General features: G+C 38.2%; 28 protein-coding genes (1 of these 28 running past the window's edge). 3 read left to right on the forward strand and 25 right to left on the reverse strand.

From position 1 onward, the window contains the following. The 16 genes from GJU43_RS18175 to lepB form a co-directional block, all read right to left on the reverse strand. Positions 1-2,221: AMP-binding protein (locus GJU43_RS18175; RefSeq protein ID WP_154342632.1), on the reverse strand; the 2,221-nt coding region annotated here is incomplete at its 3' end. 120 nt (positions 2,222-2,341) lie between these two features. Next, complete coding sequence (locus GJU43_RS18180; protein WP_154342634.1) at positions 2,342-2,980, reverse strand: 4'-phosphopantetheinyl transferase superfamily protein; 639 nt, start codon at positions 2,978-2,980, stop codon at positions 2,342-2,344. Between the two features lie 89 nt (positions 2,981-3,069). Continuing rightward, positions 3,070-3,651: a hypothetical protein gene (locus GJU43_RS18185; RefSeq protein ID WP_154342636.1), complete on the reverse strand. Its 582-nt coding sequence runs from the start codon at positions 3,649-3,651 to the stop codon at positions 3,070-3,072. 23 nt (positions 3,652-3,674) lie between these two features. Beyond that, positions 3,675-4,385, reverse strand: a complete 711-nt coding sequence (locus tag GJU43_RS18190) for a thioesterase II family protein (RefSeq protein WP_154342638.1) — start codon at positions 4,383-4,385, stop codon at positions 3,675-3,677. A 19-nt stretch (positions 4,386-4,404) separates the two neighbouring features. Further along, the gene (locus GJU43_RS18195) at positions 4,405-6,072 is read right to left on the reverse strand and encodes a cyclic peptide export ABC transporter (protein ID WP_154342640.1); all 1,668 of its coding nucleotides are present in this window, start codon (positions 6,070-6,072) and stop codon (positions 4,405-4,407) included. A 34-nt stretch (positions 6,073-6,106) separates the two neighbouring features. Then, positions 6,107-7,981: an asparagine synthase (glutamine-hydrolyzing) gene (gene asnB / locus GJU43_RS18200; protein WP_154342641.1), complete on the reverse strand. Its 1,875-nt coding sequence runs from the start codon at positions 7,979-7,981 to the stop codon at positions 6,107-6,109. Between the two features lie 123 nt (positions 7,982-8,104). Next, positions 8,105-10,174, reverse strand: coding sequence for a hypothetical protein (locus tag GJU43_RS18205; RefSeq protein WP_154342643.1), 2,070 nt, complete (start codon positions 10,172-10,174; stop codon positions 8,105-8,107). A gap of 19 nt (positions 10,175-10,193) precedes the next feature. After that, on the reverse strand, positions 10,194-11,948 hold the full coding sequence (locus tag GJU43_RS18210; protein ID WP_154342645.1) for a carbamoyltransferase: 1,755 nt from the start codon (positions 11,946-11,948) through the stop codon (positions 10,194-10,196). 37 nt (positions 11,949-11,985) lie between these two features. After that, positions 11,986-27,984, reverse strand: coding sequence for a non-ribosomal peptide synthetase (locus GJU43_RS18215; RefSeq protein ID WP_154342647.1), 15,999 nt, complete (start codon positions 27,982-27,984; stop codon positions 11,986-11,988). Positions 27,985-28,082: 98 nt separating this feature from the next. Next, positions 28,083-30,536 (reverse strand): ABC transporter permease, encoded by a 2,454-nt coding sequence (locus GJU43_RS18220; RefSeq protein ID WP_154342649.1) that lies wholly within the window; start codon positions 30,534-30,536, stop codon positions 28,083-28,085. 168 nt (positions 30,537-30,704) lie between these two features. Beyond that, positions 30,705-31,214, reverse strand: coding sequence for a UpxY family transcription antiterminator (locus tag GJU43_RS18225; RefSeq protein ID WP_154342651.1), 510 nt, complete (start codon positions 31,212-31,214; stop codon positions 30,705-30,707). Between the two features lie 412 nt (positions 31,215-31,626). After that, complete coding sequence (locus GJU43_RS18230; protein WP_229655079.1) at positions 31,627-33,657, reverse strand: ATP-binding protein; 2,031 nt, start codon at positions 33,655-33,657, stop codon at positions 31,627-31,629. 102 nt (positions 33,658-33,759) lie between these two features. Further along, positions 33,760-34,005, reverse strand: a complete 246-nt coding sequence (locus GJU43_RS18235; RefSeq protein WP_154342653.1) for a hypothetical protein — start codon at positions 34,003-34,005, stop codon at positions 33,760-33,762. A 304-nt stretch (positions 34,006-34,309) separates the two neighbouring features. Further along, positions 34,310-36,586, reverse strand: a complete 2,277-nt coding sequence (gene katG / locus GJU43_RS18240; protein WP_154342655.1) for a catalase/peroxidase HPI — start codon at positions 36,584-36,586, stop codon at positions 34,310-34,312. 416 nt (positions 36,587-37,002) lie between these two features. After that, complete coding sequence (locus tag GJU43_RS18245) at positions 37,003-37,878, reverse strand: alpha/beta fold hydrolase (RefSeq protein ID WP_195760061.1); 876 nt, start codon at positions 37,876-37,878, stop codon at positions 37,003-37,005. A gap of 152 nt (positions 37,879-38,030) precedes the next feature. Continuing rightward, positions 38,031-39,638 carry a signal peptidase I gene (gene lepB, locus GJU43_RS18250; RefSeq protein ID WP_154342659.1) on the reverse strand — a complete coding sequence of 536 codons (1,608 nt, stop codon included), beginning with the start codon at positions 39,636-39,638 and terminating at the stop codon, positions 38,031-38,033. A 316-nt stretch (positions 39,639-39,954) separates the two neighbouring features. Here lepB and GJU43_RS18255 point away from each other — a divergent pair, with 316 nt between their 5' ends. Both GJU43_RS18255 and GJU43_RS18260 read left to right on the forward strand, forming a co-directional pair. After that, positions 39,955-40,326 carry an STAS/SEC14 domain-containing protein gene (locus tag GJU43_RS18255; RefSeq protein WP_154342661.1) on the forward strand — a complete coding sequence of 124 codons (372 nt, stop codon included), beginning with the start codon at positions 39,955-39,957 and terminating at the stop codon, positions 40,324-40,326. A gap of 229 nt (positions 40,327-40,555) precedes the next feature. After that, positions 40,556-41,332, forward strand: a complete 777-nt coding sequence (locus tag GJU43_RS18260) for a Ku protein (RefSeq protein ID WP_154342663.1) — start codon at positions 40,556-40,558, stop codon at positions 41,330-41,332. Here GJU43_RS18260 and ligD read toward each other — a convergent pair. From ligD to GJU43_RS18290, 6 genes are all read right to left on the reverse strand, one after another. After that, positions 41,329-43,902 (reverse strand): DNA ligase D, encoded by a 2,574-nt coding sequence (gene ligD / locus GJU43_RS18265; protein WP_154342665.1) that lies wholly within the window; start codon positions 43,900-43,902, stop codon positions 41,329-41,331. The two genes, GJU43_RS18260 and ligD, sit on opposite strands and share 4 nt — an antisense overlap. 168 nt (positions 43,903-44,070) lie before the next feature. Then, positions 44,071-44,706 (reverse strand): ligase-associated DNA damage response endonuclease PdeM, encoded by a 636-nt coding sequence (gene pdeM, locus GJU43_RS18270; protein ID WP_154342667.1) that lies wholly within the window; start codon positions 44,704-44,706, stop codon positions 44,071-44,073. A gap of 2 nt (positions 44,707-44,708) precedes the next feature. Continuing rightward, positions 44,709-47,168, reverse strand: a complete 2,460-nt coding sequence (locus GJU43_RS18275; RefSeq protein WP_154342669.1) for a ligase-associated DNA damage response DEXH box helicase — start codon at positions 47,166-47,168, stop codon at positions 44,709-44,711. A gap of 12 nt (positions 47,169-47,180) precedes the next feature. Beyond that, complete coding sequence (locus GJU43_RS18280) at positions 47,181-48,782, reverse strand: ATP-dependent DNA ligase (protein ID WP_154342671.1); 1,602 nt, start codon at positions 48,780-48,782, stop codon at positions 47,181-47,183. Between the two features lie 242 nt (positions 48,783-49,024). Further along, a complete protein-coding gene (locus tag GJU43_RS18285; RefSeq protein ID WP_154342673.1) occupies positions 49,025-50,065 on the reverse strand; it encodes a ligase-associated DNA damage response exonuclease in 1,041 nt (346 codons plus the stop codon). Between the two features lie 195 nt (positions 50,066-50,260). After that, on the reverse strand, positions 50,261-53,179 hold the full coding sequence (locus tag GJU43_RS18290; RefSeq protein ID WP_154342675.1) for a S8 family serine peptidase: 2,919 nt from the start codon (positions 53,177-53,179) through the stop codon (positions 50,261-50,263). A gap of 1,035 nt (positions 53,180-54,214) precedes the next feature. Between GJU43_RS18290 and GJU43_RS18295 the strand changes: the two genes are divergently transcribed. Continuing rightward, positions 54,215-54,883, forward strand: coding sequence for a response regulator (locus tag GJU43_RS18295; RefSeq protein WP_154342677.1), 669 nt, complete (start codon positions 54,215-54,217; stop codon positions 54,881-54,883). A 112-nt stretch (positions 54,884-54,995) separates the two neighbouring features. On the opposite strand, the gene GJU43_RS18300 is transcribed toward GJU43_RS18295, so the two are convergent. From GJU43_RS18300 to GJU43_RS18310, 3 genes are all read right to left on the reverse strand, one after another. Then, the gene (locus GJU43_RS18300) at positions 54,996-56,351 is read right to left on the reverse strand and encodes a S41 family peptidase (RefSeq protein ID WP_154342679.1); all 1,356 of its coding nucleotides are present in this window, start codon (positions 56,349-56,351) and stop codon (positions 54,996-54,998) included. A 35-nt stretch (positions 56,352-56,386) separates the two neighbouring features. After that, positions 56,387-57,160, reverse strand: a complete 774-nt coding sequence (locus tag GJU43_RS18305; RefSeq protein WP_154342681.1) for a hypothetical protein — start codon at positions 57,158-57,160, stop codon at positions 56,387-56,389. 103 nt (positions 57,161-57,263) lie between these two features. Continuing rightward, a protein-coding gene (locus tag GJU43_RS18310; RefSeq protein ID WP_154342683.1) for a T9SS type A sorting domain-containing protein crosses the window boundary here: on the reverse strand, positions 57,264-57,671 show its 3' portion. It continues 438 nt past the right edge of the window; only the last 408 of its 846 coding nucleotides appear in the window; its start codon lies beyond the right edge, outside the window — the gene reads right to left on this strand; the stop codon is at positions 57,264-57,266.

The following is a 57,671-nucleotide window of genomic DNA, read 5'->3' on the forward strand; positions in this document are numbered from 1 at the left end:
AAGAAGCGGCAGGGATTACCTGTTGGACTATTTCACCGGCTTCGGTTTTGAAAATGGTACGCAAACTGTCATGACGGTTTACAATGGCTTTCATCGCGTTGCTGAAAGCTGTTGGGTTGAAATTTCCATGGATTTGGCTTACACTTGTAATATGTGCCGCAGTGCTTTGATTGAATTGGTGCAGCATCCAAAATCGCTTTTGCCCGGCAGTCAGTGGATAATTAGTGCTGGCTTCCACAACTTCAATGGGAGCTAGCTGAACCTGTTCCTGATTTTGGAGATACTGGCTTAATTCGGCTACACTGGCATTTCTGAAAAGCGTCTCTATTGATATCTGGTATCCCAATCGCTGAATTCTGGATAACAATGCTGTCGCTTTTAAGCTATTGAACTGATCGGTAAAGAAATTCTGAGAGAATTCTAAGGTATCATTCTTAAGTATATTTCTGGCAATAGACCACAATTTATCATCTAAGGAAGTGGTATCGTTCCCTTCCTGCTGTGTTAATTGTTCTTCTAATTCCGTTGTTTTCTGAATTTGAGCTTCGTAATCTCCTGCAAGATATTGCTGTACTAACTGGTAATGCTGTACTTTTCCGCTTGTTGTTTTCGGAATACTTTTTACAGCTATCACCTGTTGCACTTCTAAATTCAATTCATTCAAAACTTCTCGTTTTATATCCCAAATCGTCTGAATGAAATCTTCCGATATCAAACGCTGCTGCACAAAAATCAATAGCTGTTCGGAATGATTTACATCTTTTCTGGCGCTGCAGGCTACGACAGTTTCGGGTTTTAAATGAAGTTTTTTATGAAGAATTTCTTCAATATCCTGCGGATAAATATTTTGTCCGTTAATAATAATCAGGTTTTTGGCACGTCCGGTGATGACCAAAGCGCCTTCGTACATAAAACCTAAATCTCCTGTTCTGTGCCAGTCATCGTTTGTTTTACAGGCTGCACTTATTTCGGGATCATTATAATATCCTGTGGTAACATTCGCTCCTTTAATCTGGATATGTCCGATGTGTTTGTCTGCCAATACTTCGTCAGTATCATTCGCTATTCTTACAGGACATTGGTCTAATGGCCTTCCCACTTCTACGAATGAAGTACTGTTAGCACTATTTTCGTTGGCCACTTCTACTATTCTTTCTCCAATTTTCAAATGATTACGGTCTACAAAATAACATTTGAAAGGATTCCCAACAATTGGAAGAGTCACCGCCACGCATGCTTCTGCCAGTCCGTAACCCGGATACAGAATGGATGAACTCAATTGAAACTGTGCCATTTCTTCCAGGAACTGATTACACAGTTTCCATGAAATTGGCTCAGCCCCATTGTACATGATTCTTACCTTCGAAAGATTCCACTCAATCGGATTTTTCGCTGTACGTATGGCCGATAAGATGTATTGACAACCAAAATTTGGCGAATACAGTAAACTTGCTTTATGCTCACTTGCCTTTTCCATCCAAAGTAAAGGCCTTCTGATAAAAAGCGTCGTTGGCAATAGAAATTGCTGAATTTTTCTTAGTGTACACGAGAGATGAAAACAAATAAGCCCCATATCATGTGTCAGTGGCAGCCAGCTTAAAGATCGGTCTGCCGCAGTGATTTTAGATCGATTTGCAATGTCAGTAATATTGGCTACCAGATTTGCATGTGTTAGTTCTACTCCTTTCGGATTTCCTGTAGAACCGGATGAAAACTGAATGTAGGCAATATCTTCGGCACGTATATCCGTGTTTTTAATACCTTGGGCTTTCTCTGCTACAGCGGCTTCTGAAAATAGTGTTGTTTTTGCAATTTTCTGATACGCTGCTTCGGTTACCTCATCACTTTTGTAGGTAAACATTTCTTCGAGCAGGCCTTTATCGCATACTAAAAAAGGATTGTTTAATTTTTTCCAAATATTATATAATTTATGCTTGTGCCCTTCCTGTCTTCCGATTGCTACCGGAACAGGAATGATTTTCCCCAGTATACATGCCCAGAAAACCTGTAAAAATTCTGCGTTATCATTTATTTGTATAATCACCTCATCGCCGGAATGCACTCCGAATTCCTGAAGATTATGAAGCGTATACAATGCTTTACCAAGCAATTCCTGATACGAATACGTTACTTCGTCACTAGAGGAACGAATAAACGTAATTCCGGTTTGCGCTTGTGCCGCATTTTCTAAAACATCAACTAAAGTGTTACTAATAAGCATATTAAAACATTATTAAATCTCACCACTAAGGAAGCAGCGAAAAAATATATTCTTTAAAGAATTCGGTTTGTTTTCAGGGACTGTTTGAATTGTAAATAAACGATTGTGATACAGCGTTTATTAAAATTCCTTTTGTATTACCACTACAGGGTCTTTGTATGGCTCTTTGGCAGCCATATGCACTATATATTTTTCGGAAAGCGGAATTTCTTTTACATACCAGTTGCCATGATGGGCAACGGTTGCCAGATCACCCTTAATTTCAATGTCTGTCAACGGAATGTTTAATCCGTTTCCGATGGCTTTTACTACAGCTTCTTTTTTAGTCCAGTGGCTGTAAAAAGTTTTGTAATCTTCGGGATCCTGATATATTATCTTTGCCTCAGCCGGGGTCCAGCAATTATAAAAATCTGTTTTATTAATTGGTTTCAGGGCTTCAGCGTCTATCCCAATACTTCCGTTTGTTGCAATGGCACACACTACCAAATTTTCGGAATGTGAAATATTAAAATCCATTATTCCGGGAACAGAAGGTCTGCCGTATTTATTGTACGTGAGCACGGAAAGATCCATTTTCTGAAGTCCGCTGTCCTGCAGTGCCTGTGTCAGTAATAACTTTCCGATCAAAGAAGTATGGGCATCTTGCCAATTTTTATAACGGCCAATTTTTAGCTGAATGGCAGACGGCATTTGCTTAAGATACTTCTTAAAATCAAAGTCGTTTAACGGCCGGGGTACAATAGCATAATAAACTCGCATGATTTTTTACAGTAATGCCAAATGTATCCGGAAAGGTTTCCGGATGCATTCGCATTATTTAGGTTTTGGTTATCTTAAACGTTGTGCTTTTATTTACTAACTTTTGAAAGCTTAAATGAAGGCCCGTCTCCTCCGGCAGAATTAAGAATAAAAGGTAAATCCCTGTTGTTTAAAATCCAGTATTTTGAATCCCCGTTTTTTTCGGCCACGTAGATAGCGTCAATTTCTTTACCGTCTATTATAATTTCTTTTCCTTTTGGTATCTCTTTCAATTCGAAAGTTTTATCGTCATACTTAGCCGTTTTTTTGCTTTTTATTTCATCCAGAAACTTTTTTGAAACACAAAAAATAGTCTGGTCTTTAGGAAGTATCCTAACTTCTGACGGATTTAGTGCCTGCCAGTTAAAGTATTTACCTGACTCAAGTCCTTTTGGAGAAATCACCCATTTTCCGGAAATTTTCTTATCTCCATTGATCATCGTATATTCAAGAACTGTCTTTTTAGCATTCAATTCTTTGATTTCCAACGGAAGCAATACTTCATTTCCTTTAGGGTCTTTCGCGGAATAGGTTAAAACTAAATTCTGTTTGATATCCAGATTTGTTTTCTTTTGTGCTGTTACTGAAGAAGCAACAAACAGAATTAGTAAAGCGATTGATAACGTTTTCATTTTTAAGTTCATGGTTTTTAATTTTAATAGTTGTTCAATAATTTTTTTGTACTTATATAATATTTAAATAAAGCTGTGATTTCCTGTTTGTGCTGAAATATAAAGAAATGATTCCCTTCAAACTCCTTAACATCAATAGGATGAATAGTTTCTTCTCCCCAGGCTTTCGCTTCTTCCCAGCTGACTTTGTCTTTGTTTCCAATGAAGACCGTTAGCCGCATTTTTAAGGGATCTTTCTTTTCGTAGGCAAAGGTTTCAATGGTTTTAAAATCGGCCCTTAACGAAGGTTCAAAAAGTGCCATGAGTTCATCATTACCTAAAATTTCTTCCGGACATCCGCCCATGTCCCTGATTTTATTGACGAATTCATCTTTAGGCAGATCATGATAAAAAGGAGGTTCTCTTCTGATCTTTGGAGGTTTACAACCTGAAACAAATAAATGAACCGGGCGCTGGAAGTCATTTTCCTCGATTTTATGTGCCAGTAAATAAGTCAGGATGGCCCCCATACTATGTCCGAAAATCGCATAAGGCCTTGAAACGTTTTGTTTTAACTGTTCAAACAAATCATCGACTATCGGCTGAACATCTGTCAGCAAAGGCTCGTGAAATCTTTTTCCTCTTCCGGGAAGTTCCAGTGTAATCAGATTAATATTTCTATCTAAAAATTCTTCCAGAGGATAGTAGGAGTATTTATTTCCTCCTGCAAAATGTAAACAGATCAGATCCATCATATCAAATCATTTTTCTTAATTAATTGGCCGTTTTTATACTGGCTGTAAAATCGGGTATGCTATTTTTATCGCTTACAATTTTTCCGAAATTAAATTTGATCACTCTGGTAGCCCTGTCAAAATATTCATCATCGTGCGTGATGGCGATAATTGTTTTCCCTTGTTCTTTAAGTTTCGGCAATATCTCTTCATAAAAATATTTTCTGAATCCGGGATCTTGTTCTGCTGCCCATTCATCCAGAATAATGATCTCCTTTTCTTCCAGTAAAGCATAGATCAGTGCCAGTCTTTTTTGCTGTCCTTTGGATAAGTTTTTATCATACACATTTCGTTCTTCATCCAGGTGCAGTACTTCCTGCATTTTCATCATGTCAATATGTGCTTTTAATTCGCCTGTATTTTCTTTTAATTCAAATTCATCATAGTTTTCACTGAAGATGTAGTTGGTAGTGAAAACGGCGGCTATTTTATCGCTGTAGTACATTAACTGACCGGAATCAATCTTCTGACCGTTAAAATAGATAGCGCCTTCGTAGGGTTTGTACAATCCGGTTAGTAAGTTTCCGAAAGTACTTTTACCACTTCCGTTTCCGCCGGTAACGAAGATGATCTCTCCTTTTTTGATGGTAAGATTTACGGGCTGCAGGTAAAATTTCTGATTTCGCTCTTCATCATTGTAGAAATAGGTGACATTTTCTAATCTGATTTCTTCAAATGGCAGCTCGTTCACTAATTTGCTCGGAACAATCCTGTCCTGAATGGGATCCAGCATTTGTTCGATTAGATTTAAACGTTCTATTGAAATCTTTACCATGGTGTAGGTTGGAATTAACGTGATCAAAACCGCTACTGGACCTATAAGATATAAGATCGTTACCAGAAAAGCTGTTGTTTTTTCAGTACTGATATTGAAATAAACCGGCAGTACAAACATGACTATTCCCAGGATAATGTACCAGCTGTAATAGCCGGTTAATTCATTATCCATATATTTTATGGAAGTGTCTATCGCAATGTCTTTTCCTTTTAACCTGTTTTTTACCAGGAATTTGCTGAAGATATTATTGCTTCGTGTAATGCCCATTTTTAATTCTTTGAAACCATAAAGCATATCGGCTAAATACTGATAATAAGCATTTTGCAAATCTCTTCTTTCATTTAAATCTTTTTCGATCGCATTGTTCCTTACGAGGTAAAAAACCAATAAAAGTACCATGGCCGCCACCACTAAACCTGCTCCAACCGGAGAGATGTAGAATAAATATCCGAAACAGCATAAGATTACGATCAGGGAGTTGAATGCATTCATGAATACTTCAGGTATACTTCCCAATACTTTAGTATCATTAATGGCGGTATATATTTTTTCATTTCCTATTTCTTCAAAATCCTGATAGGAAGCCATACGCAGTTTTTTCAGGATCATAATTTCAAAATCAAATAATAAGGTATTTGTCAGCTTAATCATATAGGTTTGAAAGAAACGGGAACAGACTAAAGAGGCCAGAATAATTGCTATAAAAAGTGCCCAGTCGTATTGCGGAAAAAATGGAATGGGTTGCTTCATTATGGTATTGTTTATAAAAATCAACAATCCGGCGTTCAGAATACTGTTGAAGACTCCTAAGACGAGCATAAATCCTAAGGCTTTTTTTGATCTGACTAATAAGGTTTTTATAAATTTCATTTCGTATTGGTTTTAAGAAAGAAGAATTAATTTGTTACACATTTGGTACATCAAAAATGTCAAGAAACATATTGAAAGTCAATACGATGATCAGCAAGTCTAAATCGTAAGGAGGATTTAAAATAAATCCGTCTCTACTGTACATTTTTTTAAGGCGTTCTATGGTATCCGGATCGAAATACCCTTGTCTTTTGATGCGGTCGTAAGACAATAAATCGTTGATCCATTCGCTGTTTGTTTTCAGTAAATGCGGGCTTCCCGGTGCTACGAATCCGAATTTTTCGCGATTAATGATTTGGGAAGGAACATACTTTTGTGCCACTTTTTTAAGGATGTACTTTTCTTCCATATTCTTTACCATTAACGATGGCGGCACTGTTTTTACAAAGTTGATCAGGTCGACATCCAAAAACGGATAACGGCCTTCTACATTATTGGCCAGCGTCATACGGTCTCCGTGATCAGCTATTAAGTGCCCGCCCAGACGCAGTTTGAAATCTACATAGGAACGCTGGTGAAAATGATGCCTGTTTTTAATGCGTTCGTGATCGATAGCGGGTTCTTTCAGGCAGTCAAAATCTTTATAGGAATCGTTTAAAAGAGGAGAGTAAATCGCCTGTTTGGTTTCTCTGAATACATTTTCATTTTTTTCGTAAATGAAATCCGGATTTCCCCAAAGCTGTTTTCGAACCTCATCCTCCCGTAAATGCTCTAAGTCTTTGTAACCAATATTTCCTTCACGTCTTCCGTCAAATTTGTAGCCTGCATAACCGCCAAATAATTCATCGGCTCCCTCTCCGGAAAGGACTACTTTTATTTTTTCACGTTTTGCTCTTTCGGACAAGGCAATCGAACAGATGTTATAAGTTTCCTTAAGCGGAGATTCCGAATAATAAATAACATCGCGAAGTTTACTTTCAAAATCATTCCACTCAAATGGGATCTCATTGTGTTTTGAGTTTACCTGCTCGCTTAAAATACGTTGAAAACGCTGCTCGTTGATATCCTTGTTTTCTGTATTAGGGAAACAAATGGAGAATGAGTTGAATTCTTTCTCTTTATCTAAATGTCGCATCATACCTCCGATCATCGAAGAATCCAGTCCGCCACTTAAATAAAAGCCTACGGGAACATCTGCATTTAAACGATAATTTACCGATTTCAGCAGTAAGTCATTCAGGTTTTCTATGTAATATTCTTCGGTTTTCTGACCGTAGTCATAATCTGCCGTCGGATAATCCAGATTCCAGTATTCTTTTATCTCCAGCTTGTTATTTCGCAATACAGCATAGTGTCCCGGTTCTAAACTTTTTACATCATCAAAAAAGGTAATTGGGGCGATATTGGCCGGAAATGTAAAAATCTGATCGAGTCCTTTGTAATCAATCCTTCTCGAAACATCAGGATGTTCCAAAACTGCTTTTATCTCTGAACCATATACCAAAGCGTGGTCCAGTTTTGCATAGAATAAAGGACAAATTCCGAAATGGTCCCGGGCCATGACGAGTATTTCCTTCTTTTTGTCATAGAGTGCAAAGGCAAACTGGCCGTTGATCTTATTGAGGAAATCTACACCGTATTCCATGTACAGGTAAACCAGTACTTCAATGTCACAATTGGTATTAAAGTTGTATCCTTTCGCCTCCATTTCATGACGTAACTCCTTGTAATTGTAGATCTCTCCGTTACAGGTTAATACGATCGATTTATCAGGACTAAAGAAGGGCTGCATTCCATGGCTTAAATCAATAATACTGAGTCGTACAAACCCAAGTCCCACATGCCCATCCACATAACAGGCCGAATCATCCGGTCCGCGATGCTGGATTTTGTTGGCCATAGCCACAATGATATCCTCTCTGGCTACAGATTCTCTATCGAAATTATAAATTCCACTTATTCCACACATATTTTTCTAAATTGGTAAGTCTTTCTGTCAATGCAATTCTGATAAGTGATTTACTTTTTTAATTTTCAAAAGACTTAAAAACATTGTTTTGAACACTTTAATAATTCGTTTTTTATATAAAACTTATACTCCTGAAACTGTCAGGCTGGAGATTTCCCCGAAAACACGAAAGGCAGCATCTAATATTGCCGTAGAAGAACCTTTGTCCTGCAGTTCCCTGCTGGTGGCTACGATCGGCCATTTTATTCTGAATACATTCATTCCGTTTTGAAGAAAATCTGTCGGAATTTCTATTGTATGGGTTTGCCATTTAGCAGCAACAGAAAGCTTAATCACCTCTTTATCATTCACGTACAATGTTACTGCATCCTTGTTTTCAGTAATGATTCCCGGTATTCTGAGGGATACGGATAGTGAAGCTTTTGTTTTGGCATCTGCTACGACAAAAAAATCAGATTTGCTGTCTCTTGCCTGTAAGAAAGCCGTTTTTTGTCCCTGATATTCATCGTAAGAAGTTGCGTGATAATAATTTTGAAGCAGGTTAATGCGTCTGTTTTTGACACTATGATCGTCTAAACGAATTTTGAGTAGGTAATTGGTAATATCCACTCCATTCGATTTTAGTACTGTCGTCATGGCATCTACCAGTTCCAGTTCCATGTTTTTCATATTCCTGGCCGGAACAAGTGCATGTACATAACGGTCCAGCTTGGTATTGTCTTCCAGTATTTTTTCCAGTGATTTGCAAACATTGTTCGCTGCTCCCCTGCTAATCATATCACAGTAATAGACCATTGTTTTGGCTATATCCTTCCATTTTGACAAAGATTCGGAACAGTGATACAAAAGAATATCATAAGATTGTCCCCAGTGGGCGTTGTGTATCGCCGCAAACAAGTGTCCTAATGCCAATACTTCGTTTGACGGAATGATTGTTTTTACATCTTTATGTGTTTTTCTGGAATCATCAAATTCCTGAAGCACTTTTTTGTAAACCGCTTCCATAGCTACCTGAATTCCGGCAACACTAAAATGACAATAATCCAGAAACAATTCTCTTCCCGGTACTTTGCCTCCTAAATGTGCTTTAAAAACAGCCGGCAAATCAATTACCTCAATTCCGTAGCTTGCTGCTTTGGCCAGTATGGTTTCCTGAACGATCTTAAAGGTTCTCGGTTTACTGTTTGTTCTGCAAAAAAGAGCGGTATCCCTTGCCATTTCCAAATAATGCCTGGCTTCTTTATACTCTTCGTTTTTGATGCTGCAATCTGCCAATAGCTCAAATCCGTAGGGATGGCTTGGGTCAATTTCTACCATTTGCTGTGCTTTTTCGATACAGGCTTCAATATTACCGGAAGCAAGATTTTCTTCAGCGCTTTCTTTGGCATCGATCCAGCTTTTTAATTTTTCATAAGGCAATTCAGAAACCACACGTTCTCCCGGTGTACTTCTGCAGTCTAAGAGGTTGAATTCCGGAATTGCAAACAATACCGGAACTCCGTTTTTCTTCGAAACGGTTCCTGTAAACGCTAAAAAGTCATCGACAATAGTACTGAAGTAATCTTCAATTAACGGCTTTGCGATTGCAATTCCGTCTTCACCCTGGGTTAACTCCTGTAAGGCCGTTTGCTTTTTCTGACTGTTGCCAATAGCCACCAATAAGTCTTCTCTCCAGTTGTTTCCCGCCAGAAATACCACCATATCCGGTTCCAGCGCCATGCATTCCAAATATCTTTCTTTGATTCCTGCCATTCCCAGATTGGTTTCGGCTAAATCAATTATTTCGTATCCATACAGTTCTTTATTTGAATTTAACAATTGGTCTAAAACAATTGCCGGCGTATATTCCGGATCTAATAAAAATCCTCTCGTTACGGATTCTCCCAACAGGACAATACGTTTTTTATCAGATTTGGCCGGAATGGTTTGTATATCTGCGAAATAACTCCACCTGTCTTTTAGCAGAATATCTCTGTGGTAGTATTTTTTACCGTCTTTGGTATCCGGTTTGTAGATCCCTATGTGTGATTTGAATTGATTTTCAGTAACTGTTTCTTCTTCGTTTTTTTGTGGATTGGCGTAACCCAGCTTTTCCATTAAATCCAAAACGGTTTGTTGATTTTCGTCGGTAACAGGCAATAATGCTGCTAAGTCAGTAGCAACTACTTTATGTAATTCTGAAGGTCTTGACATGATTTTTCTCTTTTAAGGATTAAATGAATGTGTATACATTTGGATTGAGCTCGAAACGTCCTCTTTCGGTAAAGTTGTTATTGATCATTTCAAGCATTGTAATTTCATTTCCTTCTTTACTTATAATGAAATCTTCCAGCACTAAACAATCGATATCAGTAGTGATAAAACAGACCAAAGCGTCTTCGGGTGTACAAACGATTGGTTCATCTTTGATATTAAAAGAGGTATTCAGCAAAATCGGACAATTGGTAAGCTTGTCAAATTCACGAAGTAATTGTGCAAATCTTGGATTATCCGTATCGTTCACCGATTGAATCCTGGCCGAATTGTCTACGTGTGTAATGGCAGGCATATCTATAACCGATTTTACCTGACAGGTTTCCAGCATAAAAGGAGAAGCATGATCGATATCAAAATGCTCGAACATTTTTTCTTCCAGAACGGCCGGTGCAAAAGGCCTGAAACCTTCTCTTTTTTTCACCATCGCATTGATACGGTCTCTCATATCCAGCACTCTTGGATCCCCCAAAATAGAACGTGCTCCCAATGATCGTGGTCCAAATTCCATTCTTCCGTTAAACCAGCCAATTACTTTTCCTTCTGCCAGTTTTTGAGCTACTCTTTCCAGTGTATCTCCGTCTGCTCTGCAGTCTTCATAGTTTAAGGATGTCGCGCTTAGAAGGTTTTCAACGTCTTTTCCGGTATAGGAAGGCCCTAAATACACATTTGTAAGCGGTTGGATTTTATCTTCAGGATATAACTCCGTGTAAGCCAGTGCCGCCGCTCCCAATGCGCAGCCTGAATCACCAGATGCGGGCTGTACATACATTTTTTTGAAAGGGGAATTTTTTAATATTTTACCATTTGCCACACAGTTTAAAGCCACTCCGCCGGCCATGCATAAATTTTCTTCTCCTGTTTTTTCATGCAGAAAGTTGGCCATTTTTATAAGGGTTTCCTCCAGGAAAGTCTGTAAACTTTTGGCAATATCCATATAATGCTGTCCCATTTCTGCGTCTTTCTCCCGTACCGGTATTCCGAATAGTTTTGGCAGTTCGTCAGAATACATGCGTTCCCCGCGTAAAAAGTCAAAATATTTTAAGTTCAGGGTATATTTTCCGTTTTCGTCCAGGTTCAATAACTGATGCATTTGCTCCAGATACTTGTTCTCTCCGTAAGGTGCGAGTCCCATTACTTTATATTCCCCGCCGTTTACTTCGAATCCTAAATAGCTGGTAATGGTGCTGTAAAGCAATCCTATTGAGTCCGGGAATGTCACTTCACCAAACAGTTCCACTTTGTTGTTTTTTCCTGTTCCGTAAGTTGTAGTAGCCCATTCTCCCACTCCGTCTACCGTTAAAATAGCAGCTGAATCAAATCCGGAGAAATAAAACGTACTCGCTGCATGCGACTGGTGATGCTCGTAGAATTTAATCGGACCGTCATATCCGAGTTCCTTGCGAATTTGACGAATGACATGTCCCGGATCTATTTCGTAAATGGAATCGGTAGAAACCTGATTGCTTATACTCCATAACTGGCGTTCCGACTTTTTAACCGGATCTTCATAATAAGCGATACAGTCAATATCGGATATATTTATCCCTGCCTGATCTAAGCAATACATGAAAGCATTTACCGGTAAATCCGGATCATTTTTTTTTCTTGAAAATCGCTCTTCTTCGACCGCAGCGATTAGTTTTCCGTTTTGAATTATGCAACATGCTGAATCATGGTAAAAAGCAGAGATGCCAATAATGTTTCTATTCATCAGATTTAGTTTTAATGTTAGTTGATTATTAATTAAGTTAGAAGTCTGTACTGATATCAGAACCGAAAAAATCGGAAGCCAGCTGTTCTTGTTGGCGCTCTGTATCAGTAAGAAAATCAAATTCTGTCAGGGAACGGTTTGAATCGGTAATCACCAGGGCTATCAGACTGTTCATATGCGCTATGAGTTGTTCTATACGTTCTTTTTTAAATAAACCGGTGTTGTATTCGATGGTACCTACTATCGTAGCTCCTACATCAGCAAACTGGAACCGAAGATCGCTTTTGCTGATATTCATAGATTCTTTGATCGGGTTTACCGTAATGCCTTTCATTTCCAAATCCGATTCTTTGTGTAAATCCACATTCTGAAGAATCATTACAACATCGAATAACGGAGATCTGCTTAAGTCTTTCTTTAAATTCAAGTCTTCGATAAGCGTATCAAAAGGATATTCCTGGTGTTCAAAAGCCGCTATTGCCGTTTTCTTTATTTCGGAAAGAAAATCAACAAATTTCAGGGCAGGATCAAATTTACTGCGCAGCGCGAGCGTATTTAAGTAATACCCTATCTGTCCTTCCAGATCCGGATGTTCCCTTCCTGCAATTGGTGTTCCGACGATGATGTCTTCCTGTCCGGAATAGTGGTACAGAATTGTTTTTACGACGGACAGTAACCCCATAAATAATGTGGTTTGGTGTTCCTGCAACAATTGCTTAAACTGAGCTGCCGCATCCGCAGGAAACTCAAAATGCAGTTCTGACCCGTTGAAAGTCTGAATCGGCGGTCTCGGGAAATCAGTAGGAAGGTATAAAACAGGAATATCTCCCTGTAATTCCTTCATCCAAAACTCACGAAGCCTTACAAGTCCGTTGGCTGACAATTCATTTTCTTTCCAGGCTACATAGTCTTTGTACTGAACGGTTAATGGTGTTAAATTGTGTTCTTTATTTTCTGATAAAGCGTTGTAAATCGACAATACTTCTTTCACAAAAATTTGCAACGACCATTCGTCTGAAATAATATGATGCTTGACAAACAGCAGCATATGATTTTCAGCATCCAGCTTCAGCAGTTTCACTTTCATCAACGGTCCGTTCTGAAGATCAAAAGCATGGTAAGCAAGGTTTTGCACCTCCTGATCAATGATGGCCTGCTGTTCTTGGATTTCCTGAAGATCTGCAAATTCCAATTCGAAAGATTGCTCTTCCATCGATTGAATTTTTTGTCTTGGTTCTCCATTTTTTAAAACAAAGATGGTGCGCAGACTTTCGTGACGGTTTATAATCTGATCAAAAGCTTCCTGAAGTATTTCTATCTGAAGTTTACCGTCCATTTGGTAACGCATAAAGATATTAAAGGTGCTTTCCCCGTTTTGCTGTTGGGTTTCCTGTACCCATAAACGACGCTGTGCATGTGATAAGGCATAATCCTCCTGCTCTGCTGCTTTTTCAATTGCACTATAGGTATTTCCTTTTGATGCTGCTAGTAAGGAAGCCTGTGCTTTTAAGGTAGAGTGGTTGAAAATTTCACCAATGCTCAATTGTACCTCGTGATTTTTATACACTCTCGATATTAACTGAATCGCTTTTAAAGACGAACCTCCTAAATCAAAAAACGAATCGTTTCTTCCGATACTGCTTTGCGGAATGCTTAATAATTCTGCCCAGATTCCGCTTAAGGAAGTTTCAATCGTTCCGACTGGTGCTTCGTAATTGCTGCCTCGCAATAATTCTGATGGTTTTGGTAAGGCACGTTTGTCAACTTTACCATTTAAGGTCAAAGGAAACTCTTCCAGATAAATAAAGTAATCCGGAATACTGCTGCGGTCCAATTGCGCTGATAAAAGCAAACGCAATTCGCCGGAACCATATTCCGTTCCGCTATAATAACATAACAGAGAATCTGTGGTTGCATCGGTGTGTAATACTAATTCTACCTGTCCCACTCCTTCTAAGTTTAACAACGAGCTGCGAATACCATCGAGTTCTACACGTACGCCATGGAGTTTGATCTGATCGTCAATTCTTCCCAGAATCTCTAAGTTTCCATTGCTGTCATAACGGCCTAGGTCTCCCGTTCTGCAAACCAGATCCTCACGATCGGTAACCAATGGATTTTGTACCAATAATTTTGCAGTAAGTTCCTGATCTAAATAGCCTTTGCTTATATATGGACTTTTGATATATACTTCACCAATTTCTCCCCACATACTCAGTCCGCTGTCGTTGATTACCGCAATCATACTGTTGGCAATGGCTTGCCCCACAGGTAAAACGGTACCGGGATCTAACTCTCCGTTTGGAATGTGGTAACAGCTTTTTAAAACCGTCGTTTCAGTCAGTCCGTATAAGTTGCTCATACGGGCTGTATGTCCGGAAAGTGAGCGCCATAAGGCTACATCACGTCCGTATAATTTTTCTCCTGCCAGCACCACTTCTTTGATGTCTTTTAACGAAAGATTCTGTTCTGCAAGGCTATTGGTCAATAATCTAAATAAAGAAGGAACGGTCTGTAAAATAGTTACCTTTTCTGCTGAAAGCCATTGGCCTAACAACACCATATTCTCACGCGTTTTCGCAGCCGGAATGCACAAACAGCTTCCTGAAATCAGACTCGTTAAGATGTCTTTTAAACTGGCATCAAAAGTGACTGACGCAATCTGGCTGACACGACTTTCAGTATTAAATCCGAAGGTTTTTTTGTGCCAGTTGATATAGTGTGCAATACTTTCCTGGTTCCCCACAATCGCTTTGGATTTTCCTGTTGTACCGGAACTGTAGAAAATATAGCTGCTGTTATCAATCGGATACTCAACGGCAACATTTTCTTCACTGTAATTCGCTAAACTATAACCGGAAACGACAAACTCGCCTGAAGCGTTACGTTCCTGAACGGTTAGTATGCCCTCTTCAGAAAATAAGACTATTTTTTCCAGTCTTGTTTGTGAAAGATCTATACTTTCCTTTAAGGCATTATATGCTTTTTCAGCCGCTATCAAAGTGGTCATTTTCGTATCTGAAAATACCTGTGCGGTTCGGCTTTTTGAAAATTCGGCAGCCATCGGAACATAAGTGGCACCGGTTTTGAAACACGCCATCAATGTTGTGATCAATTCTTTTCCTGACGGCAGTAATACGCCAACTGCATTTTCGGGTTGTAGCTCAAGATCTCCTAACAAACGGGCGATTTGATTACTGAAGCCGTTGACTTGCTGATACGTATACGATCCTCCCTCGAGTGCCAGCGCTTCTTTTTCAGGATATGCCGCTACAATTGCTTCAAATACTTTGTGTACGTATTGTGGTTGTTCTTTTTGTATTGTTTTCTCAAACCAGTCTAAGTTTTCCGATTCTGTATTTTCTAAATACTGAATTTCTTTCAAGGGCTGTTCGGGAGTTTCTACTATAATGGTTAACAGGTTTTTCATATGGGTTACCATACGGGAAATACGTGCTTCGTCATATAGTTCGGTGCTGTATTCGATACTTCCTTCCAGAAAAGTTCCCTGATCCATAAATTGGAAGCGCAAATCACCTTTACTGATTTTTAAGTCTTCTCCCTGCGCTGAAACTTCGAGTCCTTCCATTTCAATTCCTTCCAAAAGATCGAGCTGCACATTTTGCAATATGACTACAACATCAAATAAAGCACCTCTGTTTTTCGGTGGATAGACGCCTAAATCTTCAATTAGCATATCCAAAGGATACACCTGATGACTGAATCCGTCTAAACTTACTTTTTTGACTTCGTTTAACAGCGCATTAAATCCTTCTTCTCCCGAAAATCTGGATCGAAGTGCCAATGTGTTCAAATAGAGTCCTATCTGATCTTCTAAATCCGGATGTTGTCTTCCTGCTACCGGAGTTCCGATGATAATATCCTGATTTCCGGTGTATTTATAGAATAACGCTTTTACTAAAGAAGTTACCCCCATAAACAAGGTCGCACCCTGAGTTTTGGCTAATTCTTTTAGTTTTGAACTTAACGTTTCATCCAGTCTGAAATAGTGTTGTGCTCCTTGGTGATTCATAACTTCAGGACGCTGCCTGTCGGACGCAAGTTCCAGCACCGGAATGTCTCCCTGAAATTGCTGCATCCAGTATTGCTTATGCTCCAGCAGTTTGTCACCACTTAGTTCTGCCAGCTGCCAGGCGGTGTAATCTTTGTACTGAATAGGCAAAGGCTCCAAATCGCTTATGATTCCTTTTAAAGCAGTGTTGTAAAATACAACCAGATCTCTGACCATAACCTGCATGGACCATTCATCGGAAATAATGTGATGCATGGCAAATAGCAATTCGTGCTTGTTTTCTTCCTGCTTCAGGATATCAATATTAAATAATGGCGCTGTATCCAAATGGAAAACTTTGGCGGAAAGTGCTTCTTTTTTTGCTTGTTTTGCTGCCTCATTATCTTTCGAAATATCGAAATAATGGATTCCGATGGTAAGGTCAGCAGCGTCTATAATACGTTGTCTTGGTGATCCGTTTACCAATTCGAATACGGTTCTCAAACTTTCATGACGGGCGATTACCTGCTGAAAAGCAAATTCAAAAGCATCCTTATGAAAGGCCCCGGTCAGCATATAACTCGTCAGTACATTATGGGTTACAGCATTTTTGGACTGTTCTACCTGCAGCCAGGTTCTTAGCTGTGTTGCTGATAACGGATAGGTATCTTCCTCATCAATTTTCGGGATTGAAATATAATTTGTGGTATCCGAATTCGAAATCAATAACGCCTGTTCTGCAAGTGTCGGTCTGCTGAAGATGTCTCCGATGTTGAGCTGTACCTGATGTTCTTTATAAATTTTAGTAATTAACTGAATGGCTCTCAGGGAATGTCCGCCTGCTTCGAAGAAATTATCTTCAATTCCGATATTTTCTTTGTTTAAGATTTCTCCCCAGATTTTTGCAAGACTTTCTTCTACGGCATTTCGAGGCGCTACGTAAGTTGTATCTAAGGTAATTTCCGGTTCCGGCAATTTCCTTTTATCAATTTTACCACTTGCATTTAATGGAAAATCTGCTAATGGAATCAGGTACGGAGGAATCATATAACCGGGCAGGAAGGTTTTCATAAAATCCTTTACTACCGCAGGATTAATTTCTTCAAGGGCCGTATAATAAGCTACCAGCGCAATATCATCTTCGGTGGTGTATGTGGTCACCAAAGTTTCAAGGATCAGCGGATGCGACTGAATTACTTTTTCAATTTCATTTAATTCAATACGATAGCCTCTGATTTTTACCTGATTGTCCATACGGCCCAAGAAGTCAATATTGCCATCGGGTAAACGTACTCCTTTGTCTCCTGTCCGGTACATCATTCCTGCACCAAACGGGTTCTTTATAAATTTTTCGTTCGAAAGTTCCTCTCTGTTTAGATAGCCTTTGGCAATTGCTGCTTCTCCCGAGATACAGATTTCTCCATGAATTCCTTCCCCGACTAAATGCAGCAGCTGATCCAGAATATGTACCTGAACATTTCCGATCGCTTCTCCGATCGGTAGTCTGGCTCTTTGACTGTCTTCCGGTTGTATTTGATAAAGACTTGTACAAACCGCACATTCTGTCGGACCATAGCCATTGTAAGTATCCGTAACGGCGCTGCATTTTATAGCCTGATCTTTGTTGATCGCATCTCCGACGGAAAGCAGTTTTCGCAGGAATTTCAAATCTTCGACAGCCACTAAAGAAAAATACGCCGCCGGTAAAATGGCAATCGTGACCTCTTTGACAGCCATGTATTTTACCAGTTCAACAGCATCTTTGATAATGTTGTTTTTCGCGATCAATAAGCGTGCTCCATTGGCTAATGCTAAAAAGAATTCAAATACAGAACCGTCAAAAATCAGGGACGAGAACTGAATGACACAGTCATCTGCTGTTACGTTAAATTCTTCTCTTTGATTGTACACCATATGCACCCCATTGCAATGCTGAAGCATCACTCCTTTAGGCTGTCCGGTAGATCCTGAGGTGTAATAAATATAAGACAGATCTAAGGCGTCGTTTACTTTTACCGGATTTTCTGTTGCTGTTTCCAACAAATCAAACTCGATATCAATGGCAAACAGGCTTCCTTGAAAATCACCGGCATTAAACAGGTTTACGGATTCTGTGATGAGTACTTTGGCATTTGCATCTGACAGCATAAAGTTGTTTCGCTCTGTCGAATTACCTGAATCGATTGGTAAATAAACGCCTCCGGATTTTAAAATCCCCAGAAATCCAATGATGAGCCATTCATTCCGCTCTGTCATCAGGGCAACCGTTTCTCCCCTTGTTACTTTATATCCTTCACGTAAATGATGTGCTAATTGGTTTGCCTGCTCATTAAGCTGCTGATACGTAAACGTTTTGTTTTCGAACTCAAGTGCTATCGCATCAGGTGTTGCTGCTGCCTGCTGTTCAAAAATATCGACTAAAGTCTGGTTTTTATCGTAGTTTATTACTTTCTGATTGAGCTCATTCAGCAGCCAGTTTTGTTCTCTTGCGGTTAAATAGTTCAGTGAACTTATGGCAGCCGACGGTCCTTCAATTACTGAATGTATCAGAGCTGTTATATGCCCTAACACATTTTCCATACGATGTTTGCTGTAGATATCTGTATTGTACTCTAACGTCAGCGAAATATTAGATTCGTTTTCTATAAAGTAGAAACGTAAGTCGGCTTTACTGATCGGTACATCTAATTGATTTTCTGTAACCGTAAGGCCTTCAAATTCCGGAATTTCATTTTTGTTGATCAGGTTTTCCAGAACGACTACTACATCAAATAGCGGCGAACGGCTCATGTCACGTTCTACCTGTAGTTCATTTACCAATAAGTCAAAAGGATATACCTGATGCTTAAAGGCATTGAGTACATTGTCTTTTACTTTTTTAGAAAGGGAATTAAAGGTTTCGTTCTCGTTGAATTTAGTTCTCAGTACCAGTGTATTGATAAAAAATCCGATCTGATCTCTTAAATCCGGGTGCTCCCTGCCTGCTGAAGGTGAACCAATAATAATATCATTTTGTCCGGTGTAACGGTGCAGTAATAATTTTACCAGCGTTACCAGACCCATATAAAGTGTCGTTTCCTGTGCTTCCAGACAAGCTCTGAATGCGGTACTTATTTCCGGGCTCAGGCTTAAATGCACCTGATCGCCGTGAAAGGTTTGCACCGGAGGTCTTGGGAAATCTGTCGGTAAATCCAGTACTTCTATTTCTTCTTCAAACTGACCCAGCCAATACGCGCGGTGTACGGATAATTGTTCCGTTTGCAGTTCTTTCTCCTGCCAGGCTGCATAGTCTTTGTACTGAATTGGCAATGCCGGCCATACAGGTGTTGTATTTTCTAAAAATGCTTTGTATCCTTCCAGTACTTCTTTCACAAAAACATGAACGGATCGCTCATCAAAAATAATATGGTGGACGGAAAGAAAGAAAAGGTATTCATCCGCTGCGACTTTAATAAGATGCGCTTTTACTAAGGGTGCTTTTTCCAGATTGAAAGGAATTAAGGATAATTCCAATGCTTTTTCTTGTGCATATTCCTTAGGATTTGCGGCATTTACAGCATCTTCCTCTGTCACTTCAAAGGAATATTCTTCTGAAGTCAGGATTTTTTGATACACTTCTCCCTCTTTTGTAACAAAGGCGGTTCGCAGGCTTTCATGTCTTTCGATTACAAATCGGAAGGCCTTGTTTAAAGCGTCATTATTTAGGTCTCCCTGAAGCCAATAGGTTACCGGAATACTGTTTACAGCTTCTGTTTCGTCTTCAAATTGTTCCAGCAGCCATAATCGAAGCTGTGCATAGGAAAGTTTGTAAAGAGGCTGCTCCGGAACTTTTTCAATTTTTTGATAACTCGTTTTAGCCGATTTTTTTAATAAAGAGATCTGGTCCCTGAACACCGGATGGATAAAGATATCTTCCAGTTCCAGTTTAATTTCCAGTTTTTTAAACAATTGTGAAATTAACTGAATGGCTCTTAACGAATGACCTCCAACCGAAAAGAAGTTATCCTGAATTTGAATTTCCTGAATTCCTAAAACATTTTGCCATACTTCCAGCAATCCGGCTTCTATGGCATCTTTCGGAACTACCATTTCTTTTACAGCCGTTTCTAAATAGTCCGGCAATGCTTTTTTGTCAACTTTCCCGCTATTATTCTGAGGTAAATGCGCTAAATAAATAATGTGGGAAGGTATCATGTAGTCCGGCAAAAAGTTTTTCAGGTGTTCCTGAACGGCACTGGTTTCCAGAGCCTCCGGGCCTTCGTAATAGGCTATTAAAAGTTTATCATTACCTTCTCCATTGGTAATGACCACAGCATTGTCTATTTGCGAATGATTATTCAATACACTCTCAATCTCTCCCGGTTCTATTCTGTATCCTCTTATTTTTACCTGTGTATCGACACGGCCCAGGAAATCAATATTTCCATCGGAATACCAGGAAGCGAGATCGCCTGTTTTATATATTTTTCCTTTACCAAAAGGGTTTTCTAAAAAGCTTTTTTCGGTTAACTCTTTTTTATTTAAATACCCCTGAGTCACACCTACACCACCAATATACATTTCTCCGGGAACCCCTACAGGTTGTGGCTGAAGAAATTCATTTAAAATGTATACCTGAAGGTTGCCGATGGGTTTTCCGATTGGCACTCGCTGATACTTCAGATCCGAAGGCTCAACTTGATGTACGGTTGCCCAGACGGCACATTCCGTTGGACCATAACAGTTCAGATAGGTTAATTCCCTGCTGTACGCTATGGCCAGGGGTTTGTTTGCTACATCCCCTGCTGTAATGATCAATCGTAAAAAAGAAAGTTCTTTTACAGGTATGGAGGCTAAATAAGCCGGAGGAAGAAGCACTACGGATACTTCTTTTGCTTTTAAATACGCCGTTAAAGCTGCAATATCTTTTAATGTTTTATTATCTGCCAGGACTAAACTTGCACCTGAAGTAATCGCCATAAAAATTTCGGCAATCGAAGCATCAAAGGATGGGGAAGCAAATTGCAACACCTTATCTTCTAAAGATGGTTTGAATATAATATGCTCATTCTTAACCATATTGACACAGTTTTCATGAGATACCAAAACTCCTTTTGGTTTTCCGGTAGAACCTGAGGTGTAAATTACATACGCCAAATCAGCTGCTGTATAATCTGGTATCAGGTTTTGTTCGCGTTTCTCCAGAACTTCGTAAATTTCATCTATACTAAAAGCATTAGCGATAAAATCTGAGGAACGGTTTATCATACTGCTTTCGGTAATCAATAATGAAATTTCAGCATCCGAAACGATATATTTTATGCGTTCTGCCGGGCTGGAGTAATCTATCGGGATATAAACTGCACCCACTTTCAGAATAGAAAGCATTCCGATGATTAACCATTCATTTCTATTCACCATTAAACCCACATGCATACCCTTAGTTACATCAAAATGCTCCTGTAAAGATTTTGCAAGTGTGTTAACAGTAGTATTCAGTTCTTGGTAAGTCCAGGATTTTGTTGCCGTCTGAAGTGCTGTTGCATGAGGGGTTTTATCAACTTGTTGTTCAAATAACTGAACTAAAGTTAATGTTTCATCATAGTCAAAAGATTCAGGGTTAAAATCAAATAATACTTGCTGGCGTTCTTTGGCCGTAATATAATTCAGCTCTTTGAGTTTCTGAGCTGGTTTTTCCACCACTGCCCGAATCAGCTCTTCAAAATGCACACAGAATCTTTGTATTCTTTCTTCGAGGAAAAGATCGGTATTGTATTCTATATTTAAGTTAATTTCGCTTTCGTTTTCCACAAAAAATAACCTGATATCGACTTTACTCTTTTCATTGATCAGCAAATGGTCTTCAATAAGAATGCCTTCCATATCCGGCAGCTTATGGTTGTTTTCCATGTTTTGAATTAAAACTGCGATATCAAATAAAGGAGATCGGCTTAAATCCCTGTTAAAGCCTAAATCTTCAACTAATAAATCGAACGGATAGATCTGATGGTCAAATGCTTCAATGACACCATTTTTTACCTTCTTTAGAAAGTCCGTAAAAGTTTCTTCCGTGTTCAGCAGTGTTCTCAAAGGCAGTGCATTGATGTAAAAACCAATCTGATTCTCTAAATCGGAATGATCCCTTCCTGCCGCCGCTGTTCCGATGATGATGTCTTTTTCACCGGTGTATTTATAAACCAGGATTTTTGTAATGGCCATAAGTCCGGCAAACAGAGTTGCTTTTTCACCGGCTAACAACGATCTGAATCCTGCAACCAATTCTGGTTCAAAAGAATATTTTAACTGGGTGCTGTTGAATGTTTTCAGGGAAGGTCTTGGCGCATCTGTCGGCAAATCTACTACAGGAATATCACCTTCAAATTTATCCAGCCAGTAACTTCTGTGTATATTAAGCGTACCGCCCGCCAATTCCTGTAATTGCCAGGCAGCATAATCTTTATACTGAATTGAAAGGAATGGCAAGTCAATTTCTGTTTTTTGTTCTAAAGCATTGTATACCGTCAAAAACTCTGTAATTAAGTTTTTGATGGACCATTCATCTGTAATAATATGGTGCATGCTCAGCAGAAACAAATATCTTTCGTTTTCCACTTTACTGATCTGTACTCTTAGCAATGGGTCATCTGCCAGATTGAAAGAAGTAAAAGCTGCTTTTTCGGATAAAATTTTGGCTGTTTGTACTGCATTTTCGTCATTGGACAAATCATGATAGTCAATATTGAAATTAACAGTATCTAATTCATTAACAAACTGATACGGAATTCCGTCTATTTCCCTGAAATTGGTTCTCAGAATTTCATGACGTTCGATAAGACGCTTAAATGCTTCCGTTACATTCCCGATATTCAGACTTCCATTCAGCCAGTAACTCATAGGTATGTTGTAAGCCGCTGAACCTAAAGATTCAAATTGTTCCAATATCCATAATCTGCGTTGTGCATGTGATAATTTATAGTGATCCGCTGCTTTTACAGGAGTAATGTTTGTGTATTGACTTACTGTTAACTGATCTACATACGCTGCCAAATCAACCAGTTTCGGATATTCGAAAACATCTTTTAATCGGATCTGAACGTTTAATTTTTTATGCAGGTTGAGTATTAACTGAATCGCTTTTAAGGAATGTCCGCCAATTTCAAAGAAATCATCCGTCGTACTTATGTCATTCACAACCAGTATCGATTGCCATAATTCGGCCAGTACGTGTTCTGTATCGGTTTGTGGAGCTGTAAGTATTCTTTCCTGTAATTCAATAGCTCTTTCCGCTAGTTTTTTTCTGCTGATTTTTCCATTATGTGTTAATGGAAAATCTTCTAATTGCAGGATATGCCCCGGTACCATATAAGCCGGCAGCTTGCTGCGAAGCAGAGTTTTTAAAGTAGTAACATCAACAGTATCTTTTCCGGTAACATAGGCTAACAGGTCATTTCCTTTGACGATTACCACCGCCTGGTTTACTTTTGGATCGGTTTCTAAGAGTGATTCTATTTCACCGAGTTCGATACGATAACCTCTCAGTTTTACCTGACCGTCTCCTCTTCCGATATACAGTAATCTTCCATTAAAATCCCATTGGCATAAATCACCGGTATCGTAAATAACTTCGTTGCTTTTAAAAGGGCTTTTAATAAACTTTTTTGTTGTCAGTTCAGCATCAGTATATCCTTTTGCAACTCCTGCCCCGCCAATGAACAATTTGCCTGTTACCCCGTGTGGCACCGGTTGTCCAAGATCATCAAGTATATAAAGTGTTGTATTGTATATGGGTTTCCCTATTGAATTTAAATCTGCTTCACTTTGAATGTGTTGTGAGGTTGACCATATTGTTGTTTCCGTCGGACCAAACATATTGTAAAGTTCGCCCGGCATTTCTAACAAACGTTTTCCTAACGAAAGGGGTAAAAACTCCCCTCCGGATATTTTTTTCAGCGAAGTTGCGGCTTTCCAGCCTGTTTCTAAAAGTAAGTTCCAGACACTTGGAGTAGCCTGTACAATAGTGGCTCCGCTTTCATCAATCAGTGTGGATAACAATCCCGGATCGGTGATTACTGTGACTGGAGCAATCGTAACTGACCCACCCACACCTAATGTGGTGAAAAATTCCAGTACCGAAATATCAAATGTAAAAGTAGTGATCGCCAGTAATTGATCCTTCCTGGAAACATCAAGGATATCTACTACCGATTTCAATAAATTTATCACAGCATTATGCTGAATCATCACCCCTTTTGGCCTTCCTGTAGAACCGGAAGTGTAGATTACATAAGCCAGATCTTCTCCGCTTAGCGCTACATTCAATCGTGTTTTTGGATGGTTTTCTAAGGTTTCTTTCAGCTCCTTACTATTTACGCTTGGTACTGCATATTCTGTCAATACTCTGTCGGCAAGCAATAAGCATACATTTCCATCGCTTATCATATAGTCCACACGATCGGATGGATAGGCCGGATCTATTGGCAAATAAGCTCCTCCGGCTTTTAATACACCCAAAATACTGATCAGCATATACTCGCTTCGATCTTGTATAATACCCACGATACTTCCCTTAACAATAGCATGCTGAGTTTGTAAATAATGAGCTAAGGCATTGGAGCGTTCCTCCAGATCCTGATAACTCAGTGTATGCTCTTCGTACTTTAAAGCTAAGCCTCCTTTTTGTTTATCGGCCTGCGTTTCAAAAAGTGAAACAAGGGTACTCGCTGAAAACTGGGAAACTATTTCTCCCTGGTACTTTTCCAGTACTATTTTTTGTTCGTCTGCTTCAATTAATGGTAAGTGATCTAACGAAAGGGTGCTGTCGGTAATGATACTCTCCATTAGTTTTCCCAAATGAATGCCTAATCGCTTAATGCGTTCCGCACTATAAATATCCGTATTGTATTCAATGTGAAGACTAATGTGTCCTGAAGTGTTTTCCCTAAACCAAAAAGTAAGATCATATAAACTTGTTTCTACAGCTACACGTACATACGAAACATCCAGGCCTTCCATTTCTATCGCGTCTTCCAATAGTGCCTCATCACTCTCCAGGATAACGGCAACATCGTATAACGGAAAGCGGCTTAAATCTCTCGACAGCTGCAGTTCATCTACTAATAAATCAAAGGGATAGGATTGATTTTCATAGCCTTCCAGACACGTTTTTTTGACTGATTGTAATAGTTTTGTAAAACTGTCAGTTCCCTGAAACCTGGTTCGTAGGGCGAGATTGTTGATATAAAACCCAATCTGATTCTCTAAATCGGAGTGTTCTCTTCCGGCAACCGGTGTTCCAATGATAATGTCTTCCTGTCCGCTGTATCGGTACAACAGTACTTTGATCAGTGAGACAAAACCCATGAATGCTGTGCTGTCCTGTTCTTTTACATAATGCTTAAAAGCATGGCTCGTCTGTTCTGAAAAACTAACATACGACTGTGCCCCGTTGTAGGTTTGCACCGACGGACGCACATGATCTGATGGAAGGTCCAGTACAGGCAATTCTCCTGCAAGCTGTGCCAGCCAGTAGCTTCGGGAAGCTGCCAGCGCTCCTTTTGAGAGTTCTTCTAACTGCCAGGCTGCATAATCTTTGTACTGAATGGGTAATGATGACAAAGATTTTTCTTCTCCTTTGACAATCGAATTGTAATAACTTACTAAATCGCGCACTAATACCTGCATCGACCACGCATCTGAAATAATATGATGAATAGAAAATAACAAACGATAGTGCTCGTTTCCTAAATCCAGTAAGACCGCTTTAAACAGAGGTCCCTTTGATAAATCAAAAGATGAAGCGGCAAGTGCAGCCAAAACTTCTTCGATAGCATTTTCTTTGTTTTTGCTGTTGGAGATATCCTTTACAGGAATCTCAAAATGGATGTTTTCTACAGCTTGTATCAACTGACGCGGCTCTCCGTCTTTTATCATAAAGATGGTTCGCAGGCTTTCGTGGCGTTGGATTAATTTTGCAAAGGATTCCGTTAAAGCACCAAGGTTTAATGTACCCTCAATATCATAACTTATCGGACGGCTGTAAGCTGTAAAATCTTCCTGCAGCTGATCTAAAACCCACAAACGACGCTGCGCATGCGATAATGCATAATCCTCCTGTTCCGCCACCTGTTTTAGCGAACTGTATACTGTTTCTCCTTTTGATGCTACTATTAATGCGGCCTGTGCTTTTAATGCTGACTGATTGAAAATTTCTCCAATGCTCAGCTGCACTTCATGTTGTTTGTATACTCTTGAAATCAGCTGAATTGCTTTCAGGGATGATCCTCCTAAATCAAAAAACGAATCATTTCTTCCGATACTATTTTGCGGAACACCCAAAAGTTCTGCCCAGATTCCGCTTAGGGAAGTTTCAATCGCACCGCTTGGCATTTCATAATTACTGCCACGTAATAATTCTGATGGTTTTGGCAAGGTACGTTTGTCTACTTTGCCGTTTAAGGTCAATGGAAACTCTTCCAGATAAATAAAATAATCCGGAATACTGCTGCGGTCTAATTGTGCAGATAAAAGCAAACGTAATTCCCCTGAACTGTATGCTGTTCCGCTGTAATAACACAGTAAAGAATCTGCCGTCGCATCTGTATGCAACAGGAGTTCTACCTGAGCGACTCCTTCGAGGTTTAATAAAGAATTGCGAATACCTTCCAGTTCTACACGTACACCGTGAAGTTTGATCTGATCGTCAATTCTTCCCAGGATCTCTAAATTCCCATCACTGTTATAACGGCCTAAATCGCCTGTTCTGCAAACCAGATCTTCACGATCGGTAACCAGTGGATTCTGTACAAATAAGGCTGCCGTAAGCTCTTTATCCAAATAGCCCTTGCTGACAAAACGGCTTTTGATATATACTTCGCCTATTTCTTCGTCGTTACAAATTTCGTCTTTGTTAATGACTGCAATCAGGGTATTGCTAATCGCTTTACCGACAGGTAAAACGGTACCGGGATCTAAATGTCCCTCGGGAATATGGTAACAGCTTTTCAGAACTGTCGTCTCTGTAAGTCCGTACAAATTACTCATACGGGCTGTATGTCCGGAAAGGGAACGCCATAAGGCAACATCACGTCCGTATAATTTTTCTCCAGCCAGAACAACTTCTTTGATGTCTTTTAACGAAAGATTCTGCTCTGTTAGGCTGTTAGTCAATAATCGGAATAAAGAAGGAACCGTTTGTAAAATCGTTACTTTTTCTGCTGAAAGCCATTGGCCTAACAATACCATATTTTCACGCGTTTTCGCAGCCGGAATACACAAACAGCTTCCTGAAATCAGACTCGTTAAAATGTCTTTTAAACTGGCATCAAAAGTGACTGACGCAATCTGGCTGACAAGGCTTTCGGTGTTAAATCCGAAGGTGTTTTTGTGCCAGTTGATGTAGTGTGCAATACTTTCCTGATTACCGACAATCGCTTTCGATTTTCCGGTGGTACCCGAGCTGTAGAAAATATAACTGCTGTTATCAATTGGATACTCAACGTCAACATTTTCTTCACTGTAAATATGTAGATTATCATCCGTTACCACATATTTTCCTTCAGCACTTGCTTTATATACATCTAAAATATTTTGCTCCACTGCAATCAAATCAGAATTACCAAGTCCTAAATCCCCCAAAAGAGAAGAACCGGATGCCTTAAATACTAAAACATGGGTAAATGCATGATCAATAGCGTGACTCCTGAATACGGACCACGAAGCATCATCCGTGATTAAAACTTTCATACCTGTTTCTGAAACCGCCTGTTGCAGACGTGACTGTGAGAAACTATTTGATAGCGGCACATAGGTAATTCCGGTCTTCAGACAAGACAGTAAACTTCCGATTAGTTCTTTTCCACTTGGCAATAATACCCCAACGGAATCATCAGAAGACAGGCCTGTAGCCAGTAACAAACCGCTTAACTGGTTCGCAAATGAATTTAACGAGGCGTAAGTGGTACTGCCATTAGCTTCCGCTAATGCCGTATGGTCAGGATAAGAGGATACAATATCCTCAAATGTTTTGTATAAGAATTTGTCTTTCACAACGGGAAATGTTTAAGTAATTTCTAAAAAGAGACTTTATGAAAATTCAGAAGTATGGCAGGCTGTTTTATTTTGAAATAAACAGGTTGAAACAACTATTATTCCTGCTTTATAGCTTTTAAAGGATTGTTTTTATTGATCTTCCAGGACTGCGCTCCGATGATGATAAACGCAATGCAAATCACTATGAAGGTCGCAAGAATAAAAAACACGAAATTAATGCCGATTCTGGTGGAATATCCCTGAAGCCACTGCTCCAATCCCCACCAGGATAATACCCATGCGATGGTACTTGCAAATAATATAAGCTTTAGAAAGTCTTTAATAAGCAGCATTAACAAACTAAAAACAGAAGCTCCAAATACTTTTCGTATCGCGATTTCTTTTGCTTTCTGAAAACTGGTAAACAGTGTTAATCCAAAAAGGCCAAGACAGGTTATAAATATGGCTAATCCGGCAAAAACGGTAAATATCTGTCCAAATTGCTGATCTACTTTGTATTGCTTATTAAAAAACTCATCCAGAAAGAAGTACTCAAAAGGGCTTGCAGGAAAATTTTCTTTAAATGATTTTTCGATCCGGCTGATCGTGGCCGGCATATTTTGAGATGAAACTTTGACTGCGTAGTATTCGATACTGGAACCGTCTTCTAACCTGAATACAATCGGAGTCAGTGTTTCTTTTAATGATTTTTGATTGAAGTTTTTGATAACACCAATAATTTCGTATTCAAACTCAACCCCGGAGCCATTGCTGTCCGTTAAGAACTCTCCAACTGCTTTTTCTGCACTCTCAAAACCAAATGCATTTACTGCTGCTTCATTTATCAGAATTGGCGTATTTCCGGTTGGCATCTGATTTACGGAAATCATATCTCTTGTAAATTTTTTTCCGGCAACCATACCTACTTCAAATTGATCTAAAAATTCAGGACCTATTGAAAAAGTGGCATACAGATTATTCTTGTTTACCGCATTCTTTCGTTTGTAAGGCCTTGTCCAATTCAGGTCTATTCCCGGTATTGAGGACGCAGATGTGACACTTTCAATTTCAGGATATTCTTCTAAACTTGCCCGGAAGGCCTGCATTTTCTGATAGAAATTACGTCCGCCCATTTGTGATTCAAAATTATTAGAGGGTGCGGGCACAATGATATTTCGTTCCAGATTGATGCCTATATCTTTTTTACGCATGTATTCCAGCTGGTTGTAGATGGTAAATGTCCCGATAATTAAGGAAATTGAAATTACAAATTGAAAGAGCACCAGGCATTTTCGCATAAAAATTCCGGAACCTCCAATGGGCAGTTTACCCTTAAGAATCTGTACCGGATTGTAAGACGATAACAGATAGGCCGGATATAAACTGGATAGAAAACTTCCTAAAACCAGTATCGTAACCAGTGGCAGCCATATTTTATAATCGGTCCAGAAAAAAGCAGTTACTTTTATTCCGGTTAACCCTTCAAAACCACCTCTGAAAAGCAATACCAGAATGATCGCTATGATAATTCCGATAAAGCTCAGTATTAAAGATTCTAAAAAGAACTGCATAATTAATGCTCCTTTCTGAGAACCGAATGTTCTGCGAAGTCCTACTTCTTTTGCTCTGTCCATAGACTTAATCGTAGACAGATTGATGTAATTTACGTAGGCAATGATTAAAATCAAGGAAGCGATTAACAACATGAACCACACAAATTTACCGTTTCCGTTCACCGAAATTTCTTTCGTAAGATCAGAATATAAGTGTATACTTTCTAAGGGTTGAAAGGCAAGTTGGATGTTCGTGATTCCATCCGAATAATCACCAAGGTATTTATTGGTGTACCCTGATAATTTTGAGTTTGAATTGTTTACGTCTGTACCCGGAAGAAATTTCACGTAAGCATATTCATCAATAAAATGCCAGGAACCAAGCGTATCTGCGGTGGTTACGAGGCAGGTAAACTGCAGGTGTGAATTTGCAGGAACATCTTCCAGTATGGCACGAACAACTACTTCTAAATTGGTTCCCTGATTAAAGTTGACAATTCGCATTGTTTTCCCCATAGGATCTTCTTTTCCAAATAGTTTTTTGGCTAAACTCTTCGTTAAAAAGATAGAATTCGGCAGTTTTAAGGCTTTTTTTCCTCCTCTTAAAATGGGAAAATTAAAAACATCTAAAAAGTTCTGATCTACAAAGTATACTTCGTTCTCTTTGTAGGATTTGATATCGCCGTACGTTCCGTCTACAGAGACAATACAGTCTTGCTTTCCAATACTGGTAGCGGCTTTAATTTCAGGAAAATAGCGCTTGATCGTAGATCCTATAGCCGAAAAATTCATGGCTGAATTTTCAACCAGGATATTGTTTTCAAAACGACTTTGGGTGACACGATAGATTAAATCTGAATCTTTGTGAAATTTATCAAAATCAGACTCAAAAAACACATATTGCACTATAAATAAACAACTTGCAATTCCAATACCTATACCTGTAATGTTAATTATGGTAAAGTATTTATTTTTCAATAAAGTTCTCCAGGCAAGTTTTAGATAGTTTTTAAACATTTTTGAGTTCTTTTAGAATGAGTAAATGATAACGGTTTATAGTAAAAAACAAGGGTATGCAAAAAGCTGCTGTTTTATAAAAACAGCAGACTGTTCAATTTCGATAAATAAAAATGGGGATGCTTATTCAGCCTTTAAGGGTAAGCTGATGCTCTGATTCGCAATATCCTAATCGGCTAAGTAACCTGAGGGAATTGTTGCGATTATATTTTTCTTTAAGGAATCAATTCTGACAATAATTTTATTGCTGTTGCTGATTTCTAAAACCTGACACTCCAATCCGCTTAACGGACCGTATGAGATGGTCTTAAGGTCTCCCACTTTAAAATTTTCAGTGTTTGTTTCAACTTCCGTAAGGTCATTGCTTTGCAGCAGGAGTTCAATATTTTTTATCTCTGTATCACTTACTTTAGCATATTCCATTCCAAAACGAATGTACATGCAGGCTCCGCTGACGGAAAGGGTTCTGTGAAAATCCATTGAAGAATTGATCTTTACAAAAACATAAGACGGAAAAAGCAATTTATGGATCATTTTCCTTCTGTCTGTGCGGGTACTCTGAACCTGAACTGTTGGCGAAAAAGCCTTTATTTCTAGATTATTAAGCCCTTCAGATACTTTTCTTTCATGATGGCTTTTAACATACAGAACATACCAACCATTTTGAATTGATTTCATAAATAATAAAAAAAATAGGGGTTTTTAAATAGCTACGCTGTTCTCTGTTACGAGAATACTTATCTAAATGCTGATTTTGAATATTGGAAAACACATTAGATTTACCGCTAAATTAGCAGGAGCATCGCTATAAAAATTACGGACTTTCAGAAGAAAAACTACGGACTGTGATATAAAAGACATAAATCACTAACAATCAAATAAATAACAACTAAATTTATCCTGAAAAAGAAGGTTTATTTAGGAATATAAAAAGATAATTACTGCTTTTTGAATACAAACAGACAGGCCTCCCCTTTTAATTTTAAGGCTTGAAGTGCTATTTTTTTTTATAAAACTACTGTAGTAACAAATACTAAAATGAGCGGAATAAAAAAAACATAAAATGAAATAGTAAAAATTCCATTTATATTTAATCCTGAGCAACTGAATTAAGATAAAATATAATTTCAATTTTTGTTCCTATTCCAATTTTTGATACGATGGAAAAGTGACCTTTTAACAGGTTCGCCCTTTCTTTCATATTCGTCAGACCAATACCATTTTTTTTATTTTTAACATCGAATCCTTCTCCATCATCAGCAATACAAAGTTTTAAACGGTTGTTGCTTTTTCTCTGAATGATGATGTCACAATTTTTTGCATTTGCATATTTATTGACGTTTAAAATAGCTTCCTGAATGATACGATATAAATTTATTTTATAGATATTTTGAATGGCTGCCCATTCCAGCTTTTCATCATTTCGATATTTAAACCGTGTTGTACTGATCTCTTTTTGATTTTGTACTAAGGCCCGCAATAATACGTTGAAATCGTTACCGTCAAAAAAAGATCCCCTGCTTAAATCATGTGATATAGTTCTGATCTCGTTTTCAATATTTTGCAGCTCAGAAATGTACGCTTTCCTCTTTTCGATTATTTCGCTTTCTATTTTAGCATTAAAAAAGCCTAAATTCATGCGAACACCATAAATTTTATTCATTATACCGTCGTGCAGTTCTTTCGCGATTTTAGCTTTCTCATTATCTCTTGCAACATTAATATTTTCATGCTGATCCGTAAGTAATAAGTAGATTTCTTCATTTGCTTTTTGCTGCATTTTTAAGAATTTAAGCTCTTTGTTTTTATATTTAAAATATCTTAAAACAAAAATGATAACCAATAAAAGGATTAAAACAAATGAAATAATTAAAATATTAAAATTTTTCCTGGTCAGAACTTTATTTTCATCCTCTATTCTTGAGGTTTCATATTCAATTCTGGCGTATTTTTCATGCGCATTTTTCTGAACAATATTGATACTATCGCTTAATTTGATATATTCATTAGAATAATAAAGGCTTTGTTTTTTATCTAAACCGGAAAGGAGCCTTAATGAAGTCAGGATTTCATTACTGTTCTTAAGCCGAATGGCCAGGTGATTCGCTTCTTTAAGAATTTTAATTGCTTTAAGTGTATCTTTTTGCGTCAGGAAATATTCCCCAATATGAATCTTCTTATACAAAACATCCAATTCGTCTCCGCTTTTTTCTACGATTTCCAATGATTTGGAAAACATTAAATAAACATTGTGGTATTGCTTATTTTTCATTTTAGAATACGCCAGATTACTGAGAACATTGGCATATAATCGGGGAGATTTTTCTCTAAAATCTTTTGAAAGCAGGCCTTGTAATTTTTTGATCGACTTTGAATATTCGCCTTTCAGGTCATACAGATTACAAATGTTAATAATAGATGTTATATTATAATCACTTATCTCCTCTTTATCAATATCGGTAAGTTTCATTTTTTCTAAACTATTCAGGGCCAACTGGTGGTACCACAACGCCTTATCATAATTGGCCAGCTTCTCTAAACAATTCCCCATTAAGGTATTACAGGAATAAATTAACCGCAGATCTTCAGACTCTTTTAAATACTTCAGTGCTTTAGAAATTTCGACTTCACATTCTATATAATTGCCATCGTAAAATAAAACATAGGCTTTATTAAAGAGCATCTTAGACATATTATCATAATCGGATAACTGATAATACAATTTTTCTGCCTGCACATAATAAAAATAGGCACTGTCCTTTTTTATGTTTCCGTAACTGTCGCCCACATAAAAAAGGGCCTTTGCAATACCCTCCTTATCATTTACTTCTTTTGATAATCGGAGTGCTACTAAACTGGTGCTTAAAGATTTTTCGAGGTTGTTGTTGTAATAGTATTCTGTAGATATCTTAAAATACAAATTTCTAATAGTGGAATCATTTTTCTGAAGTTTTAATAAAGCCACTATTGAATCTAAATACTGTTCTTTTTTTTTGCCTTCTAAATGATTGTGATCAAATGAAATAACGGTATTGATATAAGAACCGGTCGGTTCCGATTTTTTACATGACAAAATCATGATCACCAGAAATACAAAAAATATTCTAAAAGATGTTACCAAAGTTGAAATGTTAGTTTACATCTCAAATATAGTATTTTGAAATAAAAAGACTATAAAATTTACGAATAAATGCTATAGTCTTTTTATTTCAAAATAGAGGTATTAATCCTTTCTTGGTGGTTTTGGATTACTCGGATCACCTTCTGCAGTACTATTTGCATCTAAAATAATACCAGTTGAGTCAATGGCTTTCACATTTATATCTTTATGCAAATAATTTTTTACATCTTTTTCAGAAGTAATCTTTAAGGTTTTAGCCTCAGTTTGTTCATCCATATCATCTGTTGAACACGAGAAGATCGAAAAAGAAAGTAAAATAAATGAAGCAATACATAATCTATTTTTCATAATAATTTGATTTAAATATCATTTATACAAAAAAAAGACTACAATTGAGTTTGATTTTACGGTATATCCGTAAACTTAAAGTTACATTATCAGGCTTTTACAAAAAACATAATGTTATAGGGCTATTAATAGTAAATTTTAGTAAAATTTTACTAAAATTTAGAAAAAATCAAGATTACTGTTTACAAAATACTTTTCTTGAAACGCAAAAAAATGCTCTATAAAAGATTAACTGTCTCGTAAACAGCGAACCAATCATAGAGCATTTCACTTATTAGTGTATTTCAACTATACTGTCATCCCGTTACAGCAAATCAAAACGATCCAGATTCATTACTTTAGTCCAGGCGTTAACAAAATCGCTGACAAACTTAGCTTCAGCATCTGCACTCGCATAGACTTCAGCTATAGCCCTAAGCTCTGAATTAGAACCAAACAGCAAATCAGCTCGGGTACCTGTCCATTTTAATTCACCTGAGGTGCGATCATGACCGGCATATTCTTCTTTATCTTCTGAAACTGCTTTCCAGGCCACTCCCATGTCCAATAAATTAACAAAGAAATCATTCGATAATACTTGTGGACGATTGGTAAAAATACCCTTAGCTGACCCGTCAAAATTGGCATTCAAAGCACGCATTCCTCCGATAAGAACCGTTAATTCCGGTGCCGTAAGTGTTAACAACTGTGCTTTATCAATTAAAAGCGCCTCTGTAGCCACTGAATATTTCGCTTTTTTATAATTTCTAAAACCGTCTGCGATAGGCTCCAGGAATGCAAAAGATTCTACATCTGTTTTTTCCTGTGAAGCATCTGTACGACCCGGGGTAAAAGGAACCGTAATCCCGTTTCCGCCTTCTTTACCTGCTTTCTCAATTGCTGCTCCTCCGGCCAGAACGATTAAATCGGCAAGAGAAACTTTTTTGTTATCGGATTGTGCTGCATTAAATTCTGCCTGAATACCTTCCAGTACCCCTAATACTTTTTGCAACTGAGCAGGATTATTAACCGCCCAGTCTTTCTGAGGAGCCAGTCTGATACGCGCACCATTTGCTCCACCGCGTTTATCAGAACCCCTGAATGTAGAAGCTGAAGCCCAGGCAGTAGAAACAAGCTCGGCAACAGTCAATCCTGAGTCCAGAATTTTTACTTTCAGTGCTGCAATATCCGCTTCGTCTATTAATTTGTGATCTACTGCCGGAACAGGATCCTGCCAAAGCAATTCTTCCGCCGGAACGTCGCTGCCAAGATACAAGGCACGAGGTCCCATATCACGATGCGTTAATTTAAACCAGGCTCTGGCAAATGCATCGGCAAACTGATCCGGGTTTTCCAGAAAACGACGCGATATTTTCTCATATTCAGGATCCAGTCGCAAAGAAAGATCGGTAGTCAGCATCGTTGGCAGGTGTTTTTTTGAAGGATCGAAAGCATCCGGGATAATCGCCTCGGCATTTTTGGCTACCCATTGGTGTGCTCCTGCCGGGCTTTTGGAAAGTTCCCATTCAAAACCGAAAAGGTTTTCAAAGAAATTGTTACTCCACTGTGTTGGTGTAGTAGTCCAGATTACTTCCAGACCACTGGTAATAGCATCTTTTCCTTTTCCGGAACCATATTTATTATGCCATCCTAAGCCCTGTTGTTCAAGATCTCCTCCTTCAGGCTCTACTCCTACATTGTCAGAAGGAGCCGCACCGTGTGTTTTACCAAAAGTGTGCCCTCCGGCAATTAGTGCTACGGTTTCTTCGTCATTCATGGCCATACGGCCAAAAGTATCACGAATGTCTTTGGCAGCCGCTATAGGATCCGGATTACCGTCAGGCCCCTCCGGATTTACGTAAATTAAACCCATCTGAACAGCAGCCAGAGGTTTTTCCAGATCACGCGTATGGATATCTCCATCTGCATTATCATCAGACGAAACAACGGCATGTTTGGCTACACCTTCAGAACCGTGTGCGTATCGTTCATCACCGCCAAGCCATACTTTTTCTGATCCCCAATAAATATCCTGTTCCGGTTCCCATACATCTTCCCGTCCTCCGGCAAAACCAAATGTTTTGAATCCCATGGATTCAAGTGCCACATTTCCGGTTAGTATCATTAAATCGGCCCACGAAATTTTTCTTCCGTACTTTTGTTTAATTGGCCAAAGGAGCCTTCTTGCTTTATCTAAACTTACATTGTCCGGCCAGCTGTTAAGCGGCGCAAAACGCTGCTGTCCGGCACCTGCTCCGCCACGACCATCACCTACACGATACGTTCCGGCACTGTGCCATGCCATACGGATAAAAAGCCCTCCATAGTGACCAAAATCTGCCGGCCACCAATCCTGTGAATCCGTCATAAGGGCATGAAGATCTTTTTTAAGAGCCTCCAGATCAAGGCTTTTAAAAGCTTCAGCGTAATTGAAGTCCTTCTCCATCGGGTTTGATAAAGAAGAATGCTGGCGAAGTACGCTTACTTTTAACTGATTGGGCCACCAGTCCTGGTTTTTTGTACCGGCATTTACTGCAGTAGCCTGCTTTGTGCTTCCGTTATGGAAGGGGCATTTACTGATGTCATTTGAATTGTTTTCCATTTTTTTTAAATGAGTTTATTGTTAATAATCAAATTTTATAAACCATGCATGTAATTAAAATCAGATTAATGGTGCTCGCAAAAGCACCTGAAAATATAACGTCTTTTATTTATTATTGCATCCGACAAAAAATAAAAGAGTTATAAAAGTATTAAAAGTACGACAATTACTTTTTAAAGTAAAACTGATATTTTCTATTAACAAATAGCTAAAATTTATCGTATTTCAATAACAATCGAAAAACCTTATATTGTTTTAACTCCGTAATTACCTCATTTATACTGTTTAAAAAGAGAAGGTTTTAATTTGCTATCCCTTAAACCACTAACAAAAAAGAGCTGAAATATTGCTATTTCAACTCTTTTTAATTTTAGTTTTATTTTGGATAATTAACGTTTTTGTAAAAGGTAGCCCGATTATTTCCACTTTGTCCAGTTAGAATCCGGTCTTTTAAAGGGCTCTGCTAAAAATTTATTGGCAATTTCATTAAATAATACAGGATTTGAAGCGGGTGCAAAATGTGTTTCTCCCGGCATTATGCACAATTGTGCTTTGGGGATATGCTCATAAATTTCCAAACTGTGTTTGTTTTTTATAATATCTTCATCGCCCGCCACTATTAGTACTTTTGCTTTTATTTTTGATAAATCCTTAGTGGGAATATTGGGCTGGTTTCCTAAAAGGTCCAGCATCTGCTTTTCTACTTTCCAGTTTCGGGTGGTGTCTTTCTGTTTTATTTTTGAAAGAACTTCTTTTTTGGATTTACCAACCTCTTTGACAGCCCAGCCATTAACAGCTGTTGAATCCGGTCTTAAATTGGCACCCATCGTCACCATTTTCTTTATTTTTGTTTTACCGGATATACCCATTTCCAATGCGACAATTCCACCGTCGCTCCAGCCAATAATGCTGATCGAATCTAACTTTAAGTGATTCACCAGGCCTTCCCAGTCTTTTGTGATTTGCTCATAGGTTAGGGAATCTGTTTTCATCTCTGATTTTCCTTGTCCTCTGCTGTCCGCAATAATAACCCTGTACTTCGATTTAAAATAATCAATCTGGTTTCCCATTGAATTAATACTTCCGCCATTTCCGTGAATAAGCAATAAAGGTTCGCCTTTTCCGTATTCCTCGTAGTAGATTTTAGCACCATTTATTTCAGCATATTTTCCGACCGCTTTATTTTCGCCATAAGGTGTTTCAAATTTAAAGTTCATATGAACCTGGGCATTTGCAACAGGCCCTATTGAAAACACTACAAACAATACTAATAGTTTAATTCTTTTTTTCATAAAGGTTAGTTTGGTTTCGTTACTATTCTGTGGCTGAGTAATGGCCAGAGCCATCAGAACAATGTATTTTCTGACGAAACGAATATAGGAAATAAAATAATACATCCAATAAAACCCAATCTGTTCCAACGATTATTACCGCGACTATTCTTTTATTCTTTCTTCCTGTTCTTTAGTACTTTTTTACCGATAACATAAAAAGCGATCAGAAATAAAAAGGGAATGAAATACGATTTAGGTTCGCTATTGCCGTTTACGACCGAAAAAATACGGTTCCATCGTACTTTATGAATTCCACTGCCATCGGTATTCCAGCTGAACCAAATAAATACGGGTTTACCTACCACGTGATCAAAAGGCACATACCCCCAGAATCTTGCATCTAAAGAGTTTTGGCGGTTGTCTCCCATCATCCAGTAATAATCTTCTTTAAAAGTGTAGGTCGTGCTTGCTTTTCCATTGATTATAATTTGATCCCCATTAATTTTTAAAGTATTTTTTTCATATTCCTGTATAATTCTTTTATAAAAAGGAAGTGTCTTTAAATCTAACGGAATAGTGGCTCCTTTTTTAGGGATGTAAATCGGCCCAAAATTATCTATATTCCAGCCCAGAGAAGGAATATGAGGAAATACGTCTCCGTCTGTTCCTTTTGGCAATAGATATTTTTTGACGCTTTTTACGGTTGGATTATTGGCGATTAAAGCGGCTTCCTGATCTGTGAGTGTCAAAAAATATTGTCCTTTATCGGTTAAGGCAAAGTCTCCATTTTGATATTTTAAACCTTCTCTTGCCCCATACCGGTTTACCAGGGCATCCTGACTGATGGCTTCTCCTTTTGTATCTACGAAAAAGTTAAACTGAGGTTTTGCACTTTGCGGTAATTGGCTCAGTTTCCCGTTAATGTAAATATTTCCGTCCCTGATTTCCAGAGAATCTCCGGGTATGCCGACACATCTTTTTACCAGATTTGTTTTTTTATCGATAGGCTTGTAATAATTCCGGTCCGGTTTAAAATTATCCATATCGCGCAAGGTGTCTGCAGGCTGGTTAAACACTACAATTTCATTACGCTCAATTTTCTCTATGGCAGGAAATCTGAAATACGGCAGCTGAAACTTGTTTAAAAGGGAGGTTTCTTTTTTAGTAATATCATCGCTAAACAAATAAGATTTCACCCCTAAAAAAGGAATCGAATCATGCACCATAGGCAATGCAAGGGTAGTCATAGGAGTTCTCGGACCAAAATTAATTTTACTTACAAACAAAAAATCGCCAATCAATAATGTTTTTTCCAGTGACGAAGACGGAATCGTAAAGGGCTGTATTACGTACGTATGCACCAATGTCGCTACAATAACGGCAAATAAAAGAGAACTTATCGTATCTCCTGTTTTTGTCTGAGACTTTAGGTTTCTATTCTCAATATAAGTTAGTTTTTCAGAAGTATAATTTAAAAAAGTAATGTAGAAACCCAATGTCAGTACCACCGATATTGTATCCAAAGTAGTATTCTTTCCAAAACTTCTGATTGTCTCTACCCAGATAACCGGAATCATAATGAGATTGACAATGGGTATAAAAAGTAAAAAAGTCCACCATCGCGGACGATTTATAATTTTCATAAGAATTACCAAATTATAAATCGGTATAAATGCTTCTACAGGCTTTCTACCTGCTTTTACATAAAGTTTCCAGGTAGAGAGCCCGTGAACAATCTGCATGATTAAAATAAAAATGAGCCATTCTGATACATTCATATTTTTCTTTTTTGGTTATTAGTATAAAAATTTGAGTTCTGTGTATTTGAAATAATGACAGCGTAAAAATTACAGGATCTTCTATAAGTAGTTTTTTATCGAATATGTTACAAAATAAGTCAGGAGGATTTAATCCAAATCGCAAAATTAGCACTCTGCTTTCAAGATAAATCAGTTCAAAAAAACTTAGAATCTCAGAACCTTAGCTCCTCAGCACCTTAAAAAAGCCTTACGATTTTGTAAGATTTAACTTTTTAAGTGTAAGCAGAGAAATAAAGTGTTATCTACATTTATTTAAACTTTTAAAAGAAAAAAAATGATACAGTTAATACCTGATACGCCCAATAATATCGCAGCTTTTCGGGCAACCGGAGAAGTTACCAAAGAACATTTCCATGACATTATAATTCCGGAAGTAGATCGTGTGATCAAACAAATTAACCACATCAATTTCCTGTTGGTTTTAGATACTGAATTAGAAAATTTCACCACAGGCGCCTGGGTTCAGGATGCCATGCTTGGTCTGAAAAATATTGGAAAATGGAACAGGGCAGCAATCGTTACCGATTCTGATACGATCATTTCTTTTACGAATGGCTTCAGTTATATCATTCCGGGTGAATTTAAAGGTTTTAAAAAAGAACAATACGACGAAGCCATAACATGGGTTTCTGAAGAGACACTTTAAGATCTAACAGATGGTACACTCCTGTGATAAAAGAAAAATAGCAGTTTGGTTTATCACAACTTTCGTGATAAAAAGTAAAACTCAATTAAAAATATCACCAGTTCTGTGATAACACATACAATAAAATCTAAATTATCACAGCCCTGTTACGCTGTCTGGTGCGCATTGCATTTAATTGCTAGCATCAGTACTGCATCTTACAGCTAAACCAATTTTAAAATTAAAGATTATGAGAGCGATATGGACCGGTGCAATTAGTTTTGGGTTAATTAATATCCCTGTGAAATTATTTTCTGCCGTACAGGAAAGCACATTAGACATGGATATGCTGGATAAAAATGACCATTCGAATATTAAATTCAAAAGAGTCAATGAAACTACCGGAAAGGAAGTGGCATTCAGCAATATTGTAAAAGGGTACAAAATAAACGATAAATATGTGATTCTCGAAGAGGAAGATTTTGAAGCCGCCGATGCCGAAAAAACAAAAACAATAGACATTCTAAACTTTACCCTCGAAAAAGAAATTGACAGTTTATATTACGAGCAGCCTTATTATCTCGAGCCTGATAAAGGTGCCATGAAAGCATATGCCTTATTGCGTGATGCACTTGAAGCTTCAGGAAAGGTAGGCGTAACCAGTTTTGTCATGCGAAATAAAGAAGGTCTGGCTATTTTAAAACCTTTTAAAAATGTGATTGTGTTGAACAGAATTCGTTTTGAGCAGGAAATCAGAGACACGTCTGAATTGAAACTCCCGGCTGTTTCTAAAACAAAAGTTAAAGAAATGGATATGGCCAATAAACTGGTCGAACAGCTTACCGAAAAATTTGACATTTCGAGCTATAAAGATGAGTATACCGGTAAACTTCTGAAAATCATCAAGGACAAAGCCAAAGGCAAAAAACAGGCTGCCCCAAAACTAAAAGTCGTTCACAAACAAAATGACGACTTAATGGAAATGCTTAAAGCAAGTCTTGAAAACAAAAAGAAGAAAAGTTCCTAGTAACTTTTCTTCAGGATTGCTTTTATATCGGCCCCTTTTCCTAAAACCGGCTGCCAAAGATCACCTTTCTTTTCAAATCGTTTTAAGACATTTTTGATTGTAAATTGGGAAGGTGATAATTTTGCATTTACTTCACTCCATTCCAAAGGTGTAGAAACGGTTGCGCCCGGTTTTGGACGCACAGAATAAGGAGCTGCAAGAGTTTGTCCCTTTCGGTTTTGCAGGTAATCAAGATATATTTTATGATTTCTTTTTTTGATCGAACGTTCCAAACTCGTCGTTTCGGGTAGTCTGGAATGGACTTCATGTGCAATAAGTTCTGCAAATATTTTTACGGAATCATAGTCATATTTTGCTGCCATCGGAATATAGACATGAAGCCCGGAAGCACCGGAAGTTTTACAGTAACATTCGGTTTCAAATTCATCCATCACCTCTTTTACCATGAGTGCTGTTTTTACGACTTCTTTAAAGTCGTCCTTCTCCGGATCAATATCAATTACCACCCAATCCGCATTATCAATATGTTTGATCGTGGAGTTCCACGGATTAATGTCGATACAGCCCAGATTGGCCATGTAGAGCAAAGTTGCTTTGTCATTGCAAATCAGATAATCGATATCAGCATTCGTAGATTCCGAGAAAATCTTTTTTGTTTTCACCCAGGAGGGAATTTTATCATCATCGACATCTTTCTGATAAAAACCAGGTTGTTCGATTCCATTCGGGAAACGATACATGGATTCCGGACGGTCTTTTAGATAAGGTAAAATCAAATCGGCAACCTCATTGTAATAATTTACAATAGCTCCTTTGGTTATGCCGTCAGCCGGAAAATATATTTTATTCTGATTGGTTAAATGCAGGGTTGTTTTTCCTGCTTTTAAATCAAAATTATCTGTTCTCTTATCCTCTGATTTACTTTTTACTGTGGGTGTCTTTTCCATTTTTGCCTTCTTTTTAATGATCGTAACTTTATCCTTTCCGGAAAAAACAACTTCTTTAAGCTTTTTATCTATTCTAAGGCCCAGATATACAGGCTGCCGAAGATGATTATCCTGAGTCCACTCTGTAAATTTAACCTGACAGATAAATTTTGGTTTAATCCATTGAATGGCATCCCGAAGCGGTACTTTTTCTTCCAGAGGAGATTGATCAGTAAAATATGGGGTAAATTTAAGGTGTAGCTCTTTCAGGACTTCCTGTGTAAAACCGGTTCCGCATTTACCAATAAATTGTAATACGCCACTGTTGTATTGTCCCAGCAATAAAGCTCCAAAATAGGTACGTGAATTTTTAGGCTCTGTGATTCCGATGATAATGGCTTCTTCCTGTTGGGATAATTTTATTTTAAGCCAGTCTCCTGTTCTTTTCCCAATGTTATACAAACTGTCTGCTTTTTTAGCAATAATCCCTTCGCTTTCTTTTTTAGCAGCAACTTCCAGAAATGTGATCCCTTTTTCAGGAACATGTTCGGAATACAGAATATTCGAAAATTTAGATTTAGACACTAACATTTGCAGCAGCTCTTTTCGTTCCAGTAAAGTCAGATGGGTCGCATCATTTCCGTCCAGATTCAAAATATCAAAAACATAAAATTTCAATTTGCCTTTTCCTGTTTTTAAATAATTTTGAAGTAACTGAAAATCCGATCGTCCCGCTTCATTTTCAACCACTACTTCCCCATCAAGAATGGCTTCGTGGTTTATTTTTTTTAATTCGTCGGTTATCGGCTGAAATTTTTTAGTGAATGAAATCTGATTCCTGCTGAAAAGTTCTGTACGATCTTCTTTTATTAAAGCGAGCGTGCGATAGCCGTCAAATTTATTTTCGAAAATCCAATCCGGGTCATCAAAGGCTTTTTCGGTAAGACTGGCCAGCATTGGTTTTTTAAATGCAATAGCTTCTTTTTTCGTCTCTTTTTTTTCTTTCTCTTCAGTTACGGCTGACTTTACATCAGCTGTTTTTTTTTTAGCAGCCGCTTTTTCTTTGGCTGATTTCTTTTCTAAAGCATCGAGACTCACTTTGGAAATAACCGATTTATCTTTTTTAAGAATATCTTCGGTAGTGGCATATTTATCCTCTTTTTTAATCAGAAGCCAGGCATTTTCCTGTTTGCCTTTTAATTGTATTAATGAAAAATTTCCTTTCAGTTTTTTACCTTTTAAAGTAAAACTAAGATGTCCTTTTTTAAGATCTGCCCGCAATTTATCTTCGGCAGATCCCTTATAATCCGTATCAGCAGGAAGATAGGTTCCGTTATCCCAGACAATCACGTTTCCGGCGCCATAATTTCCTTCGGGAATAGACCCTTCGAAATCTTTATAGCTGTACGGGTGATCTTCTACCATCATCGCCAGGCGTTTTATTTCAGGATCTAACGATGGTCCTTTGGGAACCGCCCAGCTCTTCAGTACACCATCCATTTCCAGTCGAAAATCATAATGCAAATGAGAAGCGGCATGTTTTTGAATCACGAAAATCAATTGGTTTTCAGATCGTCCCACCTGACCTTTCGGTTCAGCTGTAGCGCTAAAATTTCTCTTTTGATTGTATTTTTGAAGTGACATACCTTTTATTTCGTTACTTAAATTTCCTTTTCATTAAAATAAATCTGCTTCCAAAAAACACTTTTAAGAAGAGAAAATGATTTCAATGATTAAATTTAAAAAACCTTTAGAGACAATTACTTACAGAATTATAAATGAATTTTATAACATTAAAAGCAAACCATTACTTTACTTACTGTTGACGATCACAATTTCATCTCTGGCAATTGCGTAAATTAAATCACCTTGTTCGGGTCTTATAATATGCTTGCCGGTAAATTCTCCAAAAGCAGGCAAAATCATCTGGTTTTCCTTCTGGAAAAAGCAGGGTAATTTTAAAGACTGTCCTCCCAAACCCCGTAAGGTAACGCCCGGGTGGATATGACCCGAAAAGTTAAACCAGCCTTTGTTTTCCTTCGGATGATGTGTTAACAAAAAGCCGTCAATTTCAAGAAACTGCAGTACCTCTATATCAATATCAGTGTAATGTTTTTTATTAATAATATCGTGATTTCCGGCAATAAGAGTAATTTCGCTGACACAGCACGAAACCCATTCTTCGAATAAATCCCATTCCTGATTTTTGGAGCTGTGGAATAAATCACCCAGAAAAATGACTTTTTCGGGACTGAAAAATGCGGCTACCGCTGTCAGTCTGGTGAAATTTTCTAAAATCGCATTATTGGGAATGGCAACACCGTGTTTCCTGAAATGTGATACTTTGCCCAAATGCACATCAGAAATCAGAAGCCAGTTTTTGTCTTCCCAAAATAAAGCACCGCTCGAATGTAAAACGAAGGTCTGATTTTGTATTGTTATCCTCATAATTATTTCATGTAAGAAGCGGTCATTTTTTTTATTCGTTCTGCTAATGTTTCGCTCGAAAGCTTTTCCCGTAATCTGTCGGTTATTAACGGAAAACTAAATGGTGTGGGTTTGGCGCAGGATTTCCATACTATTTCCTGATTTTGAATTCGCTCCAGAGCCATGATCAGACGGCCTTCTTCCAATTGGTGCTCAAAGGTTTCCCGATAGGCCTGCTGAAACAGTAAATTATCAGGTTCGTAATCCCGAAAGACTTCAAACAGTAACTGGGAACCGCTCTGCAAATGTTTTGTTTTGACCATTTTTCCGGGAAAACCCGTAAAAACCAGTCCCGCAATGACGGCAATATCCCTGAACTTTCTTCTGGCCATTTCGGTGGCATTCAGGCTTTTTTGTAAATCCTCATGCACGTAGGCTGTCGAAAATAAATTATTGTCCAGAACTTCCTGCATATTGATTTCCTGATCCGAAAGCAATTCAAATCCATAATCATTGTACGCCAGTGAGAAACTAATGGATACCAGCAAACTAATTCTGTAGGCCAGCAAACTTGCCAGGGCTTCGTGTACAAAGCGCCCCTCAAACGGATAAAAAACAGCGTGATATCCATCTCTTGTCTTAAAGGTTTCAATTAAAAACTCATCCGCATTTGGTACAATCGATTCCTTTCGCTGCCTCGTAAACAAAGGCTGAAGGGCTTTAAATTCCGGTGACAGGTTATCGGTATTCGCGCGGTATAATTCCTGACGCAGCAATTCACTCATTTGTGCCGAAAGCGCCATACGCCCTCCCATCCAGCTTACCACTTTGGATATTTTTTTCGGATCTGCTTTTCGCACCAGCACCTGCATGTTTCTGATCTTAAATAATTCGAGTCGTTTACCGGCAAAAATAAAAGTGTCCCCCGGTTTTAATTTGGTGATAAACCATTCTTCAATCGTTCCGATATAACCGCCGCTCATGTATTTCACATTCAAAACCGAATCGCCAATGATGGTTCCAATCTGCATTCTGTGGTGCATGGCGATCAGGCGGCTGTTGATTTTAAAACGGCCGTCTTCCTCAACTTCCACTTTTTTATATTCGTCATACGCCTGCAAACTCTGGCTTCCGTTTGAAATAAAATTCAGAATCCAGTTCCAGTGCTCTTCGGTCATGGCCTGGTAACAGAATGTTCCTTTCACTTCTTCGTAAATTTCGTCCGGGAAAAATCCATCTGAAACAGCTAATGTGTTTAAATATTGCACCAAAACATCCCAACTGTTTAGATAAGGAACCCGGTCTTCGATGACATTCTCTTCGACTGCTTTTTTTAAGGCTGAAGCTTCTATTAACTCAATGGCATGTGTCGCCAGAAAGTAAATGACACTTTCTTTTCCGGGCTGGTGTCCACTGCGTCCTGCTCTTTGTAAAAAACGGGCAACGCCTTTCGGTCCTCCCACCTGAATAATCGTTTCTACAGGCGCAAAATCAACCCCCAAATCCAGGCTTGAGGTACAAACAACGACTTTTAATTCTTCATTTCGAATCGCGTCCTCGACCCAAAGGCGGGTTTCGCGGCTTATACTGCCGTGATGCATGGCCATTTCTCCGGCAAACTCGGGATATTTTTCGAGTAAACGCTGAAACCAGATTTCACAGGCCGAACGCACATTGGTAAAAATGAGTGTTGTTTTACTGGCTTTGATAATTTTCGCGACCTCATCAATTAAATGTAAACCCATGTGTCCGCGCCAGGGATAGGTTTCCATTTTGTCGGGAATAATCGAAATGACTTTTATTTTTTTGTGAATGACGGCTTTGATCAAAACCGAATTGTGATACGCTTCAGAATCGACTCCGAGTAAGACTTCCTGCGCCTGCTGCAAATTGCCAATCGTCGCAGAAATTCCCCAAATACGCAGATTGGGTGCTATTTTTTTTAATCGGGACAAAGCCAATTCGGTCTGTACACCGCGTTTGGTACCCAGTAATTCGTGCCATTCATCAATTACAATCGCTTCACAATTGCCGAAAATTTTGTCGTAGCCTTTCGTTGCCAGCAATAGTTGCAGGCTCTCCGGCGTAGTGATCAGTAAATCGGGCATTTTTCCTTTTTGTTTCGCCCTCTCACTTGCCGATGTATCCCCGGAACGGATTCCAACTGTCATTTTGGTTTCGAGATCCATTACAACACGTTCGGCAGCCTGTTTAATTTCTACCGAAAGGGATCGTAGCGGCGTAATCCAGATGGCTTTGAGTCCCGGTGTATGTTTCGTTTTATAATTTGGATTTTTCTTAATGTAGTTTAAAACAATCGGCAGCCAGAGTGCATAGGTTTTTCCACTTCCTGTCGGGGCATTCAGAAGACCATTTTTACCCTGCAAAAAAGCCGTCCAGGTTTGCGTCTGAAACGGAAAGGGTTTCCATCCCTGTTGATGAAACCAATCATTCGCCACTGTAAAAAGCTGTTCTCTGTTCATTTTATTTTAACGCTATACAATCATACTCTTTAAATCTTCAATCGAATTGGCATCCTCTATTTTTTTATCGTGACGCCATCTCAGAATTCTCGGAAACCGTGTTGCGATACCACTTTTGTGTCTTTTTGAAAGCGCAATTCCTTCAAAACCAATTTCGAAAACCAATTGCGGTGTCACGCTTCGCACAGGGCCAAATCGCTCCAGTGTATTTTTCTTGATCCAGTCATCCACCATTCTGAATTCCGCATCGGTTAAACCGGAATAGGCTTTGGCGAAAGTGACTAATTCGCGTTCGTTATTTTCATTCTGCTGCCATAAGGCAAACGTATAATCGGTAAACAGATTCGAGCGTCGCCCGTGTCCGCGCATGGCGTAGGTAAGCACGGCATCAATCACTAATGGTTCTATTTTCCATTTCCACCAGTCCCCTTTTTTTCGTCCTACCAGATAAGGTGAGTCCTTTCGTTTCAGCATCAGTCCCTCGCTTTTCATTTCACGGGACCGTATTCTCTCTGCTGTCAGTTCCTCCCAGTTTGAAAATTTTACCCTTTCGGAAAGCTGTAACGGAATTTCATGATGTTTAATTTCTTCATACAATTGTTCTAATAGTATACGACGTTCTTCAAAAGAAAGATTTCTAATGTCTTCGCCCTTCCATTCCAGAAGATCGTAGGCTTTTATAATGACCGGAGCTTTTTTCAGGATGGCAGCCGAAACCGTTTTCCGTCCAATTCTGGTCTGAAGATCATTAAATGTGCCTATTTCGTTGTTTATATAAGGAAGGATTTCACCGTCGATGACTGTTCCATCCGGAATCACTCCGATGAAAGAGGCAAATTCGGGATATTTATCGGTCACCAATTCCTCGCCGCGGCTCCAGACATAAATTTCGTTTTCACGGATAATCGTCTGGGAACGAATGCCGTCCCATTTATGTTCGGCGCTCCAGTCTTCCGCATTTCCAAGGCTAGAAGGTTCCCCTTCCACAGGATACGCCAGATAAAACGGATAGGGTTTCGATAAATAGTCGCTGCTTTTTTCGTCCAGGATCAATTCCTGAAACGTGACTTTATCAGGGTTCCAGTCGCCCATTAATTTATAAGCCAAAGCATCTTCATCAATATTTTCGGCTTTGGAAAGTGCCCTTGTCATCAACTTCTGACTCACACCAATCCTGAAACTTCCTGTAATGAGTTTGGTAAAAACAAAACGCTCATAATAATTTAAAGCCAGCCAGTTGGTTTGGAGATACTCTTTTTTCTCTGTATCGGTTTTCTTTTTTAACGCTATGATTTCCTGTAAAAATTCGGTCAGGCTTCTGTCGGAATGTTCTTTTGTGGTCGGAATCACCAGTGCGATTGTTTCGGCAAGATCACCTACAATATGGTAACTTTCCTCAAAAAGCCAAAGCGGAATACCGGCGAGTTCATTGGCCCATAATCGCAATAAAGTCGTATTGACGGGCCTTGGCGGACGGCGGTGCGAAAGAATGGCAATAGTCCAGACTTTATCTTCATCACTGGCATTGCGGAAGTAATTCGTTAAAGCATCTACTTTTACCGAAGTTTTATTAGAACTGTCCAGTGTTTTTATAAGTTCGGCAAAGTTTTTCATTTTCGTAACGTTAAAAGTTATTTGTTAGAAGTCAGATGTTAGATGAGATGAAAGAATATAGAATATAGAGAAAAGAGCATAGACAGCAGAAACAAGATTGGTGGATAATTTATAATCTTACACTACTCTATATTATTTTGTCTACTTCTTATTCTTTACTCTAAATTCTTTGATTTTTCCTATACTCTTCTCTATATATTTTCTTCTCTATATTCTATACTCTATACTCTTTTCTCTTTTCTCTATACTCTTTTCTCGATATTCTCTTCCTCATCTTCTTTTTTAACCTCCATTTCCCCCGATTCTCCTTCGTATTGTGTATGGGCAGTTCGGGCGTCATAGCCTAACTCCTGAAGGTACTTGGAAAAAATATCCGAATAGCCATGGGTTGAAATTATTTTTTCGGCACCGGTTGCTTTTATACTTTCGAGTAAACCCGTCCAGTCGCAATGATCGCTCAGTACAAATCCGCGATCTACCGCACGGCGGCGTCTTGCCCCGCGAAAAGCCATCCAGCCACTGGCAGATCCGGTCACAAAAGGTGTCATTTTCCTGATCCAGGTACTTCCGTGTGCACTTGGCGGAGCAAGCACCATGCTGCCTAATAAATCTTCTTTTTTAACTTCTGAAGTTATTCGGGTGGTGGGTGGAAAATCGACCAGCGGTCGTAAGACGTTTGTCATATTTTCGATAGCGCCATGGGTATATATTTTACCGATATCGGTATCCAGGTATTTTAATAATCGCTGTGCTTTTCCTAACGAATAGCCAAAAAGCACAGAGGTTTTTCCTTCGGCACGATTTTCCGCCCACCAATTGTTGATGTCCGTCATGACCTCGGCTTGCGGTGTCCATTTGAAAGCCGGTAATCCGAAAGTACATTCAGTGATGAAAGAATGACATTTTACCACTTCATACGGTACCGAAATTCCGTCGTCTTCGGTTTTATAATCCCCTGTAAAAACCCAGATTTCGCCTTTGTATTCTACCCTGATTTGAGCAGATCCGATAATATGTCCGGCAGGATGAAGTGAAAATGTCACACCGTTTATGGTAAACGTTTCCTTCCAGTCCTTTCCTGTCACATTGATATCGCCCAGACGGTGCTTTATAATCGGTACATTGGTGTGATGTGTGATATAATTTTTATGCCCCCAGCGCGAATGATCCGCATGACCATGGGTAATGATGGCATTGGTTACCGGACGCCACGGATCCAGATAGACATCGGCCTGCTGGCAGTATATTCCTTTATCGTTAAATGCTAGTAATGGAGGATTCATCTTTTAATTTTCAGAATCTTAAAATTAGTGAATTTGATTTTATAATTTTTTATACGATTCAGTATTGTTATTACAAAACTTCAATAATTGGTATTTTAAAAATGAATCCTAAAATAATGAATATTAGCATTATTTTTAAGCCATAAAAAAGCAGCCCGAAGGCTGCTTTTCCAAGTAGGTCAAAAGAACGGCAAATTATTTTTTAATGATCTTTCTGGTAGTTGTTATTCCGCTTTCGGAAGTAAACTGCACAATGTAGATTCCTGGGATTTGTTTGGCAATATTTACATGAAATTCTTTTTGCTTATTGTTTTTTTCTTCAAAAACAACTCCGCTGTACATATTGATTATTTTTAAAGTTCCCTTTTGGTCACTGTTTACATTTATAGTAAAGATACCATCAGTAGGATTGGGATAAATGGTAATAACACCTGAATCAGCTGCTTCTTTAAGAACTATTTCATTTGATTCGTTTTTAGGCTTCTCTGCTTTTATCAGGGCAAAACGTTCCCCTCCTTCAAGCTCACCTTTTTGAGCATCTTCCTGAACAAGGTCTAACGTAATTTGCTGATCGGCAGGAAAATCTTTTGCTACTCTAAAATCGAATGTTATGGCGAACGTTTCCCCGAGACCGATTGGTAAATTAGCAATGGATTCTTCTCTGGAAGTGATGAGGATTTTATTTTTATCTATAATTTTTACACCTTTCAGACTTCCGTTGGATTGTGCTCTTTCGAATAGGCGTTCGTCCAGAGTGGCTTCAATTGTACCTCCTAATTCAAAGAAATTATTTTTAAGTTCTTCATTAAATCCTTTATCCACAAATTTTATATTGATTAATTTGGATTTAATTCCTCTTATAAATACTGCTGTAGGCGCCACAAAATCTGTTGTATTTAAATTATAAACACTCAGGTTTTTCCATGCGATATTGTTGTTGTTTTTGGCATTGGCACCGATATTTATATTATTTACTTCATTGGCCATAGGGTCTCGCGGTGATTCTATTCGGGCCGTTAAACAAAAATGATGTATGTCAGTTGTAAAATCGGCGGGATTTGGCGGATACCATGGTACCATCACAATTGTACTGCCACCCGGCACTATAGACGGAATGCTTACTTCTCCGATTTCGTCACCATGTTTTACAGTGCCTATATTGAAATTCACAAAATTAGTCGGCCAGGTTAATCCGGAGGAAGCTTTGGCAAAATAGAGTTTTACTTTTGCTGATGAACTCGGATTTGTTCCTTTATTGTACACTCTTATGTATACCGCATTAGGCGAACTTGTTTTATACTCCGGATTCTCATGTGTTAGTCCGGCGTCTATATTTTGCCTTACCCAAATGTCATCACTGATCCACATAGGGCCTGAATCGGGGTTTGGCTCTACTCCAGTATCAAACGGTCTGTCTTTAATGTATAAATCAGCAACAGGCACTGTGATACCGGTCACGATTACAGAATATTTCTGACTGCCGTTTACCAAAGTACCTTTATGGCTGATCGTTACTGTATAATTGCCTGCTGCTCCTGTAATCGCAATGCGTTCGAAAGGATCTCTGGTATTATCGCCTAATCCGTTTACTGTAGCCGATAGCAGTCTGTACGGTAAAGCTGTACCTGCTGAATTTGTCACTCTTATATCTAAATCATTTACAAGTCTGGCGGTATTTACATTTACAATACTTCCTAAATTGGCTGTTCCGGCAGGATCTGTCCAGGATATAGAAGCAATTAAAGGGTTTACACCATCAGAGGTTACAGGAAAACTATAAGAACTACCGTTTGGCAGGGTATGTTCCTGAATAATAGCAAAAGTTCCGTTTTTTGTAATCGTTTCCGCGGCAAATTTGGCATTGAGTAATCCCCAGCCAAATTTAGCATCAGGACCAGCAACTCCGGCATCATCTGCAGTGTGTAATGCCAATCCTTTTAATGTTGCGGCACGCATAAAATTGCCTTTCAGGTTTTTATAATGCTGCTGCAATAAAAGTAAAGTTCCGGTAACATTTGGAGACGCCATAGAGGTTCCCGTTGCATTACCATAACTGCTGTTAGTAAGAGGTGTTGGCGTAGCGGTAAGTGTAGCTGTAGAATACACAGCGGTTCCGTTTCCGGTAAGATCCGGTTTTATCCTTAAATCATCTGTAGGTCCCTGACTGCTTGAAGTGTTGATTGTTACACTTGTTAAGGCTCCTGTAGTGGCATTAATGACCGCATCGTTGGCATTGGCAATAACCAGATTGTTTTTACTGGTAGCCGCCCCGGTAAGTTTGTCATAACCTACGCTGCCTCCAAGCGGACTTGGATTGGAGGTATTATCCAGCCCGTCATTTCCTGCGGCTTTCACCATCAAGTAATAAGGGGCATTAAACATAACGTTGTCCCACTGCCTTGCAATGGTCTGGTAAGCACCAAACTGCCAGGGATCAATCAGAACATTGCCCAGTCCATCTACTGTTAGCCATCCATAAGAATGATTGGACAACAACATTCCGCTTGTATTAGCGGCTACAGTAGCTTCACCTAAATCGCTATTCCACTCATTGGTTCTTGCATTTGCCTGAGTGGCCATTCCTTTTGCTGCTGCTACAGAACCTGCTGCCACAATAGTTCCGGTAACGTGATTTGCATGCTGGCTGTTATTATTGGTTGTCAGAAGAGTCACACCATCCAGAATAGAGACTCTTCCACCAAACTCATTATGGGTCGGAAGTGTAGCTCCTCCATCCCATACATAAGCGGTCATAGATTGTCCATTAAGGTTCAGCCCTAATCCGCCGCCTGAATTTAAAAAATTTGCTCTGGTAGATTTGGCCGCATTTACATTATCAGGAGTAAAATAAACTGGTTTTTTTCCGTCTGGCGTAACATCCATTAGTTCGCTTACAGTCCCGTCTTTATTAATAATAGTAACACTCCATCCGTTCGTTTTAGCTAAAGCGATGGCTCTTTCTTTTTTCTCGGCGGCTTCGGACTTGTATTGTGCACTCAGCGTTTCCAGTTCTGAAACATTACTTTGGGACCTGATTGTTTCAATATCATTTTGAGTCTGCGAATAGGTTATTCCGCATACACAAAGGAAAATAATTTTGTATACGTTTTTCATGTGATTTACTTTTAATGGTTTGTATTTTAAAATTTTAAAATCTTATAAAAAAATAAGGAGGACTTCTGATTGCAAACATTCCAAAAAACGGAATGCCTGCTTTTGTTCGAATTTTCATAATTCTGGTTTTTAAAGGGTTACTAAAATTTTATGATTGTAAAGCGCTATTTTTTTTAAAAAATTTTGTTAAATTTTATTTACAAAAAGCGATATTGTTTGTAAGATTAATTCTAGCTATGCTAAAATTCGTAAAAGGAGATGAGTCAAAATAGCGTATAAATACCTGATTTAAAACACATTATGCATTTTAGAAGAAAATTCTTAATTTTAACGTAATCGCTTCATAATTATTAATAAATTGATCAAAACTGAAGATGAATTCAAATAATTAATTGATTTTTTGAAAGCTTGAATAAAAGAAATGCTGTGCAGATTATCTTACCGGATTAGATAATTCGTCTTGAACCGTTAATTGATTCAGAATTTTATTTAAAAATGACCGCTAAAATTTTAGATTTTATGAAAAAATTGAATCAATACCTTTTGGGACAGGGATTTCTGCTTATTAGAAAGTGTTCTATAAACAGTTATTATAGTACATAGCAAAGATTTCGCTTAACTGTTACGTGGACTACAAAATACCGAATGGAGAACCGCTATTAAATTCTTTGTGTGCAATACCCGTACTAGACTTTTCATTTATGACTGTTGCAGAAAAGCTAAACTTTTGCGCAAAAAAAATTAGCAACAGTATAGAAATTTAATTTCGATACCATCAGAGAGCTAATGGATCACGTCGTTCCGGACTTTACCTCTCCGTTACAAAAACATAACATCAGAAAAAAACTACTTAATTTTAGTTTCAATGGAATTTAAACGAATTTATGGCATATAATGCTGTAATTTACAATTTGATCTTTAGAATATTAACTTAAAATCATAATAACTTGCAGAAAAAAAATAAAGAAGATTTGTTTTAATTGTACGGTTTATCCGTAATATTTAGTTAGATTTGCTACAAATAATTAAATATATATGATTTTTAGCATTTTGATAGTCGACGATCACCCCATGACCGTTGACAGTTATATTAACCTACTATCTGAAAATAATTATCAAAACAAAACACCTGATTTTATAAAGAGCTACAATTGTGAAGATGCCTACAATAAAATAAATTTCTATCTGAAGCAGGATATAACTATAGATTTTGCTTTACTGGATATTAATCTGCCTTCTTACAAAAAGGCAAATATCAATAATGGTACTGATCTGGCTCTATTACTCCGGCAAAGATTTCCCAACTGTAAGATCGTACTTCTTACAATGCACAGTGAGCCTTTGACAGTAGATAAAATAATCAAGAGCTTAAAACCGGAAGGATTTATAGCGAAGAGTGATATCAATTTTGAGTTATTTCCAGTTATCTGCAAAAAAATTATGGAAGGAGAAATATTCCGGAGTCCCACCATAATTGAATCGCAAAGAGAATTATTTAAAAAGAATATAAACTGGGATAACCACGATAATCACATTTTGATTTTAATTTCCGAAGGTGTTAAAACAGTAAATCTTCCCGATTATATTCCGCTCTCCATGAGTGCCATCGAAAAAAGAAAAGCAAGCATAAAAGACCAGCTTTTACAAGGAAAAGGAAGTGATAAAGATTTAATTGAAAAAGCAAAAAAATTAGGATTATTATAGATTAAAAACTACTCTCTTACACTTCATAAAATTACTAAAGGCAAGATATTGCTTCAAATACAGAAATGCCCCGATCTGTGTGCTCTTATCTTCCTACTGCCTTTTAGGAATTTTATTTAAAATTGACCTCAAGAAAATGATCAACATCATGAGGAATTGTTTTCAGAGGAATAACTTTTACAGGAGAAAAAGAATTCTCTTTCGCAGCTGACACACCATTTAAGGCCCTGTTCATCAAAATTTCCCTGGTATCTCCCAAAGGAAAAATTTCCAGATTCCCAATTTCATTTAGTACTACAGAAGGTGTTATACCCATGCTGTAATTGCCTTCGTTACTGGCGTTCGATAGTTTATAGATCACCGGATAGAGTGTCCATCCCTGCTGACCCGAAATCCTGTTGTCTTCTATAGCAAAACCGGCAACATCTTTTCCTGTTGTTTTCTCCCCTATGGTAATGACCTTCATATAAGGTTTAAGGTTATTTATAATAATTTCAGAGGCAGATGCAGTATGGCTTCCACACAAAACATATACTTCCTGAATCGCAGGATGTGCTGCACGTAATGCATCATAATGTACAGCAGTTTCATTCATTTCCAACGCTTCTTTAAAGGATTGGTTTACAGCACCTCCGTTTTTATTTCCTTTAAATTTTATAAACAAATCACCGGGTTTGATATCGGGTGCCAGGATAATACTTAACGCTGCGGCGGAAGAAACATCTCCGCCCCCGTTATATCTTAAATCAATAATAACTTTGGTAACGGATTGATTTTTAAAATCCTGAAATACCTGCAACAAGGGTGATGCCAATCCGATATCAAAATGAGGAATGGCCAGATAGCCTGTTTTTTCGGTATTGTTTAGGACAACCTTATGTATCATAGGCTGTGAAAAAGTAAAACCGCGTCCTAATTGTATTTCTTTTAGTGCTGAAAAGCCGGATTCTTCAGTATAATCCATCAGCTGTAATTTTACCTGATCCGAATGGGCTACATCAAGATACAGGCGCTCAAAATTTTGGGTGTTTAATAAAGTTCCGTTGATGGTTTTGACGAGCTGGCCTCTTTTCATGCCATTTCGTTCGGCAGGAGAATCTGAAAGTACAAATAAAACCATGCCGTAGACTTGCCCTTCGTATTCCACAACTGCAATGTCAAATCCGTAATTGCTTCGGATGCTTTTAGGAAATGTATCCGGCGACGAAGCATCGGTAGCATAAGAAAACCGATCGTCTGCCTGTAATAATTTTTTAAAGTATTCTTTTGAATCTAAAGCCAAATTGGTACGATCCGGCATGTCTTCACTCCATAAATAATACTTTTTCATCTGTTCGTACATCCAGCTGTTTACGTATTCAGTACTGCCTTCTTTATAAATGACAGGTTCCTCCTCACTCTGACAGGAAACTGTCAGTGCAAAAAGGAGGAGAAGAAAAGCTTTCAAAATAAATTGGTGTTTTTTCATGGAAAGTGCAGCATTCAGATTTGTTTTGTAAGAACCTAAAAAGAAAAATAGTCCGTTAAATTGATCGTACCGTCTATTCCTGAAAAAACGCCGTTGCCATCGGCTTTTTCTTCCAGAACAATTAATTTGGATTTGTTGGTCTGCATAATAGTCTGAAAAGTAACTTTTTTTCCGGGTACGTATGATTCAGTAGTTCCATGTTTTACCAACTCAATATTTAGGATTGGCGGTGAACTATAAGGGAATTCCAAAAAAGCGCTAAAACTGTTTTTGCTTATATTCTGGACTACTCCAATCTCCTGCCCGTTTGCTTTTGTGATGATTGCATCCACAGGACCCGTATAACTGCTTTTTGCATACAGGTTAATGTTTGGAAATATAAATCTGTAACCGGTGTTTTTTGTTGTGCTCAGCGTTCCGGGTTTCTGAGACAGTACATTTTCAATCCAGATATTTTCTTTGGCATAAAATGAAAGTGTATCGACCGGTTTAGCGGTAGTAAAGCTATAGGAATGTAAAATTTGTTTTGTCTTTTTATTGATAATTTCTACTGTTTTAACGCTATTATCATAAAATACAAATTCGTATGTTTTTTCTATTTTTTTTACAAAGGCGTCATGCTTATCGATAATCAGCAATTTGCCGTCTAACGAAACCTGAATAGAATCGGGCATTGCATTATATCCTTTTATGACCACTTTTCCCGCCTTTTGCTCCTGATTTAGAGGAGTTAAATGATCATTAGTACAAGAGGAAAGAAAAATAGTCGTGATTAAAAAAGCAATTACTATTTTAACTAAATTATCCATGCGTTATAATTGTAAATTATTAAAAATGATTGTTTTTATTGAAGCTTTAATTGATTTCTGTGTATACAAATGACTTCAACAACAGCTTCCTGAAAAGGAGCAGTTATTGTTTAATAAATTTGATTTTTTCCACTTTTTCACCATCCTCCAAAACGAGATAATAAACACCGGACGACAAATTATCAACTGAAATACCTGAATCGTTATACTTGGTATCTTTAACAAGTATACCTGTTGTATTGTATACTTTTACTGCAACATCTTCTGCATTTAAGGCATCGCTTAACTGCAACTGCAAATAATTTTTTACGGGATTTTGTTTTAATACTGTTGCTTTTTTTCCTTGTATATCCTCTAAACCTAAGGAAGCGGCTGTAATTGAAATCTTGTCTATTTCATATCCAATAACAAGATCCGGTGCGCTTACAAGAGCAAAATATACCTGTGACTGACCAGCGAACTGAGAAATATCTACTGTATAATCCTTAAATTCAGTAGCTAACTCATCTAC

Source organism: Flavobacterium sp. LC2016-23, assembly GCF_009674775.1.
GTDB lineage: Bacteria > Bacteroidota > Bacteroidia > Flavobacteriales > Flavobacteriaceae > Flavobacterium.

Bases quoted from the DNA above. Each gene is read 5' to 3' on its own strand.
- GJU43_RS18180 (WP_154342634.1), bottom strand. From the start codon at position 2,980: ATGCGAGTTTATTATGCTATTGTACCCCGGCCGTTAAACGACTTTGAT.
- GJU43_RS18185 (WP_154342636.1), bottom strand. From the start codon at position 3,651: ATGAAAACGTTATCAATCGCTTTACTAATTCTGTTTGTTGCTTCTTCA.
- GJU43_RS18190 (WP_154342638.1), bottom strand. From the start codon at position 4,385: ATGATGGATCTGATCTGTTTACATTTTGCAGGAGGAAATAAATACTCC.
- GJU43_RS18195 (WP_154342640.1), bottom strand. From the start codon at position 6,072: ATGAAATTTATAAAAACCTTATTAGTCAGATCAAAAAAAGCCTTAGGA.
- asnB (WP_154342641.1), bottom strand. From the start codon at position 7,981: ATGTGTGGAATAAGTGGAATTTATAATTTCGATAGAGAATCTGTAGCC.
- GJU43_RS18205 (WP_154342643.1), bottom strand. From the start codon at position 10,174: ATGTCAAGACCTTCAGAATTACATAAAGTAGTTGCTACTGACTTAGCA.
- GJU43_RS18210 (WP_154342645.1), bottom strand. From the start codon at position 11,948: ATGAATAGAAACATTATTGGCATCTCTGCTTTTTACCATGATTCAGCA.
- GJU43_RS18220 (WP_154342649.1), bottom strand. From the start codon at position 30,536: ATGTTTAAAAACTATCTAAAACTTGCCTGGAGAACTTTATTGAAAAAT.
- GJU43_RS18225 (WP_154342651.1), bottom strand. From the start codon at position 31,214: ATGAAATCAATTCAAAATGGTTGGTATGTTCTGTATGTTAAAAGCCAT.
- GJU43_RS18235 (WP_154342653.1), bottom strand. From the start codon at position 34,005: ATGAAAAATAGATTATGTATTGCTTCATTTATTTTACTTTCTTTTTCG.
- katG (WP_154342655.1), bottom strand. From the start codon at position 36,586: ATGGAAAACAATTCAAATGACATCAGTAAATGCCCCTTCCATAACGGA.
- GJU43_RS18245 (WP_195760061.1), bottom strand. From the start codon at position 37,878: ATGAAAAAAAGAATTAAACTATTAGTATTGTTTGTAGTGTTTTCAATA.
- lepB (WP_154342659.1), bottom strand. From the start codon at position 39,638: ATGAATGTATCAGAATGGCTCATTTTTATTTTAATCATGCAGATTGTT.
- GJU43_RS18255 (WP_154342661.1), top strand. From the start codon at position 39,955: ATGATACAGTTAATACCTGATACGCCCAATAATATCGCAGCTTTTCGG.
- GJU43_RS18260 (WP_154342663.1), top strand. From the start codon at position 40,556: ATGAGAGCGATATGGACCGGTGCAATTAGTTTTGGGTTAATTAATATC.
- ligD (WP_154342665.1), bottom strand. From the start codon at position 43,902: ATGTCACTTCAAAAATACAATCAAAAGAGAAATTTTAGCGCTACAGCT.
- pdeM (WP_154342667.1), bottom strand. From the start codon at position 44,706: ATGAGGATAACAATACAAAATCAGACCTTCGTTTTACATTCGAGCGGT.
- GJU43_RS18275 (WP_154342669.1), bottom strand. From the start codon at position 47,168: ATGAACAGAGAACAGCTTTTTACAGTGGCGAATGATTGGTTTCATCAA.
- GJU43_RS18280 (WP_154342671.1), bottom strand. From the start codon at position 48,782: ATGAAAAACTTTGCCGAACTTATAAAAACACTGGACAGTTCTAATAAA.
- GJU43_RS18285 (WP_154342673.1), bottom strand. From the start codon at position 50,065: ATGAATCCTCCATTACTAGCATTTAACGATAAAGGAATATACTGCCAG.
- GJU43_RS18290 (WP_154342675.1), bottom strand. From the start codon at position 53,179: ATGAAAAACGTATACAAAATTATTTTCCTTTGTGTATGCGGAATAACC.
- GJU43_RS18295 (WP_154342677.1), top strand. From the start codon at position 54,215: ATGATTTTTAGCATTTTGATAGTCGACGATCACCCCATGACCGTTGAC.
- GJU43_RS18300 (WP_154342679.1), bottom strand. From the start codon at position 56,351: ATGAAAAAACACCAATTTATTTTGAAAGCTTTTCTTCTCCTCCTTTTT.
- GJU43_RS18305 (WP_154342681.1), bottom strand. From the start codon at position 57,160: ATGGATAATTTAGTTAAAATAGTAATTGCTTTTTTAATCACGACTATT.